This window comes from Bradyrhizobium sacchari (genome assembly GCF_002068095.1).
GTDB lineage: Bacteria > Pseudomonadota > Alphaproteobacteria > Rhizobiales > Xanthobacteraceae > Bradyrhizobium > Bradyrhizobium sacchari.
Genome location: NZ_LWIG01000053.1, coordinates 66,144 through 116,755, shown reverse-complemented (window position 1 = coordinate 116,755; position 50,612 = coordinate 66,144). Strand labels below are relative to the sequence as shown.

Sequence of the window (50,612 nt, the reverse complement as noted above, 5' to 3'; positions counted from 1 at the left end):
GGCGGGGCCGACGAAGCCGCCCAGATTGCCGATCGAGTTGATGGTGGCGATCCCCGCTGCGGCCGCTGGGCCGGACAGGAACAACGTCGGCATGCTCCACAGCGGCGGCTTGGCCGAGGAGATGCCGATGTTCACGAGCGTCAGCGCCACCAGCACCGCAACGACGCCGGCCGCGAGGCCGGCATAGGCGAGGCCGGCAGCCGCGATCAGGCAGGCCCACACGACGTGCCAGGTGCGCTCGCCGGTGCGGTCCGAATGCCGCGCCCATAGGATCATGGCGACGACGGCGGCGGTGGCCGGCAGCGCGTTGAGGAAGCCGACCTGGAGCGAGGACAGGCCGAACTGTTTGATGATCTGCGGCGCCCAGACGCCGAGCGTGTAGAGGCCGGCCGAGGTGCCGAAATAGATCAGCGACAGCGCCAGCACGCGCGGATCGGCGAGCCCGCGCCAGATGCTGTGGCTCGCGGTCGCGGCCTTGCTGGTGGTCTCCACGTTCATGGTCTCGACCAGCCAGCGCCGCTCGTCTTCAGTGAGCCATTTCGCCTTCTCGGGGCGGTCGGTGAGGAAGCCGAGCACGACGAAGCCGAGCAGCACGGCCGGCAGCGCCTCCAGCACGAACAGCCATTGCCAGCCCCTGAAACCGAGCAGTCCGTCCATCTCCAGCAGCGCGCCGGAGATCGGAGATCCCAGCACTGTCGAAAGCGGGGCTGCCGCCATGAACAGCGCCGTCACCGCGGCGCGCTGGCGCGCTGGGAACCAGTACGAGAGATAGAGAATGATGCCGGGAAAGAAGCCGGCCTCCGCAACGCCGAGCAGGAAGCGCAGGATGTAGAAGCTGGTCGGCCCCTGCACGAACGCCATCGCGGCCGAGACGAGGCCCCAGGTGATCATCACCCGCGCGATCCAGATCCGGGCGCCGATCTTGTGCAGGATGATGTTGGAAGGCACCTCGAACAGGAAATAGCCCCAGAAGAAGATGCCGGCGCCGAAGCCGTAGACCGCGGGCGACAGGCCGATGTCCTTGTTCATCGTCAGCGAGGCGAAGCCGATATTGACGCGGTCGATGAAGGCCACGAAGTACAGCAGCATGATGAAGGGGACGATGCGCCAGGTGATCTTGCGCAGCACGCGCGTCTGAATCTCGCTCGCCACCCTGGCCTCCTCGATATCTGGTTATCGTTGTGCTGGCCGACCGTGAGAGGTCCACGCCGGCACTGAGCCTAGGCGAGGGCAGGAGGCATACTCAATTGGCGCTGGTTTATACAAAAAAATGATATAATCCTCGCGGGGAGAGGGACGAAAGGATCCGAATGGAATTGCATCAGCTCCGATGCTTCGTGGCGGCGGCCGAGCAATTGCATTTCGGCCGCGCGGCACAGCAGCTCCAGATGCTGCCCTCCGCGCTCGGCCGGCAGATCAGGCTGCTGGAGGAGGACCTCGGCACGCGCCTGTTTGCGCGAACCACGCGCGCGGTGTCGCTGACAGAGGATGGCGCGTCGTTGCTGCGTGATGCCCGCGCCATCCTCGCGAGGGTCGAGGCGGTCGAGAGCAATCTGCGCAATCGCTCGCGCGCGGGGGCCGCGCCGCGGCTGCGGGTCGGTGCCATCGACAGTGCGGCGGCGGGGTTGCTGCCGCCGCTGCTGCGCGATTTCCGCAGCAGGCATCCCGACATCGCGGTGCAGCTGCTCGAGGACAAGACCGTCCGGCTGCTGCCGAAGATCCTGACCGGCGCGCTCGACCTTGCCTTCGTCCGGCCGCCCGACCGTGCGGACAAGCGTCTCGAATTCCGCGACCTGCTCCAGGAGACCGCCATCGTGGCGTTCCCGCAACGGCATGTACTGGCCGCGCGCAAATCGATCACGCTGGCCGACATCGCCGGCGAGGCGATGCTGGTGCCGGACCGCCGCTCGCGGCCGCACAGCCACGACCTCACGACAAAGCTGTTCGAGCAGGCCGGCCTGACGCCGCGCATTGTGCAGGTCGCGGACGAGAAGCAGACCATCATCAACCTGGTGGCAACGAAGCTCGGGGTCGCGATCGTGCCGCGCTGGACCACGCGGATGGCGGCGACAGGCGTCCGCTTCGTGCCGCTGCGGCCGAGGCAGAGCGGCCCCATCGGCCGCCTGCCGCTCGCCGCAGCCTGGCTGCGCGGCTCGCGCGATCCGGCCCGCGATGCCATGCTGGCCGTTCTGGAGGGCCGCCTGCGCAGCTATGCGCGGGAGGCGTGAGCGGCTATGACATCGGCCTGGACAAACGGTGGATACGATGACTGAACGGAAAGCGTCGGGCGAGTTGCGGGTGGCCATCGCGGGGCTGGGCTCGATCGGCACCAAGATCGCGACTGCGCTCGATCAGGGCATCGAGGGATTGACGTTGTCGGCCGTGGCGGTCCGCGACCCCGCCAAGCATCAGGCCTTTATCAGCAGTCTTCGCCGTCCGCCGACGATCCTGCCGCTCGACCAGCTCGGCGAGGCCGCCGATATCGTGGTCGAATGTGCGCCGAGCAGCCAGCTGCGCGCGATCGTCGAGCCCGCGGTGAAGCGCGGCAGGGCCGCGGTCGTGGTCAGCGTCGGCGGGCTGCTCGACAATTTCGATCTCGTCGATCTCGCCCGCGCCAATGGCGGCCGCATCATCGTGCCGACCGGCGCGCTGATCGGCCTCGATGCCGTCAACGCGGCCGCCATCGGCACCATCCATTCGGTGAAGATGGTCACGCGCAAGCCGATCGACGGGCTGAAGGGCGCGCCGTTCATCGTGCAGAACAACATCGACATCGACAATCTGCGCGAGCCGCTCAAACTGTTCGAAGGGACTGCCCGCGAAGCGGCGAAGGGCTTTCCGGCGAACGTCAATGTCGCTGTTGCGTTGTCGCTGGCCGGCATCGGCCCCGATCGCACCCGGATGCAGGTCTGGGCCGACCCCACTGTGACGCGCAATGTTCATCGCGTCGACGTCGAGGCGGATTCGGCGCGCTTCTCGATGTCGATCGAGAACATCCCGTCCGAAAATCCCAAGACCGGAATCATCACCGCACTGTCCGTGATCGCGCTGCTGCGCAAGCAGCGCGCCACGCTGTGTGTGGGGACGTGAATGGCGTGAGACTTCGTTAGCCCGAACACCGGGTGCGCTCCCTCCCCCGCTTGCGGGGGAGGGCTGGGGAGAGGGTGTTTCCGCAGCGGGACACTCCCCCAGAGGAGAAAGCCCTCACCCGGCGCGCGGGACGATGCTTCGCATCGCCCCGAACGCGCCGACCTCTCCCGCAAGCGGGAGAGGTGCAGCGAGCCCGGAGCGCCTACCTCAACATTCCGCTGTCCTACGCCCCCGTCACGCGCCAGATCACGTTGCCGACGTCGTCGGCCATCAGCAGTGACTTCTTGTCGGGGCCGATCACGACGCCGACGGGGCGGCCGTAGGATTCCTTCTCGTCCGGGGACAGGAAGCCCGACAGGATGTCGCGTCCGGGGCCGGAGGGCTTTCCGTTCTCGAACGGGATGAACACCAGCTTGTAGCCGGACAGCTTGCTGCGATTCCACGAGCCGTGCTGGCCGATCACCATGCCGTCGGGGAAGCCGGGCAGGGTGCCGGCGGGCATCCAGCACAGGCCCAGCGAAGCGGTGTGGCCGCCGAGCGCATAGTCCGGTTGCAGCGCCTTGGCGACCATCGCCGGATCCTGCGGCACGCGATCGTCCACCGTCTTGCCCCAGTAGCAATAGGGCCAGCCGTAGAAGCCGCCGTCGCGCACCGAGGTGAGATAGTCGGGCGGCGTCTCGTCGCCGAGCCCGTCGCGCTCGTTGACGACGGTCCAGAGCACGCCCGTGTTCGGCTCCCAGGCGAGGCCGACCGGATTGCGCAGGCCCGCGCCAAAAATGCGATGCGTGCCGGCTACGAGATCGAGCTCATAGACCGCCGCGCGGCCTTCCTCGACCTCCATGCCCATCTCGGCGATGTTGCTGAGCGAGCCGACGCCGGCATAGAGCTTCTTGCCGTCGGGGCTTGCGAGCAGGCTGCGCGTCCAGTGCCCGGCCGGCTTGAAGGTGGTGAGCCGCTTGCCCGGCGCGGTGATGCGGTCGGCATTGGCGAGGTAAGGAAACGCCATCACGCCGTCGGTGTTGCCGACATAGAAGGTGTCGCCGACCAGCGCCATGCCGAACGGCTGGTTGAGGTTCTCCATGAAGACGCCGCGCACTTCGGCAACGCCGTCGCCGTCCTTGTCGCGCAGCAGCGTGATGCGGTTGGCGGACACGCCGAGCGCGGCGGCGCGCCGCATCGTCGCCTGCATCGCGTAGTGGAACACGCTGCGCGGGGCACCTGCGATCTGCGTTGCCTCCGCGATCAGCACGTCGCCATTGGGCAGCACCTCGATCCAGCGCGGATGGTCGAGGCCGGTTGCGAATGCGTTGACCTTGAGCCCGGGTGCGACCGTCGGCTTGTGGCCCTCGCTCCAGCCGCGCGCGGTCGGCATCTTCAATGTCGGAATCGCGCCCTGCGGCTTCGCCTCGGGAATGGCCGGCGTCTGGCCCCAGGCGGGCGGTGGCTCGTTGCCTGTCATCTTGCGCCATTGCAGCGCGATGCCGCCGACGAATGCGACGAACTGCGCGAAGATACTGGAAAAGGTCATGAGAAGCCCCTGTCGAACCCTGAAGGCACAGTCCAACGCCGGATCGCCAAAAACCCCGCGCGGGCTCAGGCCTGATCGTCGACCTCTCCAGATCCACGATAGAATGTCGTCGTGCCTCGTTGCGCGCGCATCCAACTGGCTGGCGGTAAAAAGGTCAACCGTCGCGGAACCGGACGGATGTCTATTCCCGCGGAATGGCAGATGACCAAATTTGCATGGACAGAGATTAGCGGCCGATCTGCCGCTCCAGCCGCCGTGCCGCGCGGAAATCATCGAGATGATGGACGTTCGGCGCCAGCGCGGCTTCCCTGGACAGCAGATGATAGACCCGCGCCACCGTGCGCTGCTTCTGCTTCGGCCGCCCAGGCGGCATCGCCCGCGCCTTGCGAACGGCGGCGACTGCATGCGCGCGGAAATAATCGTAGGCGTCCGACATGGCCTATTCTCGGCTAGATGCTCTGCGGTGGTGCAGCTGTCGAGGGCTAACGGGCGTGGGGAGGGGCGGTTCCTTGGTGCGTGGAAACGTGCGCTCGCGCCCGGACGCAGCGCAGCGCGCCTTCCGCGGTGCGCTGCAGAGCCGGGGCCCTTCTCACCGCCATGCGATGTGTCACGATCTGGGTCCCGGCTCTGCGCAGCAATGCTACGCGTTGCAGCGCCTCCAGGACACGAGAGTGGCGCGAGCTGCTATGCCCGTCACCGCGGCGACAGGAACGGGATGATCATCGGCACGCGGCGGCAATAGGCGCCGTAGGCGTCCTCGCCGAGCTCCTTCGACAGGAACACCTCTTCCATCCGGCCCTTCTGCCACATGCCGAGCGAGATCAGGATCGCGCCGAGGATCGTCGTGACCAAGCCGATCGCGATGCCGGTGACGAGCATGCCGAAGATCAACCCCGTGTAGATCGGGTGACGCACGATGCCGTAGGGGCCGGTGTCGATGACGCGATGGTCTTCCTTGTGGGTGATGGTGTTGGACCAGAACTTTCCGAGATGCAGCCGCCCCCACCAGGCGAAGGCGATGCCGGCGATCGAGAGGATCGCGGCGACGGTGACGCCGGTGTTGCCGGGCACCCAGAGCGGCTTCCAGCCCAGGAGCTCGGCAATCCACGGAGTGTACAGGATGCCGCCGACCAGGATCGGCAGGCTGTAGCGCTGCGACTCCAACGTCATGACCTGCTTCTTGGTCCGTCCCTGCCAGAACGAGGCGCCGATCCAGCTGAGGAGAAAGGCGAGCCAGATCAGGGCCAGGAGTTCGGTCGGCCAGGCCGTGGTCCAGCCACCCCAGGCCACAGAGAGAAGCTTGCTGAAATCGAAGGACATGAAGGTTCTTTGCGTTAGGCGGCGGCTTCAGCCCGCGCGCGAGGAGAGCGCGTGATGCTCGATGGCGCCGGAGGGCTGCTGGCCGTTGCGGGCGAGCAGATGAGTGATGGTTTCGCGCAGGACCGGCTCGATCGGGCGCGGCGAATAGCCGAGCTCGGTGCGCGCCTTGCCAATCGAGAGGTCGCTCGCGGCAAGCGCAATGCGCACGCCCTCGGCGGTGCCGTTGGGCGGGCGGCGCGTGAAATTGTCGGCCAGATATTCGAGCATGATGCCGGAGAGCTCGGCGATCTTGCCGGGCACGACGACCGGGAACTGCCGGCGGCCGCTCATCGCCGACATCATCCGCAGGATGTTGCCCAGCGGCACGCAGTCGCCGCCGAGGATGTAGCGCTGGCCGATGCGGCCGCGCTCCATGGCCAGCACGAGGCCCGTCGCGACGTCGCGGACGTCGACGAGATTGACCAGGAAGTTGAGATGCGGCTGCACCTTCTTCTGCAGGAAGTACCAGAGCATCGCGGTCGGCGGCGTCAGATTGTGGTCAGCGGCGCCGATCGGCATGGTCGGCGTGCCGATCACCAGCGGAAAGCCCTCCGCAGCGGCCTTGGCGGCATGATGCTCGGCGAGCGACTTCGACCGCGTATAGGCGCCCGGCATCGCGTCGGCCGGCTGCAGCGCCTCTTCGGCCGGGGCGCCCTTGAGGTCGGTATAGGGGAACAGGATCGATTCCGTCGAGCAGTGCAGGAAGCGCGACACGCCGCGCTTCATCGCGGCCGCCAGCACGACCTCGGTGCCGCGGCAATTCACGTCGTGAAAGTCCTGCTTGTTCGCCACCCACATGCCGGGCAGGCCGGCGAGGTGATAGACCTGATCGACGCCGGACAGCGCGGTATCGACCGCGGCGCAATCCAGCACCGAGCCATGGACAAAATCGACTTCAGCGTTCGCAGCAGTCGGCGGCCGGACATCGAGAATGCGCACCCGCTGCCCACGGGCGCGGAGCGCTTCTACAAGATGATGTCCGATGAAGCCGCAGCCACCGGTAACCAGTACGAGAGCCATGCAGAAGGTTTACTGTTTCGCTTCTAGAGCTATCGGGTTGAAAGGGAATTGGTCGGAAGAGGCGCCAGAATCGCGGCAAGGTCGCGACGGAAGCCCAGTGCAATGAACAATTTTGCCATGACAAACATCGGTCCCAGCAAAAGATGCGACGGAAACGTGAATAACGAGGCTTCGCGCCCCTCAAAAATCTTGTGACCAATGGCCTGCGCGGCGAGGCCGAGCGCGACCAGGGCGGCAAAAATCGCCCACATCGTCACGGTGCTGACTTGCGCCGCAATGGTCGACGCGACCGTGAACAGCACGATGGAGACGGCCAGAATGCCGATCCCGAGCGCCACATCGAGCAGCAGCCAATAGACCAGAACCGGCAGGGCCAGAATCACCGCCAGGCTGACCTCGGACCCGAACAGCGGGACCTTCACCAGCGTCAGCGGCATCACCGCGCCGGTGAACAGCAGGAGGATGCCCACCACATGCATCGCCGTGTTCCGGGGATCGCGATGGTACTCGACATAAACGGCAAGTTGGCGTTGAAAAAAGCCACCCATCTTGGTCTCATGCACAACGGGGTCGGGGAAGGACGAACAGAGGCTATAGCACCGGATAGGGCAGTGCACAAACCGGCACTATTGTCGCGCAAGACCATACCGTCGCGCTGTGGGACAGTTCACAAAACGATCAGGACTTCAAAGGGTTCCGTCGGACGCCGGGGAGCCGCAGCTTACCGCTTCTTGGCGGGCTTTTTCGCCGCAGGCGCAGGTGTCGCAGCCGGATGCGCGGGCGCGTCGTCCGGCAGCTTGGCGTAGGTTAGGATCTGCAGCTGGCCGTTGACGGCCGAGGTCGGCTTGGCCCGGTCGAGAAACTGCTCTTCGCCGAGCCCGATCGGATGCAGGCGCTTGGTCGAGATCTTGAACGTGTTCACAAGCACGTCGCGGATCGCGTCGGCGCGGCGCTGGCTCAGGATCGCGTTGGCCTCGCGCGTCTTCGAATTGGATTCGACGTGGCCGACGATCAAGAAGGTGTAGGGCAGCAGCGAAGAGTGAACCAGCGCGTCCGCGATACGGCCGACGGTCTGGTAGGACGCCGGCTGGATGATCGGCGTGTCGGCGTCGAACTGGATCTGCGCGTTGAAGGCGGCCAGCTTGGCGAGGTCGGGGGCGATCGGCGGCCGGTTGACCGGGCCCGGATCGTTCTTGATCCTGGCCTTGGCGCGCTCCATCACCTGCTGCTTCAGCGCGGGAAGGTCGACCTCGCCTGCTTCCTCGAAATGGTTGAGCTTGCTGACGATGTCGTCGCGGGTCGGAGCCGCCGTCTGTGCGCTTGCGACGCCCGCGACCAAGGCGAGACCGAGCGCGGCGCATAGTCCTGCGGTCGAGAGCCCTTTCGCGCGCATCAGCGATACCCCGCGTCGTCGACGGCCTTCAGGCAGTTGTTGCTGATGCCCTTGGGCGTCGAGACCAGGCAGGGGATCGACTTGCTGGTCTCCTTGGTGGAGCCGCCGCAGACCTTGACGATCTCGCGCTGGCAGGCATTCGCCACCGTGACGCGCGCGGCGATGCGCTTCTGGATGGCGTCGAAGGTGCCGAGATAGTCGCTCTGGCACTGCGGCGAGAGCACGTCGCGGTTGCGCGACAGGCACTCCTTCAGCCGCGTCGAGTCCGGGTTGACGCCGCGGCAATTGGCGACGATTTCCGCGCCGCAACTCGCCGCCAGCTTCCCGATCGAATCGCCAAAGCTCATGGTCTCCGCCGCCGCAAGCGACGGCATAACCAATGCCAGCACGATCAATGTGATGGAGCCCCGGACCATGGGTTTATCTGATACGGGGAAGTTCGCGGGGGTCAAGGGCTGTTCGGGGGAGAACTGTCGAGAGTCCGGCGACTGCGGCGAACAGTCCTCACTCGGCCTCATTGGGGGGCGGCCATTCGATCAGGATGGCCGTGTGGTTCCTGAAGTCGTCGGCAAATTCCGGGTCGGCCTCAAGCTCGGCCAGCGTCCTCGGCGCGGGAAGCTGGCCGCCGTCCTCGATCAGGTCCTGCGCATAGAGCGCGAGCGCCTCGGATGCGTTCTCCACGGCTTCGTCGGCGTCATCCCCGCCGGACCTGCAACCGGGCAGGTCCGGAAACCACAAGCTGACGCCGTCGTCCGGGTCGGCGTCATCGATGATGGCGATGTAGTGAGGCATGGGAGAACTGGTCGCCGTGAAGGTTGTGCCGCAGGGGCCGCTTCACTTATGACGACCTCATCCGAGGAGGCAAGCAATTGAGCGAATTAACCCTGGCCGAGGGCTGCGGCTCGTTCGTGTTTCGCGACGATGGGGCCGTACCCTCGCCACGCACGATGCGGGTCTTCTCGTTTTGCCCGAGATCGAGCAACCGGCACACGCCCATCGTCATGGCGATGCATGGCGTCGACCGCGCCGCTGCGGAGTTTCGCGATCTGCTCGCGCCCCAGGCCGAACGCAATGGGCAAATCGTGCTGGTTCCGGAGTTCGATCCGGACCAGTTCCCGGGCGTCCACGCGTACAATTTCGGCGGTGTGCGACGGCCGCCGCCAGACAATACGGTCTTGCCGCGCGAACTTTGGAATTTCGGGGTGATCGACCGGCTGTTTCATCATGTTCGGCATGCGATCGGGTCCAGCCAGGAGACCTTCGGCCTGTTCGGCAACTCCGCGGGCGCCCAGTTTGTGCTGCGCTATCTCGCGCTGAACGAGGCCGCGTCCGTTGATCTCGCAGTTGCCGCCAATTGCGGCTGCTACATGCTGCCTGATCTCACCAAGGACTATCCTGACGGCATGGGAGGGATCGGCCTCGACGAAAGTCATCTGCGGCGATATCTCGCGCGCCCCCTCGTCATCCTGCTGGGCGACGCCGACAACGACCCGGACGCCCCCGATCTGCCGCGCTGGGACGAGGCGATGGCCCAGGGGCCTCATCGCCTTGCGCGCGGCCTCTGGCATTTCCAGCACTGTACGGAGCTGGCCAGGAGTCTCGGTGTGACGCTGGGCTGGAGACTCCGATGGCACCCGGTGCCGGGCACGTCGACCAATTGATCTACGATCAGGGCGCCGACATCTTGAACGGCTGAACGGGAGGCGAAGCTCCGGTCACGCCCGCTGCACGAAACTGTCCACGACCTTCTTCTCGCCGGCCTTGTCGAAGGCGATGGTGAGCTTGTTGCCATCAATCTTGGTGACGCGGCCGTAGCCGAATTTCTGGTGGAAGACGCGGTCTTCGAGCGAAAATTCCGAGGTCGTGCCGGTGGATTTGGCGACCAGCTCGCCCTCGATGGTCAGGGGACCGCGGCGGCGCGAAGAGAAGCTGCCGAAATCCGGGCCTGATGACGAGGACGAGAACGTCGCGGCTTCTTCCTCGAAGCCGCCGCTGCGGCCACCGCTATTGCGGCCGCCGCCACGATTGCGGTTGGCCTGCGCCCGCTGCCAGCCCGGGGTCGTGTAGCTGGAGCCGAACGCCTCCATGTCGTCGAAGCGTGAGGCGCCGTAGCCGCCGGTGCCGCCCCAGGCCGAGCCGCCCTTGGATTCGGTGATCTCGACATTGGCTGCCGGCAATTCATCGAGGAAGCGCGAGGGGATCGTGGTCGACCAGGTGCCATGGATGCGCCGGTTGGTCGCGAAATAGATCATGGCGCGGCGGCGGGCGCGGGTCAGGCCGACATGGCCGAGCCGGCGTTCTTCTTCCAGGCCGGCGCGGCCCTGTTCGTCCAGCGTGCGCTGGCTCGGGAACAGGCCTTCCTCCCAGCCGGGCAGGAACACGTTGTCGAATTCGAGTCCCTTGGCCGAATGCAGCGTCATCAGCGACACCGCATCGTCCTCGGCGCCGCCCTCGCGGTCCATCACGAGGGAGATGTGCTCGAGGAACCCTTGCAGGTTCTCGAACTCCTCCATCGAGCGCACGAGCTCCTTCAGGTTCTCCAGCCGGCCCGCAGCGTCCGCCGAGCGGTCCTTCTGCCACATCTCGGTATAGCCGCTCTCGTCGAGCACGATCTGGGCCAAATCGGTGTGCGCGGTGACCTCGCGCTGGGCGCGCCAGCGGTCGAACTGCGCGACCAGATCGCGCAGCGACCCGCGCGCCTTCGGCTTCAGCTCGTCGGTCTCGACCACGGCCCGCGCCGCCTCGAACAGCGGAATGCGGCGCTTGCGGGCGTGGTCGTGCAGCATCTGCACGGTGGCATCGCCGAGGCCGCGCTTTGGCGTATTGACGATGCGCTCGAAGGCGAGATCGTCCGCCGGCGAATTGATCACGCGCAAGTAAGCCAGCGCGTCGCGGATTTCGGCGCGCTCGTAGAAGCGCGGGCCGCCGATGACGCGATAGGGCAGGCCGAGGGTGACGAAACGGTCTTCGAACTCGCGCATCTGATAGGAGGCGCGCACCAGAATGGCGATCTCGTTGAGCTTCTCGCCCTGGCGCTGCAGCTGCTCGATCTCCTCGCCGATGCCGCGGGCTTCCTCTTCCGAATCCCAGGAGCCGGTGACGGTGACCTTCTCGCCTTCGACGTCCTCGGTGCGCAGCGTCTTGCCGAGCCGGCCTTCATTGTGCGCGATCAGATGCGAGGCTGCCGCGAGGATGTGCCCGGTCGAGCGGTAGTTGCGCTCGAGGCGGATCACCTTGGCGCCGGGGAAATCGTGCTCGAAGCGCAGGATGTTGTCGACCTCGGCGCCGCGCCAGCCATAGATCGACTGGTCGTCGTCGCCGACGCAGCAGATGTTTTTGGTGGGGCCGGTGGGAGGAGCGGCGATCGCCACTTGCTCGGTCATTGCGGGGCGATGCGGAGCATCGAACCCGGAATCTGGAGCTGAGGTCTCATCTCGAGATTCTCCGACGCGCAATTGCGCGTCGTAGTTCGGCTCTTCGAGCCGCCCCGGAATGGCGGCTTTGGCCGAAGATGGCGCCTGCGACAGCAGCCGCAGCCACAGATATTGCGCGACGTTGGTGTCCTGATATTCGTCCACCAGGATGAACTTGAAGCGCTGCTGGTACTGCCGGAGGATATCGGGGTGCTCGCGGAAGATGCGGATGTTCTCCAGCAGCAGATCGCCGAAATCGGCGGCGTTCAGGATCTTCAGCCGCTCCTGATAGCTCGTGTAGAGCTTGCCGCCCTTGCCGTTGGCGAACATCGCGGCCTCGCCGGAGGGCACTTGTGACGGCATCAGGCCGCGGTTCTTCCAGCCGTCGATCAGGCCAGCCAGCATGCGCGCCGGCCAGCGCTTGTCGTCGATGTTCTCGGCCTGCAGCAGCTGTTTCAGCAGCCGCACCTGGTCGTCGACGTCGAGGACGGTGAAGTTCGACTTGAGCTGCGCCAGCTCGGCATGGAAACGCAGGATGCGGCCGCCGATGGAATGGAAGGTGCCGAGCCACGGCATGCCTTCCACGGCGTGGCCGAGCATCTGGCCGAGCCGGTGCTTCATCTCGCGCGCGGCCTTGTTGGTGAAGGTCACCGACAGGATCTCGGCGGGGCGGGCCCGGCCCTGGCTCAGGATATGGGCGATGCGCGTGGTCAATACGCGCGTTTTGCCGGTGCCGGCGCCGGCCAGCACCAGGACCGGGCCGTCCAGCGTCTCCACCGCCTCGCGCTGCTCGGGATTGAGCCCGGAGAGGTATTTCGGGCCCACCGAGGCGCGCGCACGCGCGGCGATGCCGCCGGCTGCGGGCTGGTGGTCGGGAACGCTGGTGATCTTGCTCGGCTCGGTCATGCGAATCATTTGGCCCCACGATGGCACCGCGGGGTGACGGGAGGGAGCCTTCATAACAGGGATTGGTGCCTATATGGGGCGCCGGTGCGAGGTTTTCCACGTACGCGGCAGGCCGATTTGTTCCTGCCGAAGCCGTGAATTTCGCCGCTCTACGTGCCGGAACCATCGTTCCCGCGTCGAGATTGTCTGGACAGGCGGCGCGGCCAGCCGTGCCGAGTGACATCAAGACGAGGGTTTGACCATGCTAGGCTGGGTTGTGACGTTTCTGGTTATCGCACTGATCGCCGGTATCCTGGGCTTTGGCGGCATCGCCGGCGCATCGATCGAGATCGCCAAGATCATCTTCTTCATCGCGGTCATCCTGTTCCTGGTCTCGGCCGTGGTCGGATTGGCCCGCGGCCGCAGGATATAGCGCGCCGGATCATGCACTACCGCCTCGAGGGCATCGCCACGCTGCGGCCGATGCCCTCGGGTCGCGTCAAGGCGCTGTGGGCCCTCGCGATGCCTGCAATGCGCTGCTGGATGTCGGACGGAAACGGCGCAACGCGCCGCGCCTTCATGTCCATGTGCAGCGACATGTTCTCCGAGGTCGCGGACAGCCAGCCTTCGGCGCCGTGCCTCATCTCCTCGAAGGTGTGCAGCCGCTTGTCGTCCGCCGCCAGGAGCCACACCAGGATCTGCACGGGATCGCCGAGATGGATCTCGCGCAAGTACCGCACATGGCATTCGGCGGTGAAGGTCGAGCCGTGGCGCTCGGTCTTGTAGACCGGGCCAATCCCGAGCTCGAGCCAGAACTCGTCGATCGCCCGGTCGAACATCACGTTGTAATAGGCCATGTTGAGGTGGCCGTTATAGTCGATCCATTGCGGTTCGATCTGCATGATCGACGAGCGAAACGGCTCGGTGGCGGTTTCCGGCATGTGTCCTTCCCAAGCTATGCGTCCGGTCCCTTGACTTGACCGGCTATATGTCCTTTGCCACGGTCTCTTCTCGTCGGGAGGAATTTCCGTGGGTACGACCATCACCAATAATCCGCCGCGGCCGGAGCCGAAAGCCCTCGCGAGCGCACTGGAGCAGCTTGCCGCACGCTTCGGCAACCGCCTGATCACCTCGCAGGCCGTCCGCGAGCAGCACGGCCATACCACCACCTGGATCGTCAACCAGCCGCCGGACGGCGTGGTGATGGCGCAGGAGACCGCCGACATCCAGGACGTGGTGCGGATCTGCGCTAAGAACCGCGTGCCCGTCATCGCCTTCGGCACCGGCACCTCGCTGGAAGGCCAGGTCAACGCGCCCGCCGGCGGCATCTCGATCGACCTGCGCGACATGAACAAGGTGCTCGCGGTACATGCCGAGGACCTCGACTGCGTGATCCAGCCCGGCGTCACACGCAAGGCGCTGAACGAGCATCTGCGCGACCAGGGCCTGTTCTTCCCGATCGATCCCGGCGCGGATGCTTCGCTCGGCGGCATGGCCTCGACCCGCGCCTCCGGCACCAACGCGGTGCGCTACGGCACCATGCGCGACAGCGTGCTGGCGCTGAAGGTGGTGCGCGGCGACGGCGAGATCATCACCACGGGCACGCGCGCGAAGAAGTCGTCCGCGGGCTACGACCTGACGCATCTGTTCGTCGGTGCCGAAGGCACGCTCGGCATCATCTCGGAGCTGACGATCCGCCTGCGCGGCATCCCTGACACGATCGCGGCCGGCGCGGTGTCGTTCGAGACCGTGCATGGCGCGTGTCAGGCCGTGATCCTGGCGATCCAGACCGGCATTCCCGTGGCGCGCATCGAGCTGCTCAATGCCGCGCAGGTGAAGGCCTGCAACGCCTATTCGAAGCTGACGCTGCCCGAGACACCGCTGCTCTTGATGGAATTCCACGGCAGCGAGATCGAGGTCGCCGAGCAGTCCAAGGCGTTCGGCGAGATCGCCAAGGATTGCGGCGGCGGCGATTTCTCCTGGACCACCAAGCCCGAGGATCGCACCAAGCTGTGGCAGGCGCGGCACGACGCCTACTGGTCGGTGAAGGCGCTACGGCCCGGCGACAGCATCGGCGTGGTCGCAACCGACGTCTGCGTGCCGATCTCGCGGCTCGCCGACTGCGTCAGCGAGACCGAGGAGGATCTTAAGCGCCTCAATTTGCTGTCGCCGATCGTCGGCCATGTCGGCGACGGCAATTTCCATTGCTCGCTGGTCTGCGATACCAACGACGCGGCCGAGATGGCGCGCGGCGAGGAGTTCATGCATCGCCTGGTGGAGCGCGCGCAGGCGATGGACGGCACCTGCACCGGCGAGCACGGCATCGGCCAGGGCAAGCAAAAGTACCTCAAGGCCGAGCTCGGCCCCGAGGCGCTGGACGCGATGCGAGCGCTGAAGAAGGCGCTCGATCCGCTCAACATTTTCAATCCCGGAAAGATCGTGCCGGAGGCGTAGCGCAGGATCCGGAAAAGTGCGCAGCGGTTTTCCGAAAAGATCATGCGCAAACAACAACCTAAAGCGAGGTAATGATTTAATCCCAACCTCATCGCGCTTTAGCGCAGCCACTGCACCGCGGCCCCGGGAACTTTCGGCAGTCCTGCCGGTTCCAATTCCCGACAATTTCCGATGCCTCAATGGCGCGGCTTTGCGGGAGGATGCGATGTTGCGACCGGTCATTGGAATTGCCGTGATGGCGCTTGCCTGCCTGCTGGCGGGGACGGCTCTGGGCAAGGGCGGTGGCGGCCATGGTGGCGGACATGGTGGCGGACATGGCGGTGGTCACGGCGGCGGGCACGGCGGTGGCCATCATGGCGGCGGGCATCACGGTGGCGGCCATCACGGCTTCGGCCATGCGCATGGGGGCGGTCATCATCGCGCGATGCGGTTTGCAACCGGCGCCCGACATGGTGGGCCGAACTTCGGTCAGATCCGCAATGCGTCCGTGCGCCCCGCGAACTTCCGCAACGCTCTCAACATGCATTCCGGCGCCTTTCGCAACGGCCGTCTGATCGGCAACCCGGCGGCGCGCGCCCAGATCACGGCGGCGGCTGCGCTCGCCGGCTGGCATGGTGCCAGCAGCGGATGGTGGCAGCATCCGGGCGGCGGTTACGGCTGGGTCGGACCGCTGTTCTGGCCGTTCGCCTATAATGATCTCTACGACTACACGATCTGGGGCGACGGTCTCGGCTTCTGGGGCTACGGCTATCCGGACATCTATGCCGGCCTCTTCGGCCCCTACGGCTATGATGGCCTGTCCGCTTATCTGCCGCAGCGCCCGCAGGGACGGCGGCAAGCGCGCGGCGTTGCGCTGGATCAGCTTTGCGGCAGCGACCGGCGCGAGATCGTCGGTCTTCCGATCGACCAGATCGCCGCGGCGGTGCAGCCGACCGAGGCGCAGGGTGCCAATCTCGATGCGCTCGGCAACGCCTCCATCGACGCTGCAGCGCTGATCCGCACATCCTGCCCATCGCAGGTCGCAGCGACCGCGCCCGGCCGGCTGGCGGCGATGCAGCAGCGCGTCGAGGCGATGGTGAAAGCCGTCGATCTCGTCCAGCCCGCCCTCGACAGCTTCTATGGCGCGCTCACCGACGAGCAGAAGGCGCGGTTCAACGCGCTGGCCGAAGATCAGCGTCGCACAACGGCATCCAACGGCAGCGGGGGAGGATCGCTGGTCCAGACATGCGGTGCGCCTGCTGCACTCGATTGGCCCGGCACCGACATCGAGGCGAGGCTTCGCCCCAACGACACGCAGCGTGCCGCGCTACAGGTGCTCCAGGATACCAGTGCCAAAGTCAGCGCATCGCTCAAGGCGGCCTGCCAGCCCAGCGAGGTGTTGACGCCGCCGGCGCGAATGGCCGCGGTCCGCAAGCGGCTCGACACGATGCTCGAGGGCGTCAAGTCGGTGCGCGCGGCGCTGGAGGATTTCTACGCCACGCTGAATGACGAGCAGAAGGCACAGTTCGAGGCCATCGGCCCACGCCGGACGTCCTGAAAACGTCAAGATGGAGCGTGCGGAAAAATCGCCTCGCCGATCTCGATTGGCCTCTCTATGCTGGGAGAGACTGAAGCGCGGCCATATGGCGGCTCGAAGATCGCGGATGGTGGAGCGATGAAGTGGTTCGCGCGCAAGACGCGGCAGGACATCTGGGACGAGACGATCGAGGGGCCGCTCGGCGACATCGAGGCCGCCGCGCGCATCCGCGCCATTTGCGAGGCGGCTTCCGCGAGCGCGGCAGGATCTGCGCAGAACGACAAGCGCGAGAGCGCGCGCTACGAGCGCGCGGCCAAGGTCGCGATGGAGATCGCGATGAATATCTCGGATGGACTGATGCGCGACGATGCGGTCCGTCGCATCGTCGATCTCTGCATGAAGGCGGGCGACCTCAAGACCGCGCAGATCCTGTTTCGCGCGATCCATGCCAGCTGGATCCGCGAGACGGTGCAGCGGGATCACCCGACCCTGGCGCAGTAAGGGCGACTATCTCGCCAGCTTGCGCACCGCCTCGTCCACGCTGCGGAAGACGTGCTCGCGGGGCAGGGCGTCGTATAATCTGAAGCGCTCGAACGCGTCCTGCGCACGCACTGATTCCAGCCGCGCGAGGGCGACGGTGACGCCCTGTTCGTTGCACGCCTTGAACATGTCGAGCAGAATCTGCGCGGCGGTGAAGTCGATCTCGACCATGCCGCTCGCCTCCAGCACCAGCAGTTGCGGGGTTGCCGTGCCGAGCACCTTGGCCACGTCGCTGCGGAAACCAGGGGCGTTGAGGAACGAAAGCGGCGCCTGCAGCCCGATTACGGCAACGCCGTCGATGCGCTCGCCGCTGATGTGCGGATGGGCCGGCCACCAGATCGTGGTGCCGGGCACGCGCTCGAACTCGACGAGCCGCGCCCGCGTCGTGCTCCAGATACCGTGCAGCAGCGACAACACGATGCCGAGGAACGCGCCCTGCTGGATCGGCAGCACGATGATCAGGGCGGCGGTCGCGACGATCAGCAGGAATTCGCTTCGAGACTGGTGGTAGATCGTGACGATCTGCTTCGCGCGGACGATGCGCAGCGCGACGAACAGCAGAATGCCGCCGAGGGCGGCGTCCGGAACGTGCCTCAGCAGTCCGGTGCCGAATGCGAGCAGCGCCAGCACGATAGCCGCGGCCGCAAGCCCTGCGAGCTGCGATTGCCCGCCGGTCTCGGCGACGATCCCCGTGCGCGGCGGGCTGGCATTGACCGGAAACGCGCCAAACAGGCCGGACAAAACGCTGCCGGCGCCCGCGCCGAGGAAGTCGCGGTCGACATCGGCAGGCTTGTCGGGATCGGATGGGAACGAGCGCGTGGTCGCGGCGGTCTGCACCATCACCACGATCGTGATCACGAAGGCGAGCGACACCAGATGCACCCAATGCTCCGGCGCAAGCTCGGGCAAAGTGAGCCGCGGCAGCGTGCCCGGCACCACGCCGACGACGCTGACGCCCTTGCTTTCGAGGCCGAGCGCGATCGTGGCCAGTGTCGCGGCGACGAGCCCGATCAGCGCGCCCGGGATTTTCGCGCTGATCTTCTCGGAGACGAAGACCGTTGCCAGCACACTGAAGCCGATGCACAGCGTGAAGGGATTGCTGCGGTTAAGCTCGCCGGCGAGCATGCCGATGCGATCGAGCGTCGGCCCGCTCGGCGACTTCAGTCCGAGCACGCCGGGCAATTGCGACACGATGATGTGGACGGAGATGCCGGCGAGGAAGCCGACCATGACCGGCATCGACAGCAGGTTGGCGATGCCGCCGAGGCGGAAGGCGCCGCCCGCGAGCATCATCGCGCCAACCATCAGCGCCAGCGCGACCGCAAATCCCTGATATTGCGGCGAGCCGACTGCGGCGAGCGCCGCAAGCCCGCCGGCGAAGATCGGCGTGATCGTGGAGTCCGCGCCGCAGGAGAGGAAGCGGTTGCCACCGAGCAGCGCGAAGCCGAGCGAGCCGGCCATGAAGGCGAAGAAGCCGATCTGCGGCTCAAAGCCGCCAAGCCGCGCGGTCGCCATCTGCTCGGGGATCGCAATCGCCGCCAGCGTCAGCCCCGCCATCAGGTCGCCCGGCAGGGAATAGGAGGCGAGCGAGCGGAACAGCGGCCATGCGTGCCTGGTGTCGGCGTCGTGCGGCATTGAGGTCCCCGGAAATGCTTGTTAGCCGATAAGACTACAACATCCGGATCGGGAAGCGGCAGACGCAATTTCTCTACATCCGTCGTCATTGCGAGCGAAGCGAAGCAATCCAGAATCTGACCGCGTCGGCAGTCTGGATTGCTTCGCTGCGCTCGCAATGACGGAGGACACACTGTCCTCCGTATCGCGCGAGTCCCCCTCAGTACCGCCCTCGCTCATTGTGATAGTCGCCGCCGCGGCCGCCACCACCCATGCCCATGCCGATGCCAATCCCGATGCCGATGCCCTGCATCACGGCGCCGGGCGGCGGGCCGCGATCCGGCGGCGGTGCGCGCTCGTAGACAACTTCCTCAGGCGGCGGGCGGCGCGGCTTCGGCGGCGTCTCGACCACCTTGCGCTTCGGCGGGGTGTCGTCGACGCGCTTCTTGATGATGGGCGTCACGGCCGGGTTGACCGGGCTCGCCGGCGGCGTGGGCGTCGAGCACGGGCAGGTCGGCGCCATCGCGACGGCGACCGGAGCGGGGGTAGCCGCCGCGGCCACGGGCAGGGCATAGTTGCGGTTCTGCACGCGGAGCAGCAGCCTGCGCGCGGTTGCCGCGAGATCGCTGTTGTCCCAGTTCGCCAGATACGCCTCGAACGAGGCGCGGGTGTTGATCGCGACCGCACGCTCCCAGGCCAGCATCTGGCGCCGGCGCTCCACCACCGTGCGCAGGCGCGGGGTGCGGGAGTCCTGTGCGTACAGCTCGATATAGGCCTGATATGCCTCGACGGTGTCGTCGGTGATCACGAGCTCATAGGCGGCCTTCGGCTCCTTGCCCTGCAAATCCTTGCGCCAGTCGGCGACGCTGCGCGAGCCGCTGGCGAGCGCCATCGCGGATGCGCCGGGGAGAGCGGGCTGACCACTGCTGCTGTCGCCGCCGAAGAACTTGAAGTCGGTCGTCAGCGACGAGCTTTCCCAGGGGATTTGCCGGCCGTCGGTCGATTGCGCCACCGCGACGCGGATGCGCTTGAACACCTCCTCGATCGGCAGATTGGGCTGCTTGGCGATCGCCAGCGCGGCCGTGGTGTAGGGGCTGTCGAGGCCGTTGCCGTCCTCGGCTTCGGCGCCGGGCGAGGTCGAATAGGAGATGAAGGAGCCCGGTGCGCCGGCCTTGGTGTCGACGATCGCAAGCCCGTGGCCGGCGCCGCTGAGCGCGGGGAACGGGTTGTTGCGGCAGGCATCGAGCATGAAGATGCGCGCCCGCGTCGGCAGCGCGCCGAGCGTGTTGAGCATGTCGTTCAGCCGTACGCCCTGGAGCGGAATGTCGGCCTCGCGCTTGGGGTCGAGGTCGACGGGCACGAGATAGTTCTCGCCGTCGATCTGCAGCCCGTGGCCGGCATAGAACACCAGCGCAACGGTGTCGCCGCCGCTGGCGCTGACCTTGCCGGCGAAATCCGAGATCGCCGCGCGCATCTCGTTCTGACCGAGATTGGCTGCCGACGTGACGGTGAAACCGGCATTGCCGAGCAACTCGGTCATGCCCTGGGCGTCGTTGGCGGCGTTGGGCAGTTCCGGCACGGTGCGATAGGCGGACTGGCCGATCACCAGTGCGAGCCGCGCTTCGGCCGCGGCATCGGTCGGCATCGTCAGTTGTGTGAGAGCAAGGAGGCCGGACGCAAGCAGCAAATTGGAAAGGACTGGACGGCGCATGATGTCACCTCCATCGGCAATGCGCGCGATGATGTCACCTTTTCTAAGTCCGTGCCACGACACTGTCTGTGCGCTGGATCACGCTGCTGCGGCAAAATGGGGCAGGGTGTCTGCCGGAGCGGGCCGGGCATCGTTTCGGTATGATCCATGTGAATTGCGCATTGATCCATGCGCCAATTGGATTGATCGTCGCTGATGCGAAAGAGCGCCCCCTCGTACATCGCGACGCAGCCCGATCTCGTCGAAAATCCTGGGACAACATGGTGCTTCGCGCCGCCGTGGTGCGCTTCCCATTCGGCGCGCGGCGCGCGGCGGCAGGCTGCCGCATCCCTTGCCTCTGTCGTCGCTTTGGCCATACAGTCGATGCAAAGCGCCGTGGCAACGACTGCGGTCGCAAACAATAAAATCGGGGAGAGACCGCACCATGACCATCGTGCCCGTGAACCGTCGCGCGTTCATCAAGTCATCGGCGGCGGTCACCGCCGGCCTCGTGCTCTCTCCCGCGATCATCGGCCGTGCCGAAGCCGCGACGCTGAAGCTGAAATGCTCTTCCTCGCTGCCGAACGATCCCAAATACGCCAACGGGCGCGTCTACTACGACAACCTCGTCAAGAATCTGAAGGGCAACGGGCTCGGCGAGCAGGTCGAGGTCGCCTTCTTCCCGGACAACCAGCTCGGCCAGGAGATCGACGTCATCAATTCGGTGAAGCTCGGCGTCATCGACCTCATGGTGTCGGGCTCGTCGATCTCGGCCAATCTGGTGCCGCTGGTCGGCACCTTCGATCTCGGCTTCCTGTTCTCGAGCTTCCCGCAGCAGACCAAGGCGTTCGATGCCGGCGCCGCCAAGCCGGTCGAGGACGCCCTGCTCAAGGGCGGCAACATTCGCATCATCGCCTGGGCCTATAATTTCGGCTCGCGCAGCGTGCTGGCCAAGAAGCCGGTGAAGACGCCGGAGGATCTCGCCGGCCTCAAGATCCGCACGCTGCCCAATCCCGTCATCACTGAATGCCTGCGTCTGATGGGCGCGGCCGCGACGCCGCTGGCCTTCGGCGAGATCTACACGGCCTTGCAGGCCGGCGTGCTGGACGGACTCGAGCACGATCCGCCGACGATCCTCGCCAGCAAGTTCTTCGAAACGTCGAAATTCTACGCGCTGACGCAGCACAATTTCTCGCCGCTTGCGATCTATTTCAGCGACATGACCTACAACCGCATGGATCCGAAGCTGCGCGAGGGTTTTCTCGATGCCGCGAAGAAGGCCGCGGTCGATACCCGCGCCCATGGGCTCGCGGTCGAGAAGGAGGCGCTGGCGGCGCTCGGCGAGAAGGGCGTGACAGTGGCCGAATGTGACCGCGAAGCCTTCAAGAAGCGAGTCGCGCCGCAGATCGAGAACTTCATCAAGGCTCGGCCGGAATCCAAACCGGTCATCGACATGATCCGCGCGACGCAAGCCTGATGGCCAAGTCTCATGGCCAAGTCCCATGCCCAAGTCCCAATGGCCAAGTCCGAAATGGCGATGACAGCTGCGGTGCCGCTCTCGGGCGGCCGCCACGGCAGCATGACGTTGCTGCTTCGCGTCAGCGACGCGATCGCGGCCGGCCTGTTGGCCGCCGATCTCGCGGTAGTGTGCGCGTCCGTGCTGCTGCGCTTCTTCTTCAATGCGCCGGTCGAATGGTCCGATGACGTCGCCCGCGGATTGATGGTCGGCTCGGCCTTCTTCGGCGCGGCGAGCGCGCTTGCGCGCGGCGAGAATGTCGGCGTGTCCTTCTTCCGCGATCTGCTGCCGGTGCGGCTCCGCACGCTGGTCGATGCCGCCAGCGCGCTTCTGGTCGTGCTGATCTCCGGCTACGTCGCCTACAACGCCATCAAGCTGGGCTCGCTCACCGCCGGCCAGACCACCGGCTCCGGCCTGCCGCTGGAATTGACCTTCTACCCGATGGGCATCGGCGCGCTGTTCATGACGGTGTTCGCGATCGACCATCTCTGCGCGCGGCCGCTTCCCGATATCGTCAGGGGCCTCATTGCGATCATCCTCGTCACCGCCCTTTATCTCGCCTGGGATTATGTGTCGCCGGCTACCGTGCCGTCGGCGGGCACCTTGATGCTGATCGGCTTCTTCGCAACGCTGTTCGGCGGCTTGCCGATCGGCTTCGCGCTGGCGCTCGCCGCGCTGATCTTCATCTGGGTCGAGGGCGCGCTGCCCGGCGTCATCTTCGCCCAGCAGATGGCGCGCGGCATCGACAATTTCGTGCTGCTCGCGATCCCGTTCTTCATCCTCGTCGGCTACCTCATGGAAGCCAACGGCATGTCGGTGCGCCTGATCGAGCTGCTGCAGCGCGCGGTGGGGCGGATGCGCGGCGGCCTCAACGTCGTGATGGTGGCCTCGATGGTGCTGTTCTCCGGCATCTCCGGCTCGAAGATGGCCGATGTCGCCGCGGTCGGCTCGGTGCTGATCCCGGCGGCGCGCCGCTCCAGGCAGAATCCGGGCGGCGCGGTGGCGCTGCTCGCCGCCTCCGCGGTGATGGCGGAAACCATTCCGCCCTGCATCAACCTGATCATCCTCGGCTTCGTCGCCAACCTCTCGATCGGCGGCCTGTTCATGGCCGGGCTGCTGCCGGCAGCGCTGATGGCGCTGGTTCTGATCGCAGTCTCCATCATCTTCGGCAAGCCGCCGGCAGAGGCCGAGGACATCGCCCCGCAGGCGCCGGTGTCGGGCCTGTGGAGCGGCGCGATCGCCGCGTTCGGCCTGATCTTCATGATCTTCTTCGGCTTCAAGAGCGGCTTTGCCACGGCCACTGAAATCTCCGCCTTCGCCGTGGCCTACGCGCTGGTCGTCGGCAGCCTGGTGTTCCGCGAGCTCAACTTCAGGACGGCGGCGCACAGCTTCGTCCAGGCCGCAACGCGCGCGGGCCTCGTGCTGTTCATCGTCGCGGCCGCGCAGTCGCTGGCGTTCACGCTGACCTTGCAGCAGGTCCCGCACGCGGTCGGCGATTTCATGCTGGGGCTCTCCAAGACCTCCGGCGTCTGGATGTTTATCCTGCTCGCGATCGTCGTGCTGATCGTGATGGGCTCGGTGCTGGAGGGGGCCGCTGCGTTGATCATCTTCGGGCCGCTGCTGTTGCCGGTCGCGGTTCAGCTCGGCGTCGACCCCCTGCATTTCGGCGTCGTGCTGGTCATCGCGATGGGCATCGGCCTGTTCGCGCCCCCGCTCGGGCTCGGGCTCTACGGCGCCTGCCTGATCGGCAACGTGCCGATCGAGCAGACGGTGAAGCCGATCATGGGCTATCTTGGCCTCTTGTTCCTCTGCCTGCTCGTCATCGCCTTCGTGCCATGGCTCTCGACCGCGCTGCCGCGGGCATTCGGCTACTGAAGGAGTTTTGTCGTGAAGGTCCTGCTCGCGCACACGCCGGAGATGCGGCGCAATTACTACGGCGATCGCAGCCTGAACGGTCTGCGCGCGGCCGCCGAGGTGATGCTGCACGAGAGCGACGACACGCTGGACGCGGCCGGCCTCGTGCGTGCCGCGAAGGATGCCGACATCATCGTCGCCGATCGCATGACGGAAGGGCGCGGGGAGATCTTTGCGCAATTGCCGCGCCTGCGCGCCTTTGTCCGCTGCGCGGTCGACATCCGCAACGTCAATGTGGATGCGGCTTCGCAAGCCGGCGTGCTCGTGACCCGCGCTGGGCCCGGCTTCGTGCAGGCCGTCGCCGAGCTCGCGCTCGGCTTCATGGTCGACCTCTCTCGTGGTGTGTCACGGACGACCGCGGACTACCAGGCCGCCCGCAAGCCCGAGGCGCGGATGGGCCGCCAGCTCGCCGGCAGCAGGATCGGCATCATCGGCTATGGCAGCATCGGGCGCTATCTCGCCGAGATCGCAAAGGTGCTGCGCATGGAGTTGCTGGTCTCCGATCCCTTCGTAACCGTCACCGATGCCGCCATCCGGCAGGTCGGTCTCGACGAGCTGCTCGCAGCATCCGACTATGTCGTCTGCCTCGCCATCGCCAACGAGCAGACCGAGAATTTGATCGGGGAAGCGGCGCTGGCGCGCATGCAGCGGCATGCCGTCTTCATCAATCTCTCCCGCGGTAATCTTGTCGACGAGGCCGCGCTGGCACGCGCGCTGCGCGAGAGCCGCATCGCCGGCGCCGCGATGGATGTCGGCCGTGCCCCCGACCAGATGCCGACGCCGGAGCTGGCAAAGCTGCCGAACGTGATTGCAACCCCGCATGTCGGCGGCCTGACCCCGCAGGCGATCGAATACCAGTCGCTGGAAACCGTGCGGCAGGTGGAAGCGATCGTCAGGGGCGAGGTCCCGCAAGGCGCCGTCAACGCCGACCGCTGGACGCGACGGCCCTGAACTCCCTGCCTTGAACCTCGTCTGGGCCCGCGAGGTCAAAGGTCCGTGCCTGTCGTGAAATGGTTCATTGTGCAGGGTTGAGCAGATGAAGTTTGTGATCCCTGCGGTGTGCGCGCTCCTGATCGGCGTGTCTCTGAGCGCGTGCCTCACATCCGATCCCGACAACAAGCCGTCTTATGGCCAGGCAAACGGCAGGAAGTCCGATCGCTAGGACATGTGCCATTTCGGACGTCACGGATTACCAGCTTCGCCGAGCTGGCCGAGAGACTAATTCCGCTTTGATGCCCGCAAGTTCGCCGCTCCGAAAAGGATGGCTTGGGCCCGAGAGCGCTGCCCGTACGTCGACTAATACTCCGGGTAAAACCGGCAACTTAGTTCCAGTCTGCCGCGACTTCCGCGTCAATCGTTAACTAAGCCGCGCAATGCGGCACGCGCAGGTTCTGAAATTGTGCAGTTCTTAACTGCGATCCTTGTCCGATAGCAGTTCCGGTGGCTCAACCAGAAGTTCGCGCCGCCGCGAAGGGGACGTGCGGATCAAGATGGGCGGTCGCGATCGGAACGGTCAGGATCGGAAGCGTGTGACCGGATGGTGGCGTGCGGCGCCGCTGCTCGGCCTGTATCGCCCTGCGCTGGTCGCGATCGCCGTTGGGCTTCTGTTCTCGATCGTCGGCGCCGCCGCCGTCGCGCGCTGGGAAAACCGCGTCAACCGGATCGAGTTCGAGAACGCGGCCGAAACCGAAGCGATCGTCATGCAGAACGGCATGGGCGAGTACATCTCCAGGCTCGTCGCGCTGCGCACGCTGTTCGAATCGACCAATGATGAAGTCACCCGCAGCGAATTCGAGACCTTCAGCGTGCGCCTGTTCGAGCGGCATCCCGGCATGTTGCGCATCGCCTGGCTGCCGCGCGTGACCCGCAAGGGGCGCGCCGAATACGAAGCCGCCGCGGCCGCGGACGGCGTGTCCGGCTACCGCATCAAGTCGCTTCAGGGCGATGTCTTCGAGGTCGCGCCGCAGAGCGACGAATACTTCCCGGTGTTCTATTCGACCCAGCCGAAGACGTCGTCTGTCTACGGCATGAATTACGCGAGCATCCCGGAACGCCTTGCGGCGCTGGAGCGGGCCCGCGACAACGACGGGGTTGCGGCCATCCGTACCCGTCTGTACGAACCCAGGGAGGGCGGTCGGCTGCCCGACGTTCTCGTCGCCATTCCCGTCTATGCCAAGGGAACGTCGCGCGAGACGGTCGCGGAGCGGCGCCGCAATCTGGCCGGCTTCGTGGTCGGCATCTTCGATCTGCCGCTGCTGATCCAGTCCATTCGCGTCACCACCGGAGCGAGCCCCGCGGTCAGTGTGAACGTCTATCCGCCCTTCACCGGCCAGATCGTCAGTCTCGAGGACATGGTGCCGGACTATTCGTCCGCGGCCACCGCGCCGCAGTCGATGCGGGACGTCGCGCGGTCCCTGCACTGGTCGGGCAGTCTCAAGATCGGCGATACGGACTGGCAGGTGCGCGCCATGCCAAAGGCCGGCGGCGCGTTGGTGGCCGGCTATGATCGCGCGGTCGCAGTCCTCACCGTCGGCATGCTGCTCACGCTGTCGCTGTCGACCTATCTGATGCTCGCCAGCCGCAATTCGCGGCGGCTGTCGCTGGCGAACCGGCGGGTGCTCGAGCTCGCCCAGACCGACATCCTGACCGGCCTGCCGAACCGCGCCTTCTTCCTCGCCCGGCTCGACGAGCTCAACAGCCAGCTGAACGAGGCCAGCGCGGCCTTCTCGATCCTGATGCTCGACCTCGACCGCTTCAAGAACGTCAACGATTCCCTCGGTCACGGCGCCGGCGACGTGCTGCTGCGCCAGGTGGCGCAGCGGCTGAAATCCGCGCTGCGCGCCACTGATGTGCTGGCGCGGCTCGGTGGCGACGAATTCGCCATCATCCAGGAAGCCTGCGAGGAGCAGCGCGCCAGCTCAACGGAGCTGGCGGGACGCATCGCCAAGCTCGTGGCGCAGCCGTTCCTGCTGCCCGGCCATCGCGTCGAGATCGGCACCAGCATCGGCATCGCGATCGCGCCGGATCACGGCACCGATCAGGAGCAGTTGCTGAAGAAGGCCGACCTTGCGCTCTATCGCTCGAAATCGGCGGGCCGCAATTGCTTCACAGTGTACGACGAGGCGATGTCGGCGGAGCTCGAGGCGCGTAACACGCTGGAAGGGGATCTGCGGGACGCTATCGCCCGCTGCCAGCTCGAGGTGCACTACCAGCCGTTCGTCGATGCCACGAGCGGCGCGCGGCGCGGCTTCGAGGCGCTGGTGCGCTGGCGGCATCCGAGCCGCGGCCTGATCCCGCCGGATCAGTTCATTCCGCTAGCCGAGGAGACCGGGTTGATCGTTCCGCTCGGCGAGTACGTGCTGCGGCGCGCCTGCGCGGATGCGGCCGGCTGGCCTTCCGACCTGATGGTCGCCGTGAATCTCTCGCCGATCCAGTTCAAGGAAGCCGAGCTGTTCGAGATGATCTGCGCGGCATTGGCCGATTCCGGCCTGTCACCCGAGCGACTGGAGATCGAGATCACGGAATCCGTGCTGCTGGAGCGCGGCGTCGAGAACCACGCCTTCATGGAGCGGCTGAAGGGCATCGGTGTCGAGCTGGCGCTCGACGATTTCGGCACGGGCTACTCGTCGCTCAGCTATCTCACCGCGTTCCCGTTCGACAAGATCAAGATCGACAAGTCGTTCATCCGCAACCTCACGCATCAGCCGCGCTCATCCGCCATCATCTCCTCGATCGTGACGCTGGCGCGCGGGCTCGACATGTCGGTCACCGCCGAGGGCGTCGAGACCAGCGAAGAGTTCGAGCGGCTGAGGGCGCTGGGCGTCAACTTCGCCCAGGGCTATCTGTTCGGGCGCCCCCAGCCGGTCGACGAGATCGACCTGGATGCGACCGAATCCTCCCAGCTCGACGCCGCCTGAGCACGCGCCTCGTCCTTCGAGACGGCCGCTTCGCGGCCTCCTCAGGATGAGGCCAAGCGGCATCGCTGGCTGTTGAAACTGTAACCGCGCACTCCGTCCTCATCCTGAGGAGCCCGCCTCAAGCGAGCGTCTCGAAGGATGGGCCGCGGAAAACCACTCTCAAACGCGATTGCGCTGCCGCTCTGCGCGAAAAGCGCTTGACCCGGACACCCTCAGATGGTCCGAAGGATCGTCCAGGGATGAAATAGAAAAATGCGGCTTCCGTTCTTCTACGGCTGGGTCGTGGTCGCGGTGACGTTTGTCACCATGGCCATCGGGGTCAACGCGCGCACCGCCTTCTCTCTGTTCTTTCCGCCGATCATCTCCGAATTCGGCTGGGAGCGCGGCATCACCGCGGGCGCGTTCTCGTTCGGCTTCGTGGCCTCCGGCGTGGCGAGCCCGCTGATCGGCCGTCTGATGGATCGCGCCGGTCCGCGCGCGGTGATGGAGCTCGGGGTCGCGCTGATGGGCGGCGGGCTGCTGCTGGCACCCCTGACCAGCCAGCCCTGGCATCTCTATCTCACCATCGGCGTCATGGTCGGCGCCGGCAGCGTCTGTCTCGGCTATTCCGGCCAGTCGCTGTTCCTGCCGAACTGGTTCATCCGCAAGCGCGGCTTCGCCATCGGCATCGCCTTTGCCGGCGTCGGCATCGGCTCGGTGACGCTGCTGCCATGGGTGCAGCACATGATCGAGCAGACAGGCTGGCGCACCGCCTGCACCGCGATGGGGCTGCTCGTCCTGATCGTGCTGGCGCCGATCAATCTGCTGCTGCGCAAGCGCCCCGAGGATATCGGTCTTCAGCCGGATGGCGATGCGGCGCCGACCGCCGGCGCGGCAAAGCCGATCTCCAACGTCGTCGATCCCGTCTGGGTCAATACCGAATGGACGCTGAAGCGCGCCGTCGCGACCGCGCGCTTCTGGTGGATCGCAATCGGCTATTTCTCCGGCCTGTACATCTGGTACGCCGTGCAGGTGCATCAGACCAAATTCCTGCTCGATATCGGCTTCAGCCCCGGTGTCGCGGTGTGGGCGCTCGGCATCGTCAGCCTGCTCGGCATTCCCGGCCAGATCGTGCTGGGCCATGTCTCCGACCGCATCGGGCGCGAGTGGGTCTGGGCGATCAGCTGCGCAGGTTTTGTCGTCTGCTTCGGCGCGCTGATCGCACTGAAATATCTGCCTTCGCTCTGGCTCGTCTATGTCATGGTCTTCACGCAGGGCGCGCTCGGTTATGGTCTCACCTCGATCATGGGCGCGGTGGTGTTCGAGATATTCCAGGGCAGGCACCAGGGCAGTATTTTCGGCACCATCATGCTGGCGGCCCTGGCGGGCGGCGCGGCCGGTCCCTGGGTGACGGGCGTCCTCTATGATCGCGCCGGCGACTACACGCTGGCGTTCGGTATTGCCATGGTTGTGAGCGGCTTGTCGGCGCTTTCGATCTGGCGGGCGTCGCCGGGCAAGGTGCGCGCGGTGGCCGGCCGGCTGCACACGCTCAAACCGGCATCCGAACAGGTTCCGGACACATCGAGATAACTCCGCCGTTTTCGTGAAACGTTAAGCATGGCGCCTCTTGGCCGGGCACGAGGGGACCGCGAAAACATCTTGGACACCATCGGAGCGTTAACCTCTCGTCGATTGCCGTGTTTTCGCGACGCTGCCGGGTCAGACGATGTTCGCCTCCGATCGCCTTGTGACAGAAATTCCGGATGTGCTGCGCGCAGCGCTGGAGCGCGCCGACGATGGCATCGTCATCGTCGATGACGCGCATCGCATTACGCATTTCAACGCTGCGGCGGAGCGGATTTGGAAGCTCGCCGCCGCCGATGTGCTCGGCAGCGATGCCGCCGTTCTGACCCTCAATTGTCTTCACGGCGGAGCGACCACTGATTTCCGCGACGAGATCAGCCTCGCGCGGTGCGACGGCAGCCGTATCAAGGCGCAGATCGCGATGTCGTCGGCGAATGTCGCGGGCGCGACCCATCGCATCGTGTTCGCGCGCGATGTCACCCTCGATGCCGAACGCCGCGTCAGGATCGGGCTGCTCCACGCGGTCTCCGACCAGACCAACCGCGCGGTGATCATCACCGACGTCGAGCAGAACATCGTCTACGTCAATTCGGCGTTCACGGCGCTGTTCGGCTATACCAGCGAGGAGGCCGAAGGGCGCCGCGCGGGCGACCTGATCGCCGGCCGTCACACCGATCGCGACGCCGTTGTGAGTCTCGTCAGGCGCCTGATGACTGGCGGCCACGGCGGCGAGGCCGAGCTGCTCGTCTGCGACAAGGACGGCGAGGAGATCTGGGTCTGCGCCCGGATCGATGCTTTCCGCGACAAAAAGGGCCGGGTCAGGCATATCTTCGCGCTGCTGGAGGACATCACCGAGACCAAGCAGCTCCGCTCGCTGCAGCAGCTGATCATGGCGGCGCTCGCCGACGAGGCGCCGATCACCGAGATTGCCGATCGGCTGTGCCGCCGCGTCGAGCAGATCGCGCCCGGCGTCGTCTGCTCGCTGCTGCACGTCGATGCCGCCGGCCTGCTCCATCCGCTGGGCGGTCCGAGCTTGCCCGAGGACTATTCCCGTTCGCTCGACGGCATCGCGATCGGTCCCGAGGTCGGGACGTGCGGAACCGGAGCCTACTACGGCATTCCGGTTCTGGTCGCCGACATCGATGCCGATCCGCGCTGGCAGCCCTACAAGGCGCGACCGCTCGAAGTGGGCTTGCGCGCCTGCTGGTCGACGCCGATCAAGGCCAAGGACGGCCGGGTCATCGGCACCTTCGGTTTCTATTATCGCGAACCGCGGGCGCCGAGCAGATGGCACCGCCAGATCGTCGATGCCTGCGTCAACCTCGGCGCGTTCGCGATCGAGCGCAAGGAGGCGCGCGCCGAAATCGCGCGGCTCGCCTATCACGACATGCTCACCGGCCTGCCGAACCGCGCGCAGCTGCGCCACCTGATCACCACCGCGATCGATGCCTGCCCGACCGGAGGTCATGTCGCGCTCGCCTTCCTCGACGTCGATCATTTCAAGGACGTCAACGACACGCTCGGCCACGCCGCCGGCGACGAGCTCTTGATCCAGCTGGCGCAGCGCCTGCGCGAGCATATCGGCCCCGAGGACATGCTGGGCCGGCTCGGCGGCGACGAGTTCGTCATCCTGCTGCCGCAGCGCAACGCCGAGGCCGCCGAGCGCGTCGCGACCGGAATCACTGAAGCGCTGGCCGCGCCGTTGCGGCTCGGATCGAAGCTGATGCCGATGTCGGCCAGCATCGGCATCAGCCTCTATCCCGATCACGCGACCGACATCGACACCTTGATGCAGCAGGCCGACGCCGCCATGTACATGGCCAAGCAGGCCGGCCGCTCCACCCATCGCCTGTTCAGTGCCGAGATGAACGGCCTCACCGAGCAGCGCCTGGCCCTGATCGCTGCGCTGCGCCGCGCCATCGCGGAGGGCGCGCTGACCCTCAGCTACCAGCCGCAGATCCGCAGTTGTGACGGCGCGATCCACGGCGTCGAGGCGCTGGCGCGCTGGCATGATGCCGAGCTCGGCGACGTCTCGCCGGCCAAATTCATCCCGCTTGCCGAGGAGTGCGGCCTGATCGAGCAGATCGGCCTGTGGTCGGTGCGCGAGGCCTGCCGGCAGATGGCGAGCTGGCGCCGCGCCGGGCTCAATATCCCCAGCGTCTCCGTGAACCTGTCGCCGATCAATTTCCGCAACGTCACGCTGGCCGCGCGCCTGAAGGATATCCTCGTCGAATACGATCTGCCGCCGGATGCCCTGATGCTCGAGATCACCGAGGGCGCGTTCATGCAGGACAGGGTCGCTGCGCTCGAGACCATGAACGCGATCCGCGAGCTCGGCGTCGGGCTCTCGGTCGACGATTTCGGCACCGGCTATTCCAGTCTCAGCCGCCTCGCGCACCTGCCGATCCGCGAGCTCAAGATCGACCGCAGTTTCATGCGCGACATCGAGAAGGACGCAGGCGCCCTCGCCATCGCCACCGCCGTGGTGCGCGTCGGCCAGGGCCTCGGCATGACCGTGGTCGCCGAAGGCGTCGAGACCGAAGGCCAGCGTAGGACGCTGGCCGAACTTGGCTGCGACGTTGTCCAAGGCTTCCTCTATGCCCCTGCGCTCGCCCCCGTCGCCTTCGAGCGCTGGCTGATCGAGCACTGCGCCGAGCAGGCGAGGGCGATGCTGGGAAGGCTGGCGCCGGTTGACGGGATTGCGGTGAAGCGCTCGGCTTAGTCGGCTCTGCGGGGCTAGAGCGCCGCGCGTCACCTCATGCGGTCGCGTCCGGCTCGTCCTTTGCGCCGAGCACGCCGAGCCTTTCGGCGATCCTGACCAGGTCGACCACCGATTGGACCTGAAACTTGTCCATGATCGCGCGCCGATGCGCCTTGATCGTCCGCTCGGCGTTGCCGAGCTCCCGCGCGGCATGCTTGTTCGTCTTGCCCTGCACGATGATCTGGAAGACCTGCAGCTGGCGCGGGGTGAGGGTCGAAAGCCGGCTCCGAAGCGCTTCAAGCTCGCCGTCGAGTTCGCGCGCGTCGCGATGCCGCGCGATCGCGCGTGCGATGGCTCTGAGAAGAACATCCGGGCCAACAGGCTTGATCAGGAAGTCGTCCGCCCCCGCCTTGATCGCCTTCACGGTGGTGCTGACGTCCGGATAGGCGGTCAGAAAGATGATGGGCAGCGTCGAGCCGCGCTCGGTCAGGCGGCGCTGCAGCTCGAGCCCACTCATGCCCGGCATCCGGACGTCCAGAAGGATGCAGCCCTTGTTTTCGTCCGGCTGCTGGTCGAGCAATTGCTGCGCCGATGCATAAGTGGCGACGCGGTATCCGCTCGCCTCCAGAACCTGTTGGATAGCCGTTAGATATGACGCGTCGTCATCCACGACATGGACGATGCCGGGCAATGATGTCTCCTGAACGAAAAGTAGCTGCTGTGCTCGCTTTTCTTGCTTGTTGGTACAGCGCCTTCTCGCCCGGTCGTTGCCGGATCACGTCGCTCTTGATTGGCAGTTACGTCCTGGAATCGCGAGGTGCAAATTAAATTTGTTTCAACATGCGGCACCGGACCTCTGGTGTGTCCTTTTGATCGCAAACGCGCGCACGAGCAGAGCCGAACGAAGCGACGTCGCGATCCGAAACCACGCCCTAATTAGACGAAAGTCCTGTCCTGCGCCGCAAATCCGTAATTGCACGCAGAAAGCTGTCGGCCGGCGTCGTGTCGGGATCGATCAGCCGGTGCAGGCGAAAGCCGTCTTCCAGCGCCAGCACGACGGAGGCCATCCAGGGCGGGTTCAGCGCGTTGTTCCGTCCGTTGCCCTTCAATGTCGCCTCGACGATGTCGGCGACCAGCTTGCGCCGCGCGCGCAGGCGTTTGGCAAGTTCCGGCCGGCGCTTCTCGGCGCGCGCGACGTAGAGGATCATCTCCATGTGAAGGAGGGGCGCGCGGCCGAGCGGATCCTGCTTGCTGCGGTCCATCGACTTCAGTGCCGCGATGAAATCGTCGAGATTGTCGTGCTGGGCGAGGATGTCCATGTTGCGCCGGATCGACTGCTCGACATGGTCCTCGAGCATGGCGATGATCAGTTCGTCCTTGCTCTTGAAGTTGGAATAGAACGCGCCGCGGGTGAAGCCGGCGGCGGCCGCGATCGCCTCGATGCTGGCGCCGCCGATGCCGTCCTCCTCGAACACGCGCGCGGCCGCCTCGAACAGCGCCTCGCGCGTGTCGTCCCTGGTCGGCCTGGTTCTCACCCTTGACATCGGACGAGGTTAGGGCAGAATGCAACTCGATACAACTATGTATCGAATTGATAATTAAAAGGGGTGGTTGCGCCGCGCGGGCAGGGGCTGCCGGCGTATTCGTGTCATGCGGCAACCGGTTCGAGGTCACCATGAACGAGCAAGTGCAGAACGCCGGCGGTGATCCGCTGTTCAACCCGCTCTCGCCGGACTTCATCCGCGATCCCTATCCGCATTACGACCGGTTGCGCGCGATCGAGCCGATCCATGTGACGCCGTTCGGCCAATTCGTCGCCAGCCGCCATGCCGACGTCAGCCTCGTGATGCGCGACAAGCGCTTCGGCAAGGATTTCGTCGAGCGCTCCAAGCGCCGCTACAGCGAAAAGATTATGGACGAGCCGGTGTTCCGCAGCATGAGCCACTGGATGCTGCAGTCTGATCCTCCGGATCACACCCGCCTGCGTGGTCTCGTCGTAAAGGCCTTCACCGCCCGCCGCATCGAGGACATGCGGCCGCGCATCCAGGAGATCGTCGACCAGGCCATCGATGCCGTGATCGCGCGCGGCCATATGGACCTGATCGAGGATTTCGCCTTCCGCCTGCCCGTCACCATCATCTGCGACATGCTCGGCATCCCCGAGGACCATCGCGAAGTCTTCTACAAGAGCTCGCGCGACGGCGGCCGGCTGCTCGATCCCGTGCCGCTCTCGCCGGAGGAGATCGCCAAGGGCAACGCCGGCAACATGATGGCGCAGATGTATTTCCAGCAGCTGTTCGAGCTGCGCCGCAGAGATCCCGGCGACGATCTCATCACGCAGCTGGTGCAGGCCGAGGAAGACGGCCACAAGCTCACCAACGAGGAGCTGACCGCCAACATCATCCTGCTGTTCGGCGCCGGCCACGAGACCACCGTCAATCTGATCGGCAATGGCCTGCTCGCGCTCCACCGCAATCCGGACCAGCTCGCGCTGCTGAAGGCGCGGCCGGAGCTGATGGCGGGCGCGATCGAGGAATTCCTGCGCTACGATTCCTCGGTGCAGATGACCGGACGGGTCACGCTGGAGGACATCGAGGATCTCGGCGGCAGGCAGATCCCCAAGGGCGAGACCGTGCTCTGCCTGCTCGGCTCGGCCAACCGCGATCCCGCCGTTTACCCTGATCGTCCCGACCGGCTCGATGTCACCCGGCAGAACGTGAAGCCGCTGTCGTTCGGCGGGGGCATCCATTTCTGCCTCGGGGCCCAATTGGCGCGCATCGAGGCCGAGATCGCCATTGCCACGCTCTTGCGGCGGCTGCCTGACCTGCGCATCGACGACGTCGAGAACCCGAAATGGCGGCCGACCTTCGTGCTGCGCGGCCTGACGCAGCTTCCCGCCAGCTGGTGAAGCCGCGGAGTTAACCTCCGCGCGCAACAGTCGCTGTGACTTCGCCACACTTCCCTCTATATAAGGGGCTGTTCCGGCGCGCCTGAAGCCTCAAGGCCAAGGTTTGCAGGGGCCAAGGTTTGGCCCGGGTGCCGGTTTGGCCGAGGGGAGACCCGTGCAGACGACGCTGCTCGGATTGGCGATTGCCTTCATCTTAGCGCTTCTGGCCGCGCTGATCGGGCCTTACTTCATCGACTGGAACCAGTTCCGGCCCCAGTTCGAGGCGGAGGCCGGCCGGATCATCGGCGTGCCGGTGCGGGTGGCGGGTGAACTCGACGCGCGGCTCTTGCCGGCGCCGACCCTGCGGCTGCGCTCCGTGACCTTCGGCGGCAACAACGATCTCGGCCGGCTGCGCGCCGACAAGCTCGACGTCGAGTTCAGCCTCGGCTCCCTGATGCGCGGTGAATGGCGCGCCACCGAGCTGACGGTCGGCGGCATGGCGGTCGATCTCGGCCTCGATGCGCGCGGACGCGTCGATCTGCCGTCTACCGCGAGCGGCAGCTTCAACCTGGCCTCGCTCGCCATCGAACGGCTGAACCTCACCGGCCGCATCGCGCTGCACGATGCCGCCAGCCGTTCGACGCTGGAGCTGACCGACATCGCCTTCTCCGGCGACGTCCGCTCGCTCGCCGGCTCGGTGCGCGGCGACGGCAGTTTCAAGGTCTCGGGCGCGCGCTACCCGTTCCGCATCTCCTCCGGCCCGAGCGCCGACGGCAGCGCCACCCGGCTGCATCTCAACGTCGATCCCGGCGAGCGCGCGATGCTGGCCGATCTCGAAGGCGTGCTCGCCTTCGAGGGCCGTCAGCCGAAATTCGACGGTGCCCTGATGCTCGCCGTGCCGGTGGTGAAGAAAGCCGGAGAGACCGGACCGACGCCGTGGAAGCTCACGACAAAGCTCAAGGCCGACCCGGCCGGCGCCAAATTCGACCAGATCGATGCGAGCATCGGCACCGACGACAACGCGTTGAAAGTCGGCGGCGTTGGTGACCTCAGGTTCGGTAATTCGCCTTTGCTGCGCGCGGTGCTGTCGGCGCGTCAGATCGATGCCGACAGGCTTGCGGCCAAGGACGATTCCGAGCCGCTGCGCATCCTGCCGGCGCTGCGCGCAGGCCTCGCCGCGATTCCGCAGGCGCCGATCCCGGCGCAGATCGAGTTCAACTCCGACCAGATCATGCTCGGTGGCCGCCCGCTCCAGAACATCGCGGCGGAGCTTGCGACCGACGGCCGGTCCTGGACCTTCCGGCGCCTCGAGCTGCGTGCGCCCGGCGCGACGCAGCTCTCGCTCAATGGCGCAACGCCCGGCGCCGACAGTTTCAGCGGCCGCCTCAACGTCGAATCCTCCGATCCCGATGCGCTCGTGGCATGGCTCCAGGGCCGCAGCGAGATCAACCGCCGCAGCACGCGGCCGCTGCGCCTTGCCGGCGACGTGACGATCGCCGCCAACCATCTCGCCGTTGACAGGCTGAAGGCCGACATCGAGGGCGGCGCCGTCGAGGGGCGGATTGCCTTCGTCCAGACCGGCGCGAACAAGGGCTCGCGGATCGACGCCGAGCTGAAGGCCGACCGGCTCGATCTCGATGCCGCCGCGAGCTTTGTCCGCGCGCTCGCAGGGCCGCAAGGCGAATGGCCGGAGGAGGCAAAGCTTTCGCTTGATGTCGGCCGCGCCATCTCCGCCGGGCAGGAGCTGCGGCCGTTTGCGGCAAGACTCGGCTACTCTCCGGCGTCGCTGTCGCTGGAGCAGTTGCGCTTCGGCCAGACCAGCGGCGTGACCACGGAAGCGAGCGGCAGCTTCGACCGCACCAGGGCCACCGGCAAGCTCGCGCTGAAATCCTCCGCCAATTCCTTGCGCGAGCTCACCGCACTGATCGAGCCGTTTGCGCCGTCGGTGCGTGCGCGCTTCGATGCTCTCCCGTCATTGCCGGGCGCAACGCGCCTCAAGCTCGACCTCAGCCTCGACAAGAACGCCGAGCATGCCGATCGCAGCGACGCCCGTGCCGTGCTCGATCTCGACGCGCCGCAGCTCAAGGCGACCGCGACGCTGGCCGCGCAGACACCGGTCGCGGCCGTAAACGGCATCGATCTCGACAAATTGCGGAGCAGCGACTTCACGTTGGAGTCAAAAGCCTCGACGCCGCAGGCCCGTGCGCTGCTGACCCTCCTCGGCCTCGATCGTATGGTGGCCGCGGGCCAGGGGGCTTCGCAATTCGAGGGTCGCTTGAGCGGTGCCTGGCGGCGGCCGCTGCAATTGAACGCCAAGCTGAGCGGCGGCGGGCTCGACGCCGATGCGCAAGGGACAGTCGAGCCGTCGGAGCCCACGGCCAGCGTCAATCTGCGCGTGCGTAACGCCAACCTCGCGCCGCTGTTAGGAATCAGCCCGGCGGACAAATCCGCGCAGGGCGTCAGCCTGTCCTCGCGCCTCACGCTGTCAGGCAATCGCCTGACCTTCGAGGATCTCGACAGCAGCGCAGGCAGCTCGCATCTGCGCGGGCGCCTCGCGGTCACGCTCGACCAGGACAAGAGCGTCGACGGCGAGGTCGGCCTCGATATGCTCGACCTTGGGACTGCGCTCGCGATGGCGATCGGCGCGGCGGGGCGCGATGCGAGCGAGCCGCTGGGCGCGGGGCTGCTCGGCGGCTGGCGCGGCCGCATCGCCTTCCAGGCGTTGCGCGGCATGATGCCCGGCGGGATCGAGCTGCGGCCGTTCGGCGGCACGATCCGCAGCGACGGCCAGTCGCTCGCGCTCGATGGCCTCAAGGGTGGCGTCGGCGGCGGCGAGATGTCGGCAAGTTTCGACGCGCGCAATGGCGCGAACGGCCTTGCGCTGAACGCGCGCATCGAACTCAGCAATGTCGATGCGACCGTGCTGCGCTATCGCGATCTGGCGCTGCCCAAGGGCCGCACCTCGGTGCAGATGGCGCTGACCAGCCAGGGCCGCAGCGTCGCGGCCCTCACCGGCGCGCTCGCCGGCAACGGCACGGTGACGCTCGAATCCGCCGAGATCTCCGGCCTCAATCCGCGCGCCTTCGAGATCGCCATCCGCGCCAGCGACGGCGGCCAGGTCAGCGACGACAACCGCCTGCGGCAGCTGGTCGAGCCGGCGCTGTCGGCAGGCCCGATTGCGGTCGCCTCGGCGCAGATCCCGTTCACGATCCGCGATGGACGGCTGCGTGTCGGGGCGACGCCGCTGGAGGCGAAGAATGCCCGCGCCATTGTTTCCGGCGGCTACGACATTCCGGCCGACCAGGCCGACATCCGCGCCAGCCTGACGCCGATCATGACGGGACTCTCCGGTGCGCCGCCCGAGATCCAGCTGTTCGCGGCGGGTCCTCCCGACAAGCTCAACCGCACCGTCGATCTCGCGCCGCTGTCGTCGTGGCTTGCGGTGCGCACCATCGACCGCGAGACGCGCCGGCTCGATGCGATCGAGNGCCGCACTGCCGACGCTGGTCGCTCCGGAGACGGCGCCCGAGCAAGCCCCGGCCAATGTGCCGCTGCCCGGCCAGGATCCGCGCCGCGCGCCGCCAAAGGCCAAGGTTGAACCTAAGGCGGCGCCGACGCCGAAGGCGCCGCAGGCCGCTCCCGCAGCGCCAAACCCGCCGCTCGCGAGCCAGCAGGTCGCGCCGCTGCCGCCGCCGATCGAGGTGCGCCCGGCGCCGGGCCCTGCGCCCGCAAAACCCAAGCCGAAGCCCCCACTGGTGCTGACGCCGCAGAATCCGTGAGCGGGATTGGTCTGCGCGAGTTGTGAGCTGCGAGCTTTCTTAGCCTCTCCCGCTTGCGGGAGAGGTCGGCGCGTAGCGCCGGGTGAGGGCTTTTTCCTCTAGGGGGCTATCCCATCGTGGAGACACTCTCTCCCCGACCCTCTCCCGCAAGCGGGAGAGGGAGCGCAGCCCCTTGCCCGCCGGTTAACGCATTGCCTCGCATTTGAACGAATTTTCGTCGGCAAAACTGATTTGCCGGTTTTACCGAATTCTCGCGTTTCATCTCTAGCGTCGGTTCCAGAGGAATTCGACGTCGCGCCAAATGGCGCAACGGTTCGCCAAAGAACGACCAAGAACTGGGGTATCGAGATGAACGGGGCGAAATCGCTTCTGCAGGATCTGGACGACGCAATCGCGCGCGGCACCGACGAAAGCCGGGCTCGCGCCTTGTGGCACGCGACCGATCTTCTGATCACCGGCCGCTATGTCGACGACGAGATCAGCATGTTCGGTGAGGTGATCGGCCGGCTCGCCGACGAGATCGAGGTCGCGGCGCGCGTGCAGCTCTCCGAACTGATGTCGGCCTGCGACCACGCACCGCTCAACGTCATCGAGAAGCTCGCCTTCGACGACGCGATCGAGGTCGCCGGCCCCGTGCTGCGCGACTCCACCCGGATCGCCGAGAAGGTGCTGGTCGAGAGCGCCATGACCAAGGGCCAGGCGCATCTGCTCGCGATCTCGCAGCGCCAGTCGATCGGCGAGGCCGTGACCGACGTGCTGGTCAAGCGCGGCAACCAGGAGGTGGTGACCTCGGTTGCGAGGAACGAGGGCGCGCGCTTCTCCGGCTCGGGCCTCTTGCACATGGTCCGCCGCGCAGAAGGCGATTCGATCCTCGCCGAGCAGCTTGGCCTGCGCAAGGACGTGCCGCGCCACATCTTCCAGCAGCTGATCGCGAAGGCGTCGGAAGACGTCCGCCGCCGGCTCGAGACCGAGCGTCCCGAGATGATGGCGCAGATCCAGAGCTCGGTGACCGAGGTCACCGGCGACCTGCAGTCCAAGTTCGGCCCGTCCTCGCGCAGCTATTTCGTCGCCAAGCGCGTGGTGACCACGCAGTACCGTCAGGGCAACCTCAACCAGGACTCGATCGCGAGCTATGCGCGCCAGCATCGCTTCGACGAGGTGCAGATCGGCCTGTCGCTGCTGTCGGCGCTGCCGGTCGACGTCATCGAACGCGCGCTGATGGACCGCAACCGCGAGATGCTGCTGGTGCTGTGCAAGGCGCTCGACTTCTCCTGGGACACCACCATGTCGCTGCTCTTCCTCGGCGCCAAGGATCATCTGATCACGGCGCGCGACCTCCAGGACAACGAGCGCGAATACGGCCGGCTCAAGATCGAGACGTCGCGCAGCATCCTGAAATTCTACCAGTCGCGCAAGAACAGCGCGGGTGCCGATTCCGCCTCGGGCCGCCAGCCCGAGCTCCAGGTTCACTGAGTAGCGGGAATTCGAGAGGGGAGTATTTGCAATGTTGCCTCAATTCGGCACTGCAGTTCGCAAAAAGGGCCTCAACAAGCCTGCCGCCACCGAACTCGGCGGCGGAGCACCCGACAAGGCCTCGGTGGACGCTGCCTGGCTCGTGCTCGAAGCCGCCAACGATCTCGGCGACCACGCCGCGATCGAGGCCTGCCGCCGCGTCATCGACGCCGAGCTGAACGGCACGGCGGCCCGCGGCTCGGATGTCGAACTCGTGGTGGGATATTTCAGGTAGGCTGCGGCTTGCCGGGCGGCTTCTTCCTTGCGTCCAATGCAAGATACAAAAAGGCCCCGCCGAAGCGAGGCCTCCTTGCTTGATCGTGCAGGCCGGGACTAATCGTCCCAATGATGATAACGACGGATCACGACGCCGCGATCGTAGTCGCGCTCGTGATTGTACCAGCCACGGTGCCAGCCACGGTCATGCTCGTAGATGCGCGCGCGGGGGCCGTCATAATAATCCCTGTCGCCGCCGACATAGACGCCGAAGCCGGCCGCGTTGGCGATCGTGGGGGCACCGATTGCAAGCGTCGCTAGCGCTGCGAGAGCGTAAGTCAGCTTCTTCATCTGTTCCTCCTTGGTTAGTATCGTCACCGGGTCAACGACTGCCGCCATCACCTGTTGCAGGAACGGGTAAGAAACTTTCTTGAATGACTGTTCAGGTCGGTTGCGTTCAGGTGCTTCATCGAAGCAATCCTGATGGAACTGCGTCGGGACCTGTTTCCCTGTTCCCTTGCTCCCTGCCGAAGCGTGAGGGGTTCGCTCCACTTTACCGATCCTGCAAGCTCTCGCTAGTCGTACACGAACACGCCCGTTGCACGCAGCTGTGATCCTTGGAACTACACCACGCGTGTAACGACGAACGCTCCCCTCCGTACTGCCGGTTGCGAACGTTTCGTTCGCGAACGGTGCATGTGCACTCCGGGGAGAAAAGGTCACATGAAGGAGTTCAACGTCGCCGAGAATGGTGGTGGGTCTTATCGGCCTCTCGCCATTCTTCGCTGGGTCATGGTCATCATATTCGTCTCGTTCGGCATGCAGAAATTCACGCTGCAATCCGCGCAGGGCATCGTGCAGTTCATCAGCAACAGCCCGTTCGTCTCCTGGTTGTCGGTGTTCGGCTTGCGGGGAGAGGCCTATGTCCTCGGCGTTGTCGAATTCGTGATTGCGGCATTGCTCGCGGCAGGTAGCTTCAGTCCGGTCTTGTCCGCCCTCGGTTCGCTCATGGGCATGGTCATTTTCGCGGTCACATGGTCGTTCTTCTTCACGACGCCGGGGGTCGTCACGTGGAGCCTCTCATCCGATCCAATGGCATGGAATTTGGCCGGCGAGTTCCTGTTCAAGGACATCGTCCTGCTGTGTGTCTGCGCGGTGCTGTTTCTCGCCTCGTTGCCGCGGTCGATCGTTCCGCTGCGCACCGGCTGAGCGTCAAGCATGCGCGCGTAGGATGGATTTCGCTTCGCCGCATGTTGCGAGGATGCTTCCTCACCGTCGAATACGGTAGATCACGACGTCCTCGCCGTGACGGTTCGTGCTCCGCTCGAGCAGGTAATTCGATTTCTCCAGCACGCGGCGGGATGCACCATTGTCGACATGGACGATGCCAATGAGCGAGGGCAGCGCGAGCTGTGTCAGCCCGATGCGCGTCATCGCGCTCGCGATCTCGCTGGCAAATCCCAGTCCCCAGACACTGCGCGTGAACGCGTAGGCGATCTCGATCTCGTCGATGTCGTCCACCAGGATGTGCCGCAGGCCCGCCCGTCCGGCGAACGCGCCATCTTTCGTACGCAGCGCCCAGAGGCCAAAGCCGTGCTGGTCCCAATGGGCCATGTTGACGTCGAGATATTTCTCCGTCGTCTCCGCCGAGCGCACGCCGCCGAGATAGCGGGACACGTCGGGATCGAGATGGAGTGTGACCAGGTCTGCGAGGTGATCTGCGTGCAGTCGCTCGGCGGTCAGTCTGTCGGTGCTGAAGTGGTCCATGGAAAGAGTTTGCCGCTTTGGAACTGGTCGCGATTTTGATGATGCCATCGTGCCTCTGTTCTGTCCGGCGGGTCAACCGAGGCCCGGTTCGTATACCGGCGCGTCAAAACGCTCGCATAGCAGTGGTCAAGTGACAGCTTGATCTGAATCAAGCACGCGGATGTCGGCCACAGCACAAGGCGGTTGAGTCTTTGTGATTTGTTGGTTGGTACAATGGTCCCGCATTGGTATGTCACCTTCGAAGTTCGCAAGCGAGGCTTACTTCCAAGACAACGCAGCCCGCGTGAGACGAAGACGTTTGCGACGGAGGCCGAGGCCAAGCTGTTCGCGCGCGCAAAGCTCGATGAAGGCCTCGCTGTCTTCGCGGGCACAATCAATCCCCACCTTCCGAGGCGGCTCATTCCGGCGTCCGGCATCGCGGCTTGGCTCCTCGAGGAACAGGACCCCTCTGCAATTCCCGGAACTTCCGACGAGAGCTAAGCACGTTGTCGTGCATAGCAGTCGCGCTTGAGTGTTGCCATTTTGGTACGGGTTGAAACTCCCCTCCCGCGTAGACTCCAGGATGTTCGCAGCACTTATGCACGCCAGCCTGCATAAGGGTTCGCTTCCAACGAAAGAATTTGAGCAAAGGGGACGAGACAATGAAAAAGCTTTCGATCGCTGCGATCGGTTTCGCGGCACTGAGCATGGCGGCTCCGGCCATGGCAGCCGATATGGCCGTCAAGGCAGCGCCGCCGCCGGCGCCGGTGGTGGCGGTTTACAACTGGACCGGATTTTACATCGGTGCCAACGGAGGCTGGGGGCAGAGCCATGGCTGCGTGGATTTTCTGACGCCCGCAGGGACGCTCGCAAGTGGTTGCGCCACTCGCTCCGGAGGCCTCGTTGGCGGACAGATCGGGTACCGTTGGCAGATCAATCAGTTTGTAGTCGGCCTGGAAGCCCAGGGCGATTGGGCCGACATCAAGAACACGCGCGTTACTCTGATCGATCCGCTCATCTCGACCACGGGCAAGACAGATGGCATCGGGCTGTTCACGGCCCAGCTTGGTTGGGCATGGAACGCCTCGCTGCTCTACGTGAAGGGCGGCGCCGCCGTGACGCGAAATCGCTTTGACGTCTTCAATAATGTCACGGGCGTCGGCCTCGCCTCCGCAGGTCACACGCGCTGGGGCGGCGCCCTGGGTGTCGGTTGGGAGTATGGCTTCACGCCGAACTGGTCGGTCGGCATCGAATACGACCATCTCTGGATGGGGCGTGACAACACCACCTTCGGAGCCGGCTTCGTCACACCCGGTGGATTCACCCTCACAGGCAGCGGCGTCACCCAGGACATCGACATGGTCACGCTTCGCGTGAACTACCGGTTCGGCGGTTACGGTGCGCCAGTCACGGCGCGCTATTGAACCAAGGTTTTCCAATGAACTCAGGCCCCGGCATCGACCGGGGCCTTTTTCATGGGGAGCCAATAAAACGCGAGGGATGTCCGGTATCAATTCGTGCGCCCGCACGCCCTTCAATAGCAGGGCGGGTAGGGGTAGTAGCCACAAGCCCGGCGATAGCCATAGGCCCCATAGGCTGCGGCTCCCGCCGCTGCCGCGCCGTAATACGCGCGCCGATGGACCCTTCGGTTGACGCCGGCAACGCTCATCGGCGTAAGGGGACGCCCGACACGGGCCTCGGCTGTGTCAGCGGACACGGTCAGTGCATCCACCGGCGAGTAACGGAGCGACAGCGGAGCTGCCGTGAACAGCGCGGCGGTTACGAACAGTCCGATCAGCTTGGCATGTCCAGTCATGTGCTCTCTCCCTTTGCAGGATGAGAAAACGTGGCATGCCGATGAGCTCGACCATTGACCGAAATCAATGGAGTGCAATTCCGAATGAATCGCGGGGATGGTGCCGAAGCCGCATCGGGCCATTCTTTCCACGATGCGAGTCTGCTCCTGTTTTGCCCGACGGTGCAACCCGGGAGTCCGTGGCCTGGATGAAGCGTAAGCGTAATCCGGGTCCGGTCGTGCGTTGCGCGAAAATCCCGGATCACGCGGAGCCTGTCATCAGGCGGCACGGCGCTGCTCCAGGCTAGCGTCGGACGATTTTCGGGCACACCCGTAAGCCATTGATTTCGCAACCCCCGCCTACTGTGCATGGGGTTGTTTTCGCAGTTTGGCTTCGAGACGGGCTATCCCGCGCCCAGCGCCACTGCGACGTTGTACGTCACGAGGCTCGCCGCGTAGGCCAGCACCAGCATGTAGGTGAAGGTGACGGCCATCCATCCCCAGCTTCCGGTCTCGCGCCGGATCACCGCGAGGGTGGAAGCGCATTGCGGAGCGAAGATGTACCAGGCCAGCATCGACAGCGCGGTGGCGAGTGACCATTTCGTCGCCAGCACCTGGCCGATCTGCTCGGCCGCTTCCTTGCCGCCTTCGATCGCATAGACGGTGCCGAGTGCTGCGACCGCGACCTCGCGGGCCGCCATGCCGGGGATCAGGGCGACTGCGATCTGCCAGTTGAACCCGACGGGGGCGAGCAGCGGCTCGAGCGCCTTGCCGATCATGGCGGCGAGGCTGAAGTCGATCGCAGGCTCGGTGCTGCCTGCCGGCGGCTGCGGGAACGAGGCCAGGAACCAGATCAGCACCATCATCGAGAAGATCGTGGTGCCGGCGCGCTGCAGGAACATCTTGGCGCGCGTGTAGATGCCGATCGCGATCGATTTCAGCCTGGGCAACTTGTAGTCCGGCAGCTCCAGCATGAACGGCGCCGGGGCATAGTCGCGGATCATGAAGAACTTGATCACGAACGAGACGGCCAGCGCGCTGATGATGCCGGTGGCGTAGAGCCCGAACATCACGAGGCCCTGCAGGTTGATGAAGCCCCAGACGTCCTTCGCCGGGATGAAAGCCGAGATGATCAGCGTGTAGACCGGGATGCGCGCCGAGCAGGTCATCAGCGGCGCGATCAGGATCGTGGTCAGCCGGTCGCGCTTGTTGTCGATCACGCGCGTCGCCATGATGCCGGGAATGGCGCAGGCAAAGCTCGACAGCAGCGGAATGAAGGCGCGGCCGTGCAGGCCGGCGCCGCCCATGATGCGGTCCATCAGGAACGCGGCGCGCGCCATGTAGCCGAAATCTTCCAGCAGCAGGATGAACAGGAAGATGAGGATGATCTGCGGCAGGAACACGATCACACTGCCGACGCCGGAGATCACGCCGTCCTGGAGGAAGCTCTGGAGCAGCCCGTCGGGCAGGGTGGCTTTCACGAGCTCGCCGAGCGCGTCGAAGCCCGACTTGAGCAGATCCATCGCCGGCTGCGCCCAGGCGAACACCGCCTGGAACATCACGAACAGGATCAGCGCCAGCACGATGAGCCCGCCGACCGGATGCAGCACCACGGCATCGATCCGCGCGGTCCAGGTGTCGGGGCGAGCAGGCAGGCTGACGCAATCGGCGATGATGCGGTCGGCCTCGCGCTGCGTGGCGCGCAGCTCGGAGACGCTGAGCGCGCGCCAGCTGTTCTCCTGTGGTTCAGCGGCAAGCCTTGCGGAAATCTCGTCGGTCAGCGCCAGCAGGTCGGCCGTGCCGCCCTTGCGTACCGCGATCGAGGTCACCACCGGCACGCCGAGCTCCTTGGCGAGCCGCTCGACGTCGACCGTGATGCCGCGGCGGCTCGCAATGTCGAACATGTTGAGGACGAGGATCATCGGCCGTCCGGTGCGCTTCAGCTCCAGCAGCAGGCGGATGGTCAGGCGCAGATTGGTGGAGTCGGCCACACACAGCACGAGATCGGGCACGGTCTCGCCGGAGGCCTTGCCGAGCACGAAGTCGCGGGTGATCTCCTCGTCCGGGCTGCGGCCGCGCAGCGAGTAGGTGCCGGGCAGGTCGACCACGGAGACCTGGCGGCCGAGCGGGGTGACGAAGAAGCCTTCCTTGCGCTCGACGGTGACGCCGGGATAGTTCGCGACCTTCTGCCGGCTGCCGGTCAGGGCATTGAACAGCGAGGTCTTGCCGCTGTTGGGCGTGCCGACCAGGGCGAGATGCAGCAGGGGAGCTTCCATGGGATCAAGGGCCTGGGGGCAGATATCCGGTCGCTGACTAGGCGACGATGATGGCCATGGCTTCGCGCCGGCGGACCGCGATCGTGATGCTGTCGACCCTGACCGCGATCGGATCGCGCCCGACCAGCCCCTCGTGCAGGACCTCGACCCGGGCCCCCTCGACGAAGCCAAGCTCGATCAGGCGGCTCTCCAGCTCGATGTCCGAAAGCGCAGAGCCCGTGTCCTTGGTGGAAAGGTGCTGAATGACGCCGGTATAGCCGCGCAGGGCCAGACCCAGCGGCATATGCGGGCGCGTATCATCATGGTCGGTCATGCCCTGTATTTTCAACGGAGGGCATCGAGGTCAAGCGCACGCGGCGGCCGAAACTGCACCTTAGAGTGATTTTAAAGTACAGGCGTCCGAAGGCGCGACGGAACGACGTCCCGGCGGCTACTGCGCCGGGACCTTGTCCGGCTGGGCGGCCATGGCCCGGCTCTTGAAGTAGTCGAGAACGAACAGGCGGATCGCCGAGGACAGGTTGCCCTGCTGGCGGGCACCGTCGATCTCGCCGACGAGCTCGGACAGCGTCATGTTACGCAGGCCCGAAATCTCCTTCATGCCATTCCAGAACGCCTCTTCCAGGCTGACGCTGGTCTTGTGGCCGGCGACGACGATCGACCGTTTCACGACGGGCGACTTCATGGCTGCTCCTCGCGATCGATCTGATGCTGGTCCAGGTGCGCCTTCGCCTTGTCCGCGCGCGTCTCCTCCGCCGACCGCTCCGCCTTGGTGCGACCGAACTTCGCCCGGTTGACGTCCGCCTGCTTCGCCGAGGCTTCCCGCTCGGCGCGCTTCCTGAAACGATTCAGGTTGATGACGTTCCCCATGCCGCGTCTCCATCATCCGATCCTCTCGAGGCAGGATGAAACATTCAGAAACAGGGTGGCGCATTGCGCCCCAAAAGACTTGATCGCCATTCGCTCGTCCTCGTCAATCGGCCCTTCGGGCCATCAAACGATGAATTTCGCCCCGTCAAGGGCGGTGGGGCTGCGTAACACGCCGCCCCCCCGGGACATTGACGGTAATCAAATCCCGCCCCCAAAACTGCATATTTCTGAGCGTCCGGCGTCCGTATCATTACGGATGACTATCGGAATTCGGAAATCTACCCGGGGCTGGTCATCTTCTCCGGGCGCACCAGGCGGTCGAATTCATCGGCCAAAACGAAGCCGAGCCGCAGCGCCTCCTCCTTCAGCGTGGTGCCATTGGCATGCGCGGTTTTCGCCACCTTGGCGGCGTTGTCGTAGCCGATCTTCGGGGCCAGCGCCGTCACCAGCATCAGCGAGCGCTCCATCAGCTCCCTGATGCGTTTTTCGTCGGCGCGGATGCCGCTGACGCAATGCTCGGTGAAGGAGCGCGCGGCGTCCGCCATCAGGCGGATCGAGTGCAGCATGTTGTAGGCCAGCACCGGCTTGTAGACGTTGAGCTCGAAATGGCCCTGGCTGCCCGCGACCGTGATGGCGGTGTGATTGCCGAACACCTGGCAGCACACCATGGTCATCGCTTCGCACTGCGTCGGATTGACCTTGCCCGGCATGATCGAGGAGCCCGGCTCGTTTTCCGGCAGGATCAGTTCGCCGAGCCCCGAGCGCGGACCCGAGCCGAGCAGGCGGATGTCGTTGGCGATCTTGAACAGGCCTGTTGCGACCGAATTGATGGCGCCGTGCGCCAGCACATAGGCATCGTTCGAGGCCAGCGCCTCGAATTTGTTGGCGGCGCTGGTGAAGGGCAGTTTCGTAATCCCGGCAACGTGCTTTGCGAACAGCTTGGCAAAGCGCGGCTTCGAGTTGAGGCCGGTGCCGACCGCGGTGCCGCCTTGCGCGAGCGGGTAGAGGTCCTTCACCGCGACCTTGAGCCGCGCGATGCCGCCCTCGACCTGCGCGGCATAGCCGGAAAATTCCTGGCCGAGCGTCAGCGGCGTCGCGTCTTGCGTGTGGGTGCGGCCGATCTTCACGATCTTGGAAAATTCCTTCTCCTTCTTGCGCAGCGCGCGGAGCAGCTCGCCGAGAGCAGGAACGAGATCTGCATTGATGCGGCTTGCGGCCGCGATATGCATCGCGGTCGGAAACGAGTCGTTCGACGACTGGCTCATGTTGACGTGGTCGTTGGGATGCACCGGCTTCTTGGCGCCGAGCTCGCCGCCGAGCAGCTCATTGGCGCGGTTGGCGATCACCTCGTTGAGGTTCATGTTGCTCTGCGTGCCGGAGCCGGTTTGCCACACCACCAGCGGGAAATGATCGTCGAGGCTGCCGTCGATCACCTCGCGCGCGGCGCGGATGATCGCGCTGGCGCGGCGCTGGTCGAGCAAGCCGAGCTCACGGTTGGACTGCGCGGCCGCGAGCTTGACGATCCCGAGCGCATGCACCAGCGAGATCGGCATGCGGTCCGTGCCGATGCGAAAATTCTGGCGTGATCGCTCAGTTTGCGCCCCCCAATAGCGATCGGCGGGCACTTCGATGGGACCGAAGCTGTCGGTCTCGACGCGGGTTGCGGGGCGGGCAGTCTTCGAGTTAGCGGGCTTGGAGCGGGAAGCTTTGGCCATGAGCACATCCATTCTGCCGCGCGAGATGCCGCACGGCCTCTTCATGTGCTCTTCTATATAGCCAGTTTGGCTGGACGCGATGGCTTCGCGCGACAGCCTAGATCATTTCTTGCGGAAACGATCGAGCCGCACAACCTCGGCACCGCCCTGGTTCGGCGGGGTCGGCTCTTCCGTGGTCTCCACCTTCTCGGCGGCCGCAGGCACCGATACAGACGAAGCGGCAGGGGCGGCCGGCAAATTCTCCGGCGCCACTTCCGCGACGTCGGAGGTGTCGAACTGGAGGCCGAACTTCACGGACGGATCGAGGAAGCTCTTGATGGCGCTGAACGGCACCACCAACCGTTCCGGAATGCCACCGAAGGACAGGCCGACCTCGAAGCGATCCTCGAGCACGGTCAGATCCCAGAACTGGTGCTGGAGGATGATCGTCATCTCTTCCGGATATTGCGCCAGCAGCCGCGAGGACAGCTTCACGCCCTCGGCCTTCGACACGAAGGTGATGAAGAAGTGGTGCTCGCCCGGCAGTCCATGGGACGCGGCATCGGTCAGCACCTTCCGCAGCACGCCGCGCAGCGCGTCGCGGGCCAGCACATCGTATCGGATATGATCGGTCGCCATGGTGGTCCTGTTGCATTCCAGGAGTTGGGCCCTGCTGGCCCGACTCGCCAGGCCGCGATAGTACCGCGCCTAACGGGTCAGCAGGAGTCCCCGCCGGGGGGAAATAGAAGGCAAGTGGAGGCTTCTGTTGCCAGGTGCCTCCGAACCCCGCCTAGCGGAGCTTAACCCGCTAGGACTTTAAAGTGGTCTTTCAAACTGCGTTACGCAGCCTGAGCAACCGGAGCAAAGTTGTCGTTGGCAACTATTGCAGTAGCCCGATAACGGCGGAACAATACCGGGAAAAAGCACGCCCTTTACGCCCTCGTCGATCCTATTTCGCCCCCGCCAAAGCCCAGCTTCGGCTCGCCCGATGGGTGGGCTTTGGTGGAGGCGCCGGGTACCGCCCCCGGGTCCGAATGGTTTATTGCGACGACCGTTTATTTCCATAGCCGGCGAACCGGCACCCCCAATATAAGGGGCAAAGGTTTCAAAAAACAGAGGTTTCGAGCGGTGATGTGCGGTTCCCTTTGGATAGGTTCCGCAGGGCCGCAGGTCTGACCTTGGCCGCGCCGCGGCCCTCGTTCTAAGCTGCTGACATGTCCATGGATTCAGTACCGGCCACCCAAGAGCCGGATCGTGTCGCATTGAGCGGCCCCCCGCCCAGCCTGGGTGCGCTGTTCATGGCCTTTGCCCGGATGTCGCTGGCAGGTTTCGGCGGGGTCCTGGTGTTTGCCCGGCGGGCGATCGTCGAGCAGCACCGCTGGCTGACGGCGGACGAGTTCAACGAGACCTTTGCGCTCTGCCATTTCCTGCCCGGCCCCAATATCGTGAATCTGTCGATGGTGTTCGGCGCGCGGCTTCGCGGGATCGCGGGCGGGGTTGCGGCCTTCGCCGGGTTGCTGCTGCCGCCCACCCTGATCATGACCGTGCTCGCGATCGCCTATGCCCGGTTCGGCGATATCGAGGTCCTGCGTCGCATCCTCGCAGGGATCTCCTGTGCCGCGGTCGGCCTCCTGGTTGCGGTGGTGTTCCGCATGATGACGCCGCTCCTGAGGCGGATGGAGGCCGTCGCGCTCATCCTGATGCTCGGCGTCTTCTTGGCCATCGGC

The 50,612-nt window shown here is 65.6% G+C and carries 44 protein-coding genes, 1 other RNA gene and 2 pseudogenes; 22 read left to right on the top strand and 25 right to left on the bottom strand.

Features of this window, described 5'->3' with window-relative positions; all coding sequences use genetic code 11:
* Window positions 1-1,152: MFS transporter (locus tag A5906_RS33700; RefSeq protein ID WP_245327047.1), on the bottom strand; the 1,152-nt coding region annotated here is incomplete at its 3' end.
* A 158-nt stretch (window positions 1,153-1,310) separates the two neighbouring features.
* Here A5906_RS33700 and A5906_RS33695 point away from each other — a divergent pair.
* Together A5906_RS33695 and A5906_RS33690 are read left to right on the top strand one after the other, a co-directional pair.
* Complete coding sequence (locus A5906_RS33695; RefSeq protein ID WP_080139424.1) at window positions 1,311-2,228, top strand: LysR substrate-binding domain-containing protein; 918 nt, start codon at window positions 1,311-1,313, stop codon at window positions 2,226-2,228.
* A gap of 37 nt (window positions 2,229-2,265) precedes the next feature.
* A complete protein-coding gene (locus A5906_RS33690) occupies window positions 2,266-3,090 on the top strand; it encodes an aspartate dehydrogenase (protein WP_080139423.1) in 825 nt (274 codons plus the stop codon).
* Between the two features lie 223 nt (window positions 3,091-3,313).
* Here A5906_RS33690 and A5906_RS33680 read toward each other — a convergent pair whose 3' ends face one another.
* From A5906_RS33680 to A5906_RS33640, 8 genes are all read right to left on the bottom strand, one after another.
* Window positions 3,314-4,618: a PQQ-dependent sugar dehydrogenase gene (locus tag A5906_RS33680; protein WP_080139422.1), complete on the bottom strand. Its 1,305-nt coding sequence runs from the start codon at window positions 4,616-4,618 to the stop codon at window positions 3,314-3,316.
* A gap of 226 nt (window positions 4,619-4,844) precedes the next feature.
* Window positions 4,845-5,054: a hypothetical protein gene (locus A5906_RS33675; RefSeq protein ID WP_080139421.1), complete on the bottom strand. Its 210-nt coding sequence runs from the start codon at window positions 5,052-5,054 to the stop codon at window positions 4,845-4,847.
* A 257-nt stretch (window positions 5,055-5,311) separates the two neighbouring features.
* Window positions 5,312-5,938, bottom strand: a complete 627-nt coding sequence (locus tag A5906_RS33665) for a methyltransferase family protein (RefSeq protein ID WP_080139419.1) — start codon at window positions 5,936-5,938, stop codon at window positions 5,312-5,314.
* Between the two features lie 27 nt (window positions 5,939-5,965).
* Window positions 5,966-6,997, bottom strand: a complete 1,032-nt coding sequence (locus A5906_RS33660; protein ID WP_080139418.1) for an NAD-dependent epimerase/dehydratase family protein — start codon at window positions 6,995-6,997, stop codon at window positions 5,966-5,968.
* Between the two features lie 29 nt (window positions 6,998-7,026).
* Window positions 7,027-7,545, bottom strand: a complete 519-nt coding sequence (locus tag A5906_RS33655) for an Mpo1 family 2-hydroxy fatty acid dioxygenase (RefSeq protein ID WP_080139534.1) — start codon at window positions 7,543-7,545, stop codon at window positions 7,027-7,029.
* Window positions 7,546-7,718: 173 nt separating this feature from the next.
* Window positions 7,719-8,390 (bottom strand): OmpA family protein, encoded by a 672-nt coding sequence (locus tag A5906_RS33650; protein ID WP_080139417.1) that lies wholly within the window; start codon window positions 8,388-8,390, stop codon window positions 7,719-7,721.
* Window positions 8,390-8,806 (bottom strand): hypothetical protein, encoded by a 417-nt coding sequence (locus A5906_RS33645; protein ID WP_080139416.1) that lies wholly within the window; start codon window positions 8,804-8,806, stop codon window positions 8,390-8,392. Before A5906_RS33645 ends, A5906_RS33650 begins: the two co-directional genes overlap by 1 nt.
* Before the next feature lie 88 nt (window positions 8,807-8,894).
* A complete protein-coding gene (locus tag A5906_RS33640) occupies window positions 8,895-9,182 on the bottom strand; it encodes a type II toxin-antitoxin system HicB family antitoxin (protein ID WP_080139415.1) in 288 nt (95 codons plus the stop codon).
* A gap of 77 nt (window positions 9,183-9,259) precedes the next feature.
* Here A5906_RS33640 and A5906_RS33635 point away from each other — a divergent pair, with 77 nt between their 5' ends.
* Window positions 9,260-10,051: a hypothetical protein gene (locus A5906_RS33635; RefSeq protein WP_136615669.1), complete on the top strand. Its 792-nt coding sequence runs from the start codon at window positions 9,260-9,262 to the stop codon at window positions 10,049-10,051.
* A 54-nt stretch (window positions 10,052-10,105) separates the two neighbouring features.
* Here A5906_RS33635 and A5906_RS33630 read toward each other — a convergent pair whose 3' ends face one another.
* Window positions 10,106-12,718 (bottom strand): ATP-dependent helicase, encoded by a 2,613-nt coding sequence (locus A5906_RS33630; protein ID WP_080139413.1) that lies wholly within the window; start codon window positions 12,716-12,718, stop codon window positions 10,106-10,108.
* Between the two features lie 232 nt (window positions 12,719-12,950).
* Between A5906_RS33630 and A5906_RS33625 the strand changes: the two genes are divergently transcribed.
* Window positions 12,951-13,121 (top strand): DUF1328 domain-containing protein, encoded by a 171-nt coding sequence (locus A5906_RS33625; RefSeq protein WP_080139412.1) that lies wholly within the window; start codon window positions 12,951-12,953, stop codon window positions 13,119-13,121.
* A 16-nt stretch (window positions 13,122-13,137) separates the two neighbouring features.
* On the opposite strand, the gene A5906_RS33620 is transcribed toward A5906_RS33625, so the two are convergent.
* Window positions 13,138-13,629 (bottom strand): thioesterase family protein, encoded by a 492-nt coding sequence (locus A5906_RS33620; RefSeq protein WP_080139411.1) that lies wholly within the window; start codon window positions 13,627-13,629, stop codon window positions 13,138-13,140.
* An 88-nt stretch (window positions 13,630-13,717) separates the two neighbouring features.
* Between A5906_RS33620 and A5906_RS33615 the strand changes: the two genes are divergently transcribed.
* From A5906_RS33615 to A5906_RS33605, 3 genes are all read left to right on the top strand, one after another.
* On the top strand, window positions 13,718-15,142 hold the full coding sequence (locus A5906_RS33615) for an FAD-binding oxidoreductase (protein ID WP_080139410.1): 1,425 nt from the start codon (window positions 13,718-13,720) through the stop codon (window positions 15,140-15,142).
* A gap of 205 nt (window positions 15,143-15,347) precedes the next feature.
* The gene (locus A5906_RS33610; RefSeq protein WP_080139533.1) at window positions 15,348-16,679 is read left to right on the top strand and encodes a Spy/CpxP family protein refolding chaperone; all 1,332 of its coding nucleotides are present in this window, start codon (window positions 15,348-15,350) and stop codon (window positions 16,677-16,679) included.
* 117 nt (window positions 16,680-16,796) lie between these two features.
* Window positions 16,797-17,159 carry a hypothetical protein gene (locus tag A5906_RS33605; RefSeq protein WP_080139532.1) on the top strand — a complete coding sequence of 121 codons (363 nt, stop codon included), beginning with the start codon at window positions 16,797-16,799 and terminating at the stop codon, window positions 17,157-17,159.
* A 6-nt stretch (window positions 17,160-17,165) separates the two neighbouring features.
* On the opposite strand, the gene A5906_RS33600 is transcribed toward A5906_RS33605, so the two are convergent.
* Both A5906_RS33600 and A5906_RS33595 read right to left on the bottom strand, forming a co-directional pair.
* A complete protein-coding gene (locus A5906_RS33600) occupies window positions 17,166-18,833 on the bottom strand; it encodes a SulP family inorganic anion transporter (RefSeq protein WP_080139409.1) in 1,668 nt (555 codons plus the stop codon).
* A gap of 199 nt (window positions 18,834-19,032) precedes the next feature.
* Complete coding sequence (locus tag A5906_RS33595; RefSeq protein ID WP_080139408.1) at window positions 19,033-20,523, bottom strand: caspase family protein; 1,491 nt, start codon at window positions 20,521-20,523, stop codon at window positions 19,033-19,035.
* Window positions 20,524-20,591: 68 nt separating this feature from the next.
* On the opposite strand from A5906_RS33595, the gene A5906_RS42035 reads away from it, so the two are divergent.
* The 7 genes from A5906_RS42035 (at window position 20,592) to A5906_RS33565 (ending at window position 32,134) form a co-directional block, all read left to right on the top strand.
* A complete protein-coding gene (locus A5906_RS42035; RefSeq protein ID WP_136615665.1) occupies window positions 20,592-20,927 on the top strand; it encodes a hypothetical protein in 336 nt (111 codons plus the stop codon).
* Window positions 20,928-20,947: 20 nt separating this feature from the next.
* Window positions 20,948-21,979, top strand: a complete 1,032-nt coding sequence (locus tag A5906_RS33590; RefSeq protein WP_080139407.1) for a TRAP transporter substrate-binding protein — start codon at window positions 20,948-20,950, stop codon at window positions 21,977-21,979.
* A 60-nt stretch (window positions 21,980-22,039) separates the two neighbouring features.
* Entirely contained in the window at window positions 22,040-23,893 is a 1,854-nt protein-coding gene (locus A5906_RS33585) for a TRAP transporter large permease (RefSeq protein ID WP_080139531.1), read from the top strand.
* 12 nt (window positions 23,894-23,905) lie between these two features.
* Entirely contained in the window at window positions 23,906-24,883 is a 978-nt protein-coding gene (locus A5906_RS33580; protein ID WP_080139406.1) for a hydroxyacid dehydrogenase, read from the top strand.
* Window positions 24,884-25,422: 539 nt separating this feature from the next.
* Window positions 25,423-27,849 carry a bifunctional diguanylate cyclase/phosphodiesterase gene (locus A5906_RS33575; RefSeq protein WP_080139530.1) on the top strand — a complete coding sequence of 809 codons (2,427 nt, stop codon included), beginning with the start codon at window positions 25,423-25,425 and terminating at the stop codon, window positions 27,847-27,849.
* Between the two features lie 252 nt (window positions 27,850-28,101).
* The gene (locus A5906_RS33570) at window positions 28,102-29,418 is read left to right on the top strand and encodes an MFS transporter (RefSeq protein WP_080139405.1); all 1,317 of its coding nucleotides are present in this window, start codon (window positions 28,102-28,104) and stop codon (window positions 29,416-29,418) included.
* Window positions 29,419-29,554: 136 nt separating this feature from the next.
* On the top strand, window positions 29,555-32,134 hold the full coding sequence (locus A5906_RS33565; RefSeq protein WP_080139404.1) for an EAL domain-containing protein: 2,580 nt from the start codon (window positions 29,555-29,557) through the stop codon (window positions 32,132-32,134).
* Between the two features lie 34 nt (window positions 32,135-32,168).
* On the opposite strand, the gene A5906_RS33560 is transcribed toward A5906_RS33565, so the two are convergent.
* On the bottom strand, window positions 32,169-32,804 hold the full coding sequence (locus A5906_RS33560; protein WP_080139403.1) for a response regulator transcription factor: 636 nt from the start codon (window positions 32,802-32,804) through the stop codon (window positions 32,169-32,171).
* Window positions 32,805-33,045: 241 nt separating this feature from the next.
* Complete coding sequence (locus A5906_RS33555; RefSeq protein ID WP_080139402.1) at window positions 33,046-33,657, bottom strand: TetR/AcrR family transcriptional regulator; 612 nt, start codon at window positions 33,655-33,657, stop codon at window positions 33,046-33,048.
* Window positions 33,658-33,788: 131 nt separating this feature from the next.
* Here A5906_RS33555 and A5906_RS33550 point away from each other — a divergent pair, with 131 nt between their 5' ends.
* The 5 genes and pseudogenes from A5906_RS33550 to A5906_RS33535 all read left to right on the top strand — a co-directional run bounded on the left by A5906_RS33550 (window position 33,789) and on the right by A5906_RS33535 (window position 40,526).
* Entirely contained in the window at window positions 33,789-35,021 is a 1,233-nt protein-coding gene (locus A5906_RS33550; protein WP_080139529.1) for a cytochrome P450, read from the top strand.
* A 154-nt stretch (window positions 35,022-35,175) separates the two neighbouring features.
* Window positions 35,176-38,487 (top strand): annotated as a pseudogene (locus A5906_RS33545) (AsmA family protein); the annotation flags it as partial.
* Between the two features lies 1 nt (window position 38,488).
* A pseudogene (locus A5906_RS45540) lies at window positions 38,489-38,779 on the top strand (hypothetical protein); the annotation flags it as partial.
* Between the two features lie 348 nt (window positions 38,780-39,127).
* The gene (locus A5906_RS33540; protein ID WP_080139401.1) at window positions 39,128-40,252 is read left to right on the top strand and encodes a DUF2336 domain-containing protein; all 1,125 of its coding nucleotides are present in this window, start codon (window positions 39,128-39,130) and stop codon (window positions 40,250-40,252) included.
* 31 nt (window positions 40,253-40,283) lie between these two features.
* Complete coding sequence (locus A5906_RS33535; RefSeq protein ID WP_080139400.1) at window positions 40,284-40,526, top strand: hypothetical protein; 243 nt, start codon at window positions 40,284-40,286, stop codon at window positions 40,524-40,526.
* A 98-nt stretch (window positions 40,527-40,624) separates the two neighbouring features.
* Here the strand turns inward: A5906_RS33535 and A5906_RS33530 are convergent, their stop codons facing one another.
* Window positions 40,625-40,858: a hypothetical protein gene (locus A5906_RS33530; protein WP_080139528.1), complete on the bottom strand. Its 234-nt coding sequence runs from the start codon at window positions 40,856-40,858 to the stop codon at window positions 40,625-40,627.
* Between the two features lie 372 nt (window positions 40,859-41,230).
* Between A5906_RS33530 and A5906_RS33525 the strand changes: the two genes are divergently transcribed.
* The gene (locus A5906_RS33525) at window positions 41,231-41,716 is read left to right on the top strand and encodes a YkgB family protein (RefSeq protein WP_080139399.1); all 486 of its coding nucleotides are present in this window, start codon (window positions 41,231-41,233) and stop codon (window positions 41,714-41,716) included.
* 60 nt (window positions 41,717-41,776) lie between these two features.
* Here A5906_RS33525 and A5906_RS33520 read toward each other — a convergent pair whose 3' ends face one another.
* Complete coding sequence (locus tag A5906_RS33520; RefSeq protein ID WP_080139398.1) at window positions 41,777-42,274, bottom strand: GNAT family N-acetyltransferase; 498 nt, start codon at window positions 42,272-42,274, stop codon at window positions 41,777-41,779.
* Between the two features lie 641 nt (window positions 42,275-42,915).
* On the opposite strand from A5906_RS33520, the gene A5906_RS33510 reads away from it, so the two are divergent.
* Entirely contained in the window at window positions 42,916-43,677 is a 762-nt protein-coding gene (locus A5906_RS33510) for an outer membrane protein (RefSeq protein ID WP_080139396.1), read from the top strand.
* A 110-nt stretch (window positions 43,678-43,787) separates the two neighbouring features.
* Here the strand turns inward: A5906_RS33510 and A5906_RS33505 are convergent, their stop codons facing one another.
* From A5906_RS33505 to ssrA, 8 genes are all read right to left on the bottom strand, one after another.
* Entirely contained in the window at window positions 43,788-44,069 is a 282-nt protein-coding gene (locus A5906_RS33505; protein WP_080139395.1) for a hypothetical protein, read from the bottom strand.
* Between the two features lie 383 nt (window positions 44,070-44,452).
* Complete coding sequence (feoB, locus tag A5906_RS33500; protein ID WP_080139394.1) at window positions 44,453-46,324, bottom strand: ferrous iron transporter B; 1,872 nt, start codon at window positions 46,322-46,324, stop codon at window positions 44,453-44,455.
* Window positions 46,325-46,361: 37 nt separating this feature from the next.
* Entirely contained in the window at window positions 46,362-46,637 is a 276-nt protein-coding gene (locus A5906_RS33495) for a FeoA family protein (RefSeq protein ID WP_018640861.1), read from the bottom strand.
* 117 nt (window positions 46,638-46,754) lie between these two features.
* Window positions 46,755-47,006, bottom strand: coding sequence for a ribbon-helix-helix domain-containing protein (locus tag A5906_RS33490; protein ID WP_080139393.1), 252 nt, complete (start codon window positions 47,004-47,006; stop codon window positions 46,755-46,757).
* A complete protein-coding gene (locus tag A5906_RS33485; protein WP_080139392.1) occupies window positions 47,003-47,191 on the bottom strand; it encodes a DUF4169 family protein in 189 nt (62 codons plus the stop codon). The genes A5906_RS33490 and A5906_RS33485 overlap by 4 nt, the downstream gene beginning before the upstream one ends.
* Window positions 47,192-47,469: 278 nt before the next feature.
* Window positions 47,470-48,918, bottom strand: a complete 1,449-nt coding sequence (fumC, locus tag A5906_RS33480) for a class II fumarate hydratase (RefSeq protein WP_080139527.1) — start codon at window positions 48,916-48,918, stop codon at window positions 47,470-47,472.
* Window positions 48,919-49,008: 90 nt separating this feature from the next.
* A complete protein-coding gene (locus A5906_RS33475) occupies window positions 49,009-49,524 on the bottom strand; it encodes an SspB family protein (protein WP_080139391.1) in 516 nt (171 codons plus the stop codon).
* Window positions 49,525-49,637: 113 nt separating this feature from the next.
* Window positions 49,638-50,004, bottom strand: a transfer-messenger RNA (tmRNA) gene (ssrA, locus tag A5906_RS33470).
* 95 nt (window positions 50,005-50,099) lie between these two features.
* On the opposite strand from ssrA, the gene A5906_RS33465 reads away from it, so the two are divergent.
* On the top strand, window positions 50,100-50,612 hold a 513-nt coding region (locus A5906_RS33465), incomplete at its 3' end, for a chromate transporter (RefSeq protein WP_245327046.1).

What these genes read in the sequence shown, in the direction of transcription:
- A5906_RS33695 (WP_080139424.1), top strand. Translation starts at nt 1,311, where the DNA reads ATGGAATTGCATCAGCTCCGATGCTTCGTGGCGGCGGCCGAGCAATTG.
- A5906_RS33690 (WP_080139423.1), top strand. Translation starts at nt 2,266, where the DNA reads ATGACTGAACGGAAAGCGTCGGGCGAGTTGCGGGTGGCCATCGCGGGG.
- A5906_RS33680 (WP_080139422.1), bottom strand. Translation starts at nt 4,618, where the DNA reads ATGACCTTTTCCAGTATCTTCGCGCAGTTCGTCGCATTCGTCGGCGGC.
- A5906_RS33675 (WP_080139421.1), bottom strand. Translation starts at nt 5,054, where the DNA reads ATGTCGGACGCCTACGATTATTTCCGCGCGCATGCAGTCGCCGCCGTT.
- A5906_RS33665 (WP_080139419.1), bottom strand. Translation starts at nt 5,938, where the DNA reads ATGTCCTTCGATTTCAGCAAGCTTCTCTCTGTGGCCTGGGGTGGCTGG.
- A5906_RS33660 (WP_080139418.1), bottom strand. Translation starts at nt 6,997, where the DNA reads ATGGCTCTCGTACTGGTTACCGGTGGCTGCGGCTTCATCGGACATCAT.
- A5906_RS33655 (WP_080139534.1), bottom strand. Translation starts at nt 7,545, where the DNA reads ATGGGTGGCTTTTTTCAACGCCAACTTGCCGTTTATGTCGAGTACCAT.
- A5906_RS33650 (WP_080139417.1), bottom strand. Translation starts at nt 8,390, where the DNA reads ATGCGCGCGAAAGGGCTCTCGACCGCAGGACTATGCGCCGCGCTCGGT.
- A5906_RS33645 (WP_080139416.1), bottom strand. Translation starts at nt 8,806, where the DNA reads ATGGTCCGGGGCTCCATCACATTGATCGTGCTGGCATTGGTTATGCCG.
- A5906_RS33640 (WP_080139415.1), bottom strand. Translation starts at nt 9,182, where the DNA reads ATGCCTCACTACATCGCCATCATCGATGACGCCGACCCGGACGACGGC.
- A5906_RS33630 (WP_080139413.1), bottom strand. Translation starts at nt 12,718, where the DNA reads ATGATTCGCATGACCGAGCCGAGCAAGATCACCAGCGTTCCCGACCAC.
- A5906_RS33625 (WP_080139412.1), top strand. Translation starts at nt 12,951, where the DNA reads ATGCTAGGCTGGGTTGTGACGTTTCTGGTTATCGCACTGATCGCCGGT.
- A5906_RS33620 (WP_080139411.1), bottom strand. Translation starts at nt 13,629, where the DNA reads ATGCCGGAAACCGCCACCGAGCCGTTTCGCTCGTCGATCATGCAGATC.
- A5906_RS33610 (WP_080139533.1), top strand. Translation starts at nt 15,348, where the DNA reads ATGTTGCGACCGGTCATTGGAATTGCCGTGATGGCGCTTGCCTGCCTG.
- A5906_RS33605 (WP_080139532.1), top strand. Translation starts at nt 16,797, where the DNA reads ATGAAGTGGTTCGCGCGCAAGACGCGGCAGGACATCTGGGACGAGACG.
- A5906_RS33600 (WP_080139409.1), bottom strand. Translation starts at nt 18,833, where the DNA reads ATGCCGCACGACGCCGACACCAGGCACGCATGGCCGCTGTTCCGCTCG.
- A5906_RS33595 (WP_080139408.1), bottom strand. Translation starts at nt 20,523, where the DNA reads ATGCGCCGTCCAGTCCTTTCCAATTTGCTGCTTGCGTCCGGCCTCCTT.
- A5906_RS33590 (WP_080139407.1), top strand. Translation starts at nt 20,948, where the DNA reads ATGACCATCGTGCCCGTGAACCGTCGCGCGTTCATCAAGTCATCGGCG.
- A5906_RS33585 (WP_080139531.1), top strand. Translation starts at nt 22,040, where the DNA reads ATGACAGCTGCGGTGCCGCTCTCGGGCGGCCGCCACGGCAGCATGACG.
- A5906_RS33575 (WP_080139530.1), top strand. Translation starts at nt 25,423, where the DNA reads ATGGGCGGTCGCGATCGGAACGGTCAGGATCGGAAGCGTGTGACCGGA.
- A5906_RS33570 (WP_080139405.1), top strand. Translation starts at nt 28,102, where the DNA reads ATGCGGCTTCCGTTCTTCTACGGCTGGGTCGTGGTCGCGGTGACGTTT.
- A5906_RS33565 (WP_080139404.1), top strand. Translation starts at nt 29,555, where the DNA reads ATGTTCGCCTCCGATCGCCTTGTGACAGAAATTCCGGATGTGCTGCGC.
- A5906_RS33555 (WP_080139402.1), bottom strand. Translation starts at nt 33,657, where the DNA reads ATGTCAAGGGTGAGAACCAGGCCGACCAGGGACGACACGCGCGAGGCG.
- A5906_RS33550 (WP_080139529.1), top strand. Translation starts at nt 33,789, where the DNA reads ATGAACGAGCAAGTGCAGAACGCCGGCGGTGATCCGCTGTTCAACCCG.
- A5906_RS33540 (WP_080139401.1), top strand. Translation starts at nt 39,128, where the DNA reads ATGAACGGGGCGAAATCGCTTCTGCAGGATCTGGACGACGCAATCGCG.
- A5906_RS33535 (WP_080139400.1), top strand. Translation starts at nt 40,284, where the DNA reads ATGTTGCCTCAATTCGGCACTGCAGTTCGCAAAAAGGGCCTCAACAAG.
- A5906_RS33530 (WP_080139528.1), bottom strand. Translation starts at nt 40,858, where the DNA reads ATGAAGAAGCTGACTTACGCTCTCGCAGCGCTAGCGACGCTTGCAATC.
- A5906_RS33525 (WP_080139399.1), top strand. Translation starts at nt 41,231, where the DNA reads ATGAAGGAGTTCAACGTCGCCGAGAATGGTGGTGGGTCTTATCGGCCT.
- A5906_RS33520 (WP_080139398.1), bottom strand. Translation starts at nt 42,274, where the DNA reads ATGGACCACTTCAGCACCGACAGACTGACCGCCGAGCGACTGCACGCA.
- A5906_RS33510 (WP_080139396.1), top strand. Translation starts at nt 42,916, where the DNA reads ATGAAAAAGCTTTCGATCGCTGCGATCGGTTTCGCGGCACTGAGCATG.
- A5906_RS33505 (WP_080139395.1), bottom strand. Translation starts at nt 44,069, where the DNA reads ATGACTGGACATGCCAAGCTGATCGGACTGTTCGTAACCGCCGCGCTG.
- feoB (WP_080139394.1), bottom strand. Translation starts at nt 46,324, where the DNA reads ATGGAAGCTCCCCTGCTGCATCTCGCCCTGGTCGGCACGCCCAACAGC.
- A5906_RS33495 (WP_018640861.1), bottom strand. Translation starts at nt 46,637, where the DNA reads ATGACCGACCATGATGATACGCGCCCGCATATGCCGCTGGGTCTGGCC.
- A5906_RS33490 (WP_080139393.1), bottom strand. Translation starts at nt 47,006, where the DNA reads ATGAAGTCGCCCGTCGTGAAACGGTCGATCGTCGTCGCCGGCCACAAG.
- A5906_RS33485 (WP_080139392.1), bottom strand. Translation starts at nt 47,191, where the DNA reads ATGGGGAACGTCATCAACCTGAATCGTTTCAGGAAGCGCGCCGAGCGG.
- fumC (WP_080139527.1), bottom strand. Translation starts at nt 48,918, where the DNA reads ATGGATGTGCTCATGGCCAAAGCTTCCCGCTCCAAGCCCGCTAACTCG.
- A5906_RS33475 (WP_080139391.1), bottom strand. Translation starts at nt 49,524, where the DNA reads ATGGCGACCGATCATATCCGATACGATGTGCTGGCCCGCGACGCGCTG.